Source organism: Marinoscillum furvescens DSM 4134 (genome assembly GCF_003386095.1).
GTDB lineage: Bacteria > Bacteroidota > Bacteroidia > Cytophagales > Cyclobacteriaceae > Marinoscillum > Marinoscillum furvescens.
This window is the reverse complement of record NZ_QREG01000028.1, coordinates 1-56,579: the sequence shown is the minus strand read 5'-3', so window position 1 is coordinate 56,579 and position 56,579 is coordinate 1. Positions and strand designations below refer to the sequence as shown.

General features: G+C 45.7%; 59 protein-coding genes (1 of these 59 running past the window's edge). 22 read left to right on the top strand and 37 right to left on the bottom strand.

Annotated features, from left to right (window positions below):
* The 7 genes from C7460_RS21120 to C7460_RS21090 form a co-directional block, all read left to right on the top strand.
* Positions 1-265, top strand: partial view of a DUF368 domain-containing protein gene (locus tag C7460_RS21120; RefSeq protein WP_221409599.1) — the final stretch only. Its footprint begins 614 nt before the window's first position; only the last 265 of its 879 coding nucleotides appear in the window; its start codon lies off the left edge, out of view; its stop codon occupies positions 263-265.
* A 24-nt stretch (positions 266-289) separates the two neighbouring features.
* Positions 290-1,036 carry a shikimate dehydrogenase family protein gene (locus C7460_RS21115; RefSeq protein ID WP_115870132.1) on the top strand — a complete coding sequence of 249 codons (747 nt, stop codon included), beginning with the start codon at positions 290-292 and terminating at the stop codon, positions 1,034-1,036.
* A gap of 1 nt (position 1,037) precedes the next feature.
* Positions 1,038-3,062, top strand: coding sequence for an excinuclease ABC subunit UvrB (uvrB, locus tag C7460_RS21110; protein ID WP_115870131.1), 2,025 nt, complete (start codon positions 1,038-1,040; stop codon positions 3,060-3,062).
* Positions 3,063-3,109: 47 nt separating this feature from the next.
* Positions 3,110-3,331 carry a hypothetical protein gene (locus C7460_RS21105; RefSeq protein WP_115870130.1) on the top strand — a complete coding sequence of 74 codons (222 nt, stop codon included), beginning with the start codon at positions 3,110-3,112 and terminating at the stop codon, positions 3,329-3,331.
* A complete protein-coding gene (locus C7460_RS21100) occupies positions 3,328-3,741 on the top strand; it encodes a PIN domain-containing protein (RefSeq protein WP_115870129.1) in 414 nt (137 codons plus the stop codon). The genes C7460_RS21105 and C7460_RS21100 overlap by 4 nt, the downstream gene beginning before the upstream one ends.
* A 92-nt stretch (positions 3,742-3,833) precedes the next feature.
* Positions 3,834-4,895, top strand: coding sequence for a VOC family protein (locus C7460_RS21095; protein WP_115870128.1), 1,062 nt, complete (start codon positions 3,834-3,836; stop codon positions 4,893-4,895).
* Positions 4,896-4,933: 38 nt separating this feature from the next.
* The gene (locus C7460_RS21090) at positions 4,934-5,158 is read left to right on the top strand and encodes a DUF4926 domain-containing protein (protein ID WP_115870127.1); all 225 of its coding nucleotides are present in this window, start codon (positions 4,934-4,936) and stop codon (positions 5,156-5,158) included.
* Here C7460_RS21090 and C7460_RS21085 read toward each other — a convergent pair.
* Positions 5,155-6,699 (bottom strand): hypothetical protein, encoded by a 1,545-nt coding sequence (locus C7460_RS21085; RefSeq protein ID WP_115870126.1) that lies wholly within the window; start codon positions 6,697-6,699, stop codon positions 5,155-5,157. The two genes, C7460_RS21090 and C7460_RS21085, sit on opposite strands and share 4 nt — an antisense overlap.
* Before the next feature lie 148 nt (positions 6,700-6,847).
* Between C7460_RS21085 and leuC the strand changes: the two genes are divergently transcribed.
* The 5 genes from leuC (at position 6,848) to C7460_RS21060 (ending at position 12,234) form a co-directional block, all read left to right on the top strand.
* Positions 6,848-8,242: a 3-isopropylmalate dehydratase large subunit gene (leuC, locus tag C7460_RS21080; RefSeq protein ID WP_115870125.1), complete on the top strand. Its 1,395-nt coding sequence runs from the start codon at positions 6,848-6,850 to the stop codon at positions 8,240-8,242.
* The gene (leuD, locus tag C7460_RS21075) at positions 8,243-8,833 is read left to right on the top strand and encodes a 3-isopropylmalate dehydratase small subunit (RefSeq protein WP_115870124.1); all 591 of its coding nucleotides are present in this window, start codon (positions 8,243-8,245) and stop codon (positions 8,831-8,833) included. It begins immediately after the preceding gene.
* A 5-nt stretch (positions 8,834-8,838) separates the two neighbouring features.
* Positions 8,839-9,936: a 3-isopropylmalate dehydrogenase gene (leuB, locus tag C7460_RS21070; protein WP_115870123.1), complete on the top strand. Its 1,098-nt coding sequence runs from the start codon at positions 8,839-8,841 to the stop codon at positions 9,934-9,936.
* 12 nt (positions 9,937-9,948) lie between these two features.
* Entirely contained in the window at positions 9,949-11,469 is a 1,521-nt protein-coding gene (locus C7460_RS21065) for a 2-isopropylmalate synthase (protein WP_115870122.1), read from the top strand.
* A gap of 99 nt (positions 11,470-11,568) precedes the next feature.
* On the top strand, positions 11,569-12,234 hold the full coding sequence (locus C7460_RS21060; protein WP_115870121.1) for a DUF2461 domain-containing protein: 666 nt from the start codon (positions 11,569-11,571) through the stop codon (positions 12,232-12,234).
* A 42-nt stretch (positions 12,235-12,276) separates the two neighbouring features.
* Here C7460_RS21060 and C7460_RS21055 read toward each other — a convergent pair whose 3' ends face one another.
* From C7460_RS21055 to rpsT, 15 genes are all read right to left on the bottom strand, one after another.
* The gene (locus C7460_RS21055) at positions 12,277-12,423 is read right to left on the bottom strand and encodes a lmo0937 family membrane protein (protein WP_115870120.1); all 147 of its coding nucleotides are present in this window, start codon (positions 12,421-12,423) and stop codon (positions 12,277-12,279) included.
* Between the two features lie 139 nt (positions 12,424-12,562).
* Entirely contained in the window at positions 12,563-13,810 is a 1,248-nt protein-coding gene (locus C7460_RS21050) for a tetratricopeptide repeat protein (protein WP_115870119.1), read from the bottom strand.
* A gap of 106 nt (positions 13,811-13,916) precedes the next feature.
* Positions 13,917-14,090 carry a hypothetical protein gene (locus tag C7460_RS23900; RefSeq protein ID WP_170148126.1) on the bottom strand — a complete coding sequence of 58 codons (174 nt, stop codon included), beginning with the start codon at positions 14,088-14,090 and terminating at the stop codon, positions 13,917-13,919.
* 123 nt (positions 14,091-14,213) lie between these two features.
* Positions 14,214-15,086 (bottom strand): DMT family transporter, encoded by an 873-nt coding sequence (locus C7460_RS21045; protein WP_115870118.1) that lies wholly within the window; start codon positions 15,084-15,086, stop codon positions 14,214-14,216.
* A gap of 52 nt (positions 15,087-15,138) precedes the next feature.
* Complete coding sequence (locus tag C7460_RS21040; RefSeq protein ID WP_115870117.1) at positions 15,139-17,466, bottom strand: alpha-L-rhamnosidase-related protein; 2,328 nt, start codon at positions 17,464-17,466, stop codon at positions 15,139-15,141.
* A 55-nt stretch (positions 17,467-17,521) separates the two neighbouring features.
* Positions 17,522-18,085 (bottom strand): hypothetical protein, encoded by a 564-nt coding sequence (locus C7460_RS21035; protein ID WP_147303040.1) that lies wholly within the window; start codon positions 18,083-18,085, stop codon positions 17,522-17,524.
* Positions 18,086-18,245: 160 nt separating this feature from the next.
* Positions 18,246-20,141, bottom strand: a complete 1,896-nt coding sequence (locus C7460_RS21030; protein ID WP_115870115.1) for a DUF3857 domain-containing protein — start codon at positions 20,139-20,141, stop codon at positions 18,246-18,248.
* Positions 20,138-22,117, bottom strand: coding sequence for a DUF3858 domain-containing protein (locus tag C7460_RS21025; protein ID WP_115870114.1), 1,980 nt, complete (start codon positions 22,115-22,117; stop codon positions 20,138-20,140). The genes C7460_RS21030 and C7460_RS21025 overlap by 4 nt, the downstream gene beginning before the upstream one ends.
* A gap of 93 nt (positions 22,118-22,210) precedes the next feature.
* Positions 22,211-23,770 (bottom strand): ribonuclease Y, encoded by a 1,560-nt coding sequence (gene rny / locus C7460_RS21020; protein ID WP_115870113.1) that lies wholly within the window; start codon positions 23,768-23,770, stop codon positions 22,211-22,213.
* A gap of 80 nt (positions 23,771-23,850) precedes the next feature.
* Positions 23,851-24,135: a cell division protein ZapA gene (locus tag C7460_RS21015; protein ID WP_115870112.1), complete on the bottom strand. Its 285-nt coding sequence runs from the start codon at positions 24,133-24,135 to the stop codon at positions 23,851-23,853.
* A complete protein-coding gene (locus C7460_RS21010; protein WP_115870111.1) occupies positions 24,132-24,443 on the bottom strand; it encodes a DUF3450 domain-containing protein in 312 nt (103 codons plus the stop codon). The genes C7460_RS21015 and C7460_RS21010 overlap by 4 nt, the downstream gene beginning before the upstream one ends.
* Complete coding sequence (pheT, locus tag C7460_RS21005; RefSeq protein WP_115870110.1) at positions 24,444-26,849, bottom strand: phenylalanine--tRNA ligase subunit beta; 2,406 nt, start codon at positions 26,847-26,849, stop codon at positions 24,444-24,446.
* A gap of 131 nt (positions 26,850-26,980) precedes the next feature.
* Positions 26,981-27,589, bottom strand: coding sequence for a DUF1684 domain-containing protein (locus C7460_RS21000; RefSeq protein WP_115870109.1), 609 nt, complete (start codon positions 27,587-27,589; stop codon positions 26,981-26,983).
* A 6-nt stretch (positions 27,590-27,595) separates the two neighbouring features.
* A complete protein-coding gene (gene radC / locus C7460_RS20995) occupies positions 27,596-28,297 on the bottom strand; it encodes a RadC family protein (RefSeq protein WP_115870108.1) in 702 nt (233 codons plus the stop codon).
* 91 nt (positions 28,298-28,388) lie between these two features.
* Positions 28,389-28,640, bottom strand: a complete 252-nt coding sequence (gene rpsT, locus C7460_RS20990; RefSeq protein ID WP_115870107.1) for a 30S ribosomal protein S20 — start codon at positions 28,638-28,640, stop codon at positions 28,389-28,391.
* Positions 28,641-28,783: 143 nt separating this feature from the next.
* On the opposite strand from rpsT, the gene C7460_RS20985 reads away from it, so the two are divergent.
* Together C7460_RS20985 and C7460_RS20980 are read left to right on the top strand one after the other, a co-directional pair.
* Positions 28,784-29,764, top strand: coding sequence for a zinc dependent phospholipase C family protein (locus C7460_RS20985; RefSeq protein ID WP_185148310.1), 981 nt, complete (start codon positions 28,784-28,786; stop codon positions 29,762-29,764).
* A 115-nt stretch (positions 29,765-29,879) separates the two neighbouring features.
* Positions 29,880-30,359, top strand: coding sequence for a hypothetical protein (locus C7460_RS20980; protein ID WP_115870106.1), 480 nt, complete (start codon positions 29,880-29,882; stop codon positions 30,357-30,359).
* An 84-nt stretch (positions 30,360-30,443) separates the two neighbouring features.
* Here the strand turns inward: C7460_RS20980 and tsf are convergent, their stop codons facing one another.
* The 8 genes from tsf to C7460_RS20940 all read right to left on the bottom strand — a co-directional run bounded on the left by tsf (position 30,444) and on the right by C7460_RS20940 (position 36,772).
* On the bottom strand, positions 30,444-31,274 hold the full coding sequence (gene tsf / locus C7460_RS20975) for a translation elongation factor Ts (protein ID WP_115870105.1): 831 nt from the start codon (positions 31,272-31,274) through the stop codon (positions 30,444-30,446).
* A 100-nt stretch (positions 31,275-31,374) separates the two neighbouring features.
* The gene (gene rpsB / locus C7460_RS20970) at positions 31,375-32,133 is read right to left on the bottom strand and encodes a 30S ribosomal protein S2 (RefSeq protein ID WP_115870104.1); all 759 of its coding nucleotides are present in this window, start codon (positions 32,131-32,133) and stop codon (positions 31,375-31,377) included.
* Positions 32,134-32,142: 9 nt separating this feature from the next.
* A complete protein-coding gene (gene rpsI, locus C7460_RS20965; protein WP_115870103.1) occupies positions 32,143-32,529 on the bottom strand; it encodes a 30S ribosomal protein S9 in 387 nt (128 codons plus the stop codon).
* Positions 32,530-32,537: 8 nt separating this feature from the next.
* Positions 32,538-32,981, bottom strand: a complete 444-nt coding sequence (rplM, locus tag C7460_RS20960) for a 50S ribosomal protein L13 (protein ID WP_115870102.1) — start codon at positions 32,979-32,981, stop codon at positions 32,538-32,540.
* 101 nt (positions 32,982-33,082) lie between these two features.
* Positions 33,083-33,808: an RluA family pseudouridine synthase gene (locus C7460_RS20955; RefSeq protein ID WP_115870101.1), complete on the bottom strand. Its 726-nt coding sequence runs from the start codon at positions 33,806-33,808 to the stop codon at positions 33,083-33,085.
* Entirely contained in the window at positions 33,801-34,886 is a 1,086-nt protein-coding gene (locus tag C7460_RS20950; RefSeq protein ID WP_115870100.1) for a sensor histidine kinase, read from the bottom strand. The genes C7460_RS20955 and C7460_RS20950 overlap by 8 nt, the downstream gene beginning before the upstream one ends.
* A gap of 9 nt (positions 34,887-34,895) precedes the next feature.
* The gene (locus C7460_RS20945; RefSeq protein WP_115870099.1) at positions 34,896-35,582 is read right to left on the bottom strand and encodes a response regulator transcription factor; all 687 of its coding nucleotides are present in this window, start codon (positions 35,580-35,582) and stop codon (positions 34,896-34,898) included.
* Positions 35,583-35,752: 170 nt separating this feature from the next.
* Positions 35,753-36,772 (bottom strand): aminopeptidase, encoded by a 1,020-nt coding sequence (locus C7460_RS20940; protein WP_115870098.1) that lies wholly within the window; start codon positions 36,770-36,772, stop codon positions 35,753-35,755.
* 104 nt (positions 36,773-36,876) lie between these two features.
* On the opposite strand from C7460_RS20940, the gene recA reads away from it, so the two are divergent.
* Together recA and C7460_RS20930 are read left to right on the top strand one after the other, a co-directional pair.
* Positions 36,877-37,896: a recombinase RecA gene (gene recA, locus C7460_RS20935; RefSeq protein ID WP_115870097.1), complete on the top strand. Its 1,020-nt coding sequence runs from the start codon at positions 36,877-36,879 to the stop codon at positions 37,894-37,896.
* Positions 37,897-37,929: 33 nt separating this feature from the next.
* Positions 37,930-38,298 carry a VOC family protein gene (locus C7460_RS20930; protein WP_115870096.1) on the top strand — a complete coding sequence of 123 codons (369 nt, stop codon included), beginning with the start codon at positions 37,930-37,932 and terminating at the stop codon, positions 38,296-38,298.
* Here the strand turns inward: C7460_RS20930 and C7460_RS20925 are convergent.
* On the bottom strand, positions 38,285-39,538 hold the full coding sequence (locus C7460_RS20925; RefSeq protein WP_115870095.1) for an ABC transporter permease: 1,254 nt from the start codon (positions 39,536-39,538) through the stop codon (positions 38,285-38,287). The genes C7460_RS20930 and C7460_RS20925 overlap by 14 nt on opposite strands.
* 124 nt (positions 39,539-39,662) lie before the next feature.
* Here C7460_RS20925 and queA point away from each other — a divergent pair, with 124 nt between their 5' ends.
* Both queA and ispD read left to right on the top strand, forming a co-directional pair.
* Positions 39,663-40,709, top strand: a complete 1,047-nt coding sequence (gene queA / locus C7460_RS20920) for a tRNA preQ1(34) S-adenosylmethionine ribosyltransferase-isomerase QueA (RefSeq protein WP_115870094.1) — start codon at positions 39,663-39,665, stop codon at positions 40,707-40,709.
* Positions 40,710-40,711: 2 nt separating this feature from the next.
* Positions 40,712-41,371, top strand: a complete 660-nt coding sequence (gene ispD, locus C7460_RS20915; RefSeq protein WP_115870093.1) for a 2-C-methyl-D-erythritol 4-phosphate cytidylyltransferase — start codon at positions 40,712-40,714, stop codon at positions 41,369-41,371.
* Between the two features lie 77 nt (positions 41,372-41,448).
* Here the strand turns inward: ispD and C7460_RS20910 are convergent, their stop codons facing one another.
* The gene (locus C7460_RS20910) at positions 41,449-41,670 is read right to left on the bottom strand and encodes a DUF2795 domain-containing protein (protein WP_115870092.1); all 222 of its coding nucleotides are present in this window, start codon (positions 41,668-41,670) and stop codon (positions 41,449-41,451) included.
* Positions 41,671-41,806: 136 nt separating this feature from the next.
* Positions 41,807-43,042: a DUF349 domain-containing protein gene (locus C7460_RS20905; RefSeq protein WP_115870091.1), complete on the bottom strand. Its 1,236-nt coding sequence runs from the start codon at positions 43,040-43,042 to the stop codon at positions 41,807-41,809.
* A gap of 81 nt (positions 43,043-43,123) precedes the next feature.
* On the opposite strand from C7460_RS20905, the gene ettA reads away from it, so the two are divergent.
* Together ettA and C7460_RS20895 are read left to right on the top strand one after the other, a co-directional pair.
* A complete protein-coding gene (ettA, locus tag C7460_RS20900) occupies positions 43,124-44,803 on the top strand; it encodes an energy-dependent translational throttle protein EttA (protein ID WP_115870090.1) in 1,680 nt (559 codons plus the stop codon).
* Positions 44,803-44,958 (top strand): zinc ribbon domain-containing protein, encoded by a 156-nt coding sequence (locus C7460_RS20895; protein ID WP_115870089.1) that lies wholly within the window; start codon positions 44,803-44,805, stop codon positions 44,956-44,958. Before ettA ends, C7460_RS20895 begins: the two co-directional genes overlap by 1 nt.
* 59 nt (positions 44,959-45,017) lie before the next feature.
* Here C7460_RS20895 and C7460_RS20890 read toward each other — a convergent pair whose 3' ends face one another.
* From C7460_RS20890 to aroB, 9 genes are all read right to left on the bottom strand, one after another.
* Complete coding sequence (locus tag C7460_RS20890) at positions 45,018-45,563, bottom strand: carboxymuconolactone decarboxylase family protein (RefSeq protein ID WP_170148125.1); 546 nt, start codon at positions 45,561-45,563, stop codon at positions 45,018-45,020.
* 119 nt (positions 45,564-45,682) lie between these two features.
* Positions 45,683-46,129: an RrF2 family transcriptional regulator gene (locus C7460_RS20885; RefSeq protein WP_115870087.1), complete on the bottom strand. Its 447-nt coding sequence runs from the start codon at positions 46,127-46,129 to the stop codon at positions 45,683-45,685.
* A gap of 20 nt (positions 46,130-46,149) precedes the next feature.
* The gene (locus tag C7460_RS20880) at positions 46,150-47,508 is read right to left on the bottom strand and encodes a M28 family peptidase (protein WP_115870086.1); all 1,359 of its coding nucleotides are present in this window, start codon (positions 47,506-47,508) and stop codon (positions 46,150-46,152) included.
* A 65-nt stretch (positions 47,509-47,573) separates the two neighbouring features.
* The gene (gene arsM, locus C7460_RS20875) at positions 47,574-48,545 is read right to left on the bottom strand and encodes an arsenosugar biosynthesis arsenite methyltransferase ArsM (protein WP_115870085.1); all 972 of its coding nucleotides are present in this window, start codon (positions 48,543-48,545) and stop codon (positions 47,574-47,576) included.
* Positions 48,546-48,573: 28 nt separating this feature from the next.
* Positions 48,574-49,614 carry an arsenosugar biosynthesis radical SAM (seleno)protein ArsS gene (arsS, locus tag C7460_RS20870; RefSeq protein WP_115870152.1) on the bottom strand — a complete coding sequence of 347 codons (1,041 nt, stop codon included), beginning with the start codon at positions 49,612-49,614 and terminating at the stop codon, positions 48,574-48,576.
* 56 nt (positions 49,615-49,670) lie between these two features.
* The gene (locus C7460_RS20865; protein WP_115870084.1) at positions 49,671-50,006 is read right to left on the bottom strand and encodes an arsenosugar biosynthesis-associated peroxidase-like protein; all 336 of its coding nucleotides are present in this window, start codon (positions 50,004-50,006) and stop codon (positions 49,671-49,673) included.
* Positions 50,007-50,148: 142 nt separating this feature from the next.
* A complete protein-coding gene (locus C7460_RS20860; protein ID WP_115870083.1) occupies positions 50,149-50,814 on the bottom strand; it encodes a DUF2064 domain-containing protein in 666 nt (221 codons plus the stop codon).
* 91 nt (positions 50,815-50,905) lie between these two features.
* Positions 50,906-52,129: a 3-phosphoshikimate 1-carboxyvinyltransferase gene (gene aroA / locus C7460_RS20855; RefSeq protein WP_115870082.1), complete on the bottom strand. Its 1,224-nt coding sequence runs from the start codon at positions 52,127-52,129 to the stop codon at positions 50,906-50,908.
* Positions 52,130-52,358: 229 nt separating this feature from the next.
* Positions 52,359-53,393 (bottom strand): 3-dehydroquinate synthase, encoded by a 1,035-nt coding sequence (gene aroB, locus C7460_RS20850; protein ID WP_245986507.1) that lies wholly within the window; start codon positions 53,391-53,393, stop codon positions 52,359-52,361.
* Between the two features lie 85 nt (positions 53,394-53,478).
* On the opposite strand from aroB, the gene C7460_RS20845 reads away from it, so the two are divergent.
* Both C7460_RS20845 and lysS read left to right on the top strand, forming a co-directional pair.
* Positions 53,479-54,660 carry a proline dehydrogenase family protein gene (locus tag C7460_RS20845; protein ID WP_115870081.1) on the top strand — a complete coding sequence of 394 codons (1,182 nt, stop codon included), beginning with the start codon at positions 53,479-53,481 and terminating at the stop codon, positions 54,658-54,660.
* Positions 54,660-56,375, top strand: a complete 1,716-nt coding sequence (lysS, locus tag C7460_RS20840) for a lysine--tRNA ligase (protein WP_115870080.1) — start codon at positions 54,660-54,662, stop codon at positions 56,373-56,375. Before C7460_RS20845 ends, lysS begins: the two co-directional genes overlap by 1 nt.
* A 9-nt stretch (positions 56,376-56,384) precedes the next feature.
* Here the strand turns inward: lysS and C7460_RS24140 are convergent.
* A partial coding sequence (locus C7460_RS24140; RefSeq protein ID WP_221409598.1) for a hypothetical protein occupies positions 56,385-56,579 on the bottom strand: 195 nt, incomplete at its 5' end.

The following is a 56,579-nucleotide window of genomic DNA, read 5'->3' as shown; positions in this document are numbered from 1 at the left end:
TGTGACGTTTTCTAAGCTCATCCACTGGTTGCTTCACCACCAAAAGGTAGCTACCCTTTCTATACTGGCTGGATTTATGCTGGGCTCGCTCAATAAAATATGGCCATGGAAGCTAGTAGAGGAAAATAGTTTTGTAAATCTCTCCCCTCAGCAGTTTGAGCTTATCACAGGTCAGCCAAATCAACTATCTTTCGCAATCATTTGTGCTGTAGCAGGAGTAGTGATCGTAGTAGCATTGGAGCGATTCGGCAGCAAGATGTCTTGATTGTCAACCTTTAATTTTTTAAGCATGAAGCGCTTTGGACTCATTGGCTTTCCACTTAGCCATTCGTTTTCACACAAGTATTTCACAGAAAAATTCAAACAGATGGGACTTTCTGAAAGTCACCGTTATGACCTTTTTGCGTTGGAATACCTTAAAGATTTTCCAGGACTCTGGGAGCGCTATCCAAACCTTGTAGGCCTCAATGTGACCGTGCCACACAAAGAAAACGTACGCAGATTTCTAGACCGCCTGGATAGCAGTGCCCGTAAAGTGGAGGCAGTCAATGTGATCAAAAAAGAAGGGGATAAACTGGTAGGTTACAATAGCGACTACTATGGTTTTAAGCAGTCTGTGCTGAATTATTTTCAGGGTGCCGAACTGGTATCTGATGCATTGATACTGGGGGGTGGAGGTGCCTCCAAGGCAGTAGAGGCTGTATTTTTGGATTTGGGGATCAAATACATGGTGGTTTCGCGCCAGCGAGCCAAAGGAGACCTCACGTATGAGGATATTAAACAAAACCCTGACTACCTGGCCAAAACAGGAATGATCGTCAATACCACTCCGCTAGGAATGAGCCCGAACATAGAAGGCAAGCCGGATTTACCATATGATGTAATCCACCCAGAACAATACCTCTACGATCTCGTTTACAACCCCGAGGAAACGGCATTTATGCGAGAGGGGCGCCAGCGAGGAGCACGTACAAAGAACGGGCTGGAGATGCTCCACTTACAGGCCGATAAGTCCTGGGAAATATGGAATTCTTAGCATGTCATTTAACATAGTATCGGAATACGAGCCTACCGGTGATCAGCCAGGAGCCATCAATCAACTGGTAGAAGGAATAGGTAATGAGGAGCCAGCCCAAACCCTGCTAGGAGTGACGGGCTCGGGTAAGACCTTTACCATGGCCAATGTGATCGAGCGGGTGCAGAAGCCTACACTTGTGCTTTGTCACAACAAAACCCTTGCGGCGCAGCTCTATGGAGAGTTTAAAAGCTTTTTTCCTAACAACGCCGTGGAGTATTTCATCTCCTACTATGACTATTATCAGCCGGAAGCGTTTATCCCCACCACCAACCTGTACATAGAGAAGGACCTGTCCATCAATGATGAGATCGAGAAGTTGCGACTGTCGGCGACATCTGCATTGCTGTCTGGGCGACGAGATGTGCTGGTAGTGGCATCTGTGTCATGTATCTATGGTATAGGCAATCCCGAGGAGTTTGGAAAGAATGTTGTCAAGGTACAGGAAGGGGATGAGATTCCGCGAAATCAGTTTTTATTTAAGCTGGTGGATATACTCTATAGCCGTACGGAGGCGGAGTTTAAGCGAGGTACTTTTCGTGTCAAAGGCGATACGGTAGATGTTTTTGTCGCCTATGCTGATTTTGCCTATCGCTTTATTTTCTGGGGAGATGAAATAGAAACCATACAGCGCATCAACCCTGAAACGGGAGAGAAACTCGCTGAGGAACGAATTATCACCATCTTTCCGGCAAATCTTTTTGTGACAGGAAAGGATACACTTAATACAGCGATCACAGAAATACAGGATGACCTGGTGGCGCAGGTTCAGTTTTTTGAAGAGGAGCGCCGCTTTATGGAGGCCAAGCGCCTCAAGGAGCGCACGGAATTTGACCTGGAGATGATTCGCGAGATTGGCTACTGCTCAGGAGTGGAAAATTACTCTCGGTACTTTGATCGCCGAGAGCCAGGTGGTCGTCCATTCTGCCTTTTGGACTACTTTCCGGATGATTACCTGATGGTAGTGGATGAAAGCCATGTGACCATCCCGCAGGTGAGAGCCATGTGGGGCGGAGATAGGAGCCGTAAAGTAAACCTGGTGGATTATGGCTTTAGGCTGCCTTCTGCACTGGACAACCGTCCGCTTACTTTCAATGAATTTGAAGAAATGCTCAACCAGGTGGTGTTTGTAAGTGCTACTCCGGGAGAATATGAGCTGCGGAAGTCTGAAGGAGTAGTGGTAGAGCAGCTGATTCGTCCTACCGGGCTGCTAGACCCCATCATCGAAGTGCGACCGAGTGTCAACCAGATAGATGACCTCATGGAAGAAATTCAGCTGCGTGTGGAGCGAGAAGAGCGCGTGCTGTGTACCACCCTCACCAAGCGTATGGCAGAGGAGCTTACCAAATATTTAGAAAATGCGGGGGTGAAGACGCGCTACATTCACTCGGAGGTAGATACGCTGGATCGGGTGGAGATACTACGAGAGCTGAGGCTAGGGGTATTTGATGTGCTGGTGGGGGTCAACCTGCTTCGTGAGGGGCTGGACCTTCCCGAGGTATCATTGGTAGCCATTATCGATGCAGACAAAGAAGGCTTCTTGCGTAACGAACGCTCGCTGGTGCAGACTATAGGGCGTGCCGCGCGTAACGAAAATGGCATGGTGGTGATGTACGCAGATCGGGTGACCGACTCCATGCAGAAGTCCATCGATGAGACCAATCGCCGGAGGAGTATCCAGCAAGCATATAATGAAGAGCACGGCATTGTGCCTAAAACCATTATCAAAAACCGTGAGGCGATCCTGGGCCAAACGTCTGCTGCGGATAAGAAGAAAGGGGCTAAGAAATACTACAGTCAGGAAGAAACGGAAGCATCCGTGGCGGCCGACCCAGTGGTGGCTTACATGACCAAAGACCAGCTGAAGAAGCTTGCGGATGATACCCGCAAAAAGATGGAGAAGGCTGCAAAGGATTTGGATTTTATGGAAGCTGCAAGGCTGAGAGATGAGCTTCAGGAAGTAGAAAAGATGCTCAAGGGGAAATGAAATGGGTGTCTATTTTGTTTTGTATTTTTAAATGAGGATCTTTTTCTATGAGCAAACTTAAATTCAAAACTAAAGTAACTTCTGAGGGCACTATTGTATTGCCTGAGCATCTACACCTGGAGGATGAGTATGTGGAGGTAGAGTTGAAGGTGAAAAGTGTGAGTAGGGTTAAGGGAGATTTGAACAAGTTTTTAGAAAAGTGGACCGGCTTTATTAAAGAAGAGGTAACTGACGATAAATCAGCTTATTTGTTAAATAAATACAAATGATCAAGGTGCTTCTTGATACAAATATTGTGTTAGATATCGCCTTGCGAAGAATTCCACATTATTTCGACTCAGAGTCGATGTTTAGGTTGATTTCTGAAGGTGTCATAGAAGCCTATATTTCAGCTACCACAGTCACCGACCTTTATTATATATCGGCAAAACAAGTAGGCGGAAAGATGGCTCGGGAATTTATAAGTTCTTTAATCGAAATTGTTCACGTTGCCGGAGTTGATGAACATGTTATTCGGGAAGCTTTAAATTCAAATTTTAAAGATTTTGAGGATGGGGTTCAGCACTTCACCGCAGAAAAATCGAATTGCGAAGTGATCATCTCTAGAAATATTGACGACTTTAAAGGTGGTGTTTTGCCGGTAAGGACCCCAAAAGAATTCATAGAAAATTTAAAGTAATACTCACCTCTCTTCTTTTGATCTGATATTCTTAATATCAAAACTACTCCCTATCTCCAGGTTCGTTTATTTTAGCCAAAATTTTTCAGCGCATGTACAAACGTATCAACGGCATTCAGCATATCGGAGTAGGGGTTTTAGACTCTGAAGTTTCACAGAAATGGTACCGCAAGTTTATAGGGATGGACATTCCTATATTCGATGGTGTGGCTCCTGCGCCATTGATGGACGTGTACACGCACAATGAAACCATCACCAAGCGGGCTACCATGATCCTCAACCTTCAGGGTGGCTGTGCCATGGAGGTGGTCAACCCTACCAGTTTCACACCGAAAAAGGTGCAGTTCGAGATTGAGCTGGGAGACATAGGTATCTACATCAATCAGATAAAGGCCAGGGACGTGCGCAAAGCCTTTGAGCATTTTAAGACGAATGGAGCTAAGCTGCTTTCCGAGGTGGTAAAAATGCCGAATGGAGAAGAGACGTTTTATGCAGAGGATCCGAATGGATTGATCTTTCAGATCATTCCCGGGCAGAATTTTTATACAAAAGGCAAGCACATCACTGGTGGCCCTAACGGATGTGTAGTGGGTGTTTCCAACATTGACAATTCACTGAAGCTGTACGCCGATATCCTTGGGTACGATAAGGTGGTCTATGATGAGACGGGTGTTTTCGAAGATTATAAAAGTCTGGAAGGTGGCGAAAAGCAGTTTAGACGTATCCGACTCACCCAATCAAACCCTCCGGGAGGTGGTTTTGCCAAAGTGTCTGCAGATACTTACATCGAACTGATTCAGGCGATAGACTATACACCGAAGAAAATCTGGAAGGGTCGAATTTGGGGAGATGTTGGGTTTGTGCATATAGGCCTGGATGTGCGTGGTATGCAAGCGCTTGGAGCGGAGTTGGATGCCAAAGGCTTTGGGTTTACCTGTGATACCAAGGATACCCTGGATATGGGAGGAACTACAAGGGTGCATTGTACTTACATAGACGATCCCGATGGTATTTTGATAGAAATGATCGAGGTGTACAAAATTCCGATTATTGAGAAGCTAGGCATATTCCTCAACGTAGAAAAGCGCGACCCGCTAAAGCCATTGCCTGATTTTATGCTCAAAGCCATGCGCTTCAGCAGGATCAAGGATTAGTCGGCGCGACAGTACTAAACTAAGCATCCATTACAGTCATGATTAAATTATACGATGAGGTGGTGTTGACAGAGGATATAGGAGTGAATAAGCCTATATCCGGAGATATTGGCGTTGTGGTACATATACATGGTGATCATGAAGGTTATGAAGTAGAGTTTATGACTTTAGGCCGCACTACTCTCACCGTAGAAACTGTTTCTGCCACTCAGGTTCGTCCTGTTTTGGATGATGAAGTTCCTCATGCTCGGCGAATTGGCTAGCTCACTTTTTTCAGCGCTTTTTCTCTGATCACATCCCCTACAGGGCGATGGTATATTTTGCTTTCCAGCCAGGAGATTATGTCAAAGTAGACAAATGCCCGTTTGTCGTATTTGCTTTCAGATAGCTCCATCAGCTGCTCACGGAGGCGCTTAAACCGCTCAATGAGCTCGTCATTGGTGATCTCTCTAGATAGTCCTTTGAGGAATTCCAGTATATATTGCTGAAAAGCATGGAGGTCATCTTTCTTTAATAAAAAGCGGTAAGTAGACCGGATGTAGTAATCGATTACGTCCCTATTGCCTAGTTCGTAGTGCGTAATCAGATTGATGATTCGAGCAAAAGAGTGTACATCCTCGCGGATATCCTGATCTTCAGAGTTGATGATTCTGTTGAGCCATTTGAGAGCCTTTCTATAGTTTTCATTGCCAAAATACAAACAAGCGATCTTGTAAAAGAGCACGAGCTCGGAGTGCTTGTCCAGCATACCGATGTACCCTTCCAGTCGTTCTTCGATGCGTTGTAGGAGGCTCACACCTTTTTTGAAGTCTCCCACCATAAAATATCCATTGAACTGATGCGCATAGCTGTATTTAAACAGTCGGATTTGTAGGTTTTCGTTGAGTTGGATCAGCCTGTGGTTGGCCAGGTTGCGCAGTATTCTATGTGTGTCTTGAAACTCCGTATACTTAGATAGGCGCGCCTGAGCATTGAGCAGTTGGTTGAGTGCTTTGATGTACATCTCCAGGTAGTATGCAGAGTTTGGAGTATCTCTGAAGAGGTCTACCCACTTGCGCGCATAGCGATATACTTCTTCAAAGTTTTGGATAAAGCTATAGTAGCTTAGTTGGATGTCATACCAAAGGAGCTTTTCGCGGAAGCTAAACTCATCTTCGTTCCATTCGGGGAGCTGGTTTAAGAAAACATTCCGGATATGATCATGGTCTTCCTTGTTTCGGATATAGCCTGTTTTCACGTAAATGGCGTTGAGCTCTGCAGTCAGGTTGGTCAGCTGATTTACTCTGGAGATACGTTCATTGATGGTGTTGGCTTCAGATACGATTTTTCGGACAGTGTCCAGATGATTTTTACTTAGCGAGTAGGGGAGTAGGTTTTTTTCCCATTTGAGCACCTCTAGTTGTAGTTCCAGGTTTTCACTCTTTTTGATAGCCTTTTTTACCTTTTGGAGCAGTTGCATACTTTGCTGGTACAGGCTTCTGTCAAAGAGGATTTGGATGTAATCTATTTGCTCCCGTATATGTACTTCGTCATTGGAGGAGGCGGTATATTCTTTGAGGCTCTGCAGTACTTTTTTGTACAAGTGAGCCTTCAGGTTGCTAAACTGTCTTGGATTGATCCAGTCATTTTTTTTGATGACCAGTTCTTCGTTAAAATCCTCCATTTTATCCAAAGCATCAAATAGCAGCAGGTACTTTGTATCCTCGTTGGGCTGTGCTTTGTTTTTCACTTTGAAATAGCGCTTTTCACTCTTTCTGAGTGACTTGATGAGGGTAAACAAATGATCTGATCGCTCTTTAGGCATAGTAATTAAAAAATCCTTTACTTGCTAAAATAACGTCATTTTGACGAAAACATTCCATTAGAAGTCGTAATTACATTTTTATTTGATTTTATCCTTCACTGCTTCCCTTCTACTTTAGAATTTGAATTTAAATTCTTAGGAAGAGTAGATGGCAGGAAAGACACTTTTTGAAAAAGTTTGGGAATCTCACGTGGTATCGAAGAAGCCAGAATACCCCGAGGTTCTTTACATAGACAGACATTATATACACGAGGTAACATCACCTCAGGCCTTTGATGGTCTGCGTAGACGTGGCCTACCCGTGCTCAGACCGGAGCAAACCACAGCCACAGCAGATCACAATGTGCCCACACTCAATCAGCACTTACCCATACAGGAGCCTCTTTCAAGGTTTCAGGTACAGAAGCTTCGTGAAAACTGCGAAGAATTTGGAGTGGAGCTCTACGACTTGGGGCATGAAAAACAAGGAATTGTTCATGTTATAGGCCCTGATTTGGGGCTTACCCAGCCTGGAATGACCATGGTTTGTGGAGATAGCCATACGTCTACGCACGGGGCTTTCGGAAGCATCGCTTTTGGTATAGGCACTTCTCAGGTGGAGCAGGTATTGGCTACTCAGTGTTTGCTACAGTACCGTCCTAAAACCATGCGCATAGAGGTAAACGGCACGCTGGCCAAAGGAGTCACGGCCAAGGACATCATCCTGTATGTGATATCGCAGCTGTCCGCAGCAGGCGGTACCGGTTATTTTGTGGAGTTTGCTGGTACGGCTATCAAGTCTCTATCTATGGAGGCTCGCATGACCATTTGCAACATGAGTATAGAGATGGGCGCAAGAGGTGGTATGATAGCTCCAGACGAAACCACTTTTGAATACCTAAAAGGTCGTGAGTTTGCACCGAAGGGTGAGGCGTGGGATCAGGCAGTAGCTTACTGGAAAACCCTTCCTAGTGATCCGGATGCATCTTATGATCGTGTGGAGGTGTTTCAGGCTGAAGACATAGAGCCATGGATCACTTATGGTACCAACCCTGGTATGGGTATGGGCGTGTCTCAAACCATTCCTGAAGTGGCTGTAAATGGCACTGCAAAGGACATGGTAAAGGCGCTCGATTATATGGGATTGGATCCTCAGCAGCCGCTGAAAGGTAAGAAAATCGATTACGTGTTTATCGGTAGTTGTACCAATTCGCGAATCGAAGATTTGAGGGCTGTTGCCGATTTTGTTCAGGGCAAGAAAAAAGCAGATGGCGTTACTGTTTGGATTGTACCCGGCTCTAAAGGAGTAGAGGCTCAGGCCAAAGAAGAAGGGCTCGATAAGGTGTTTACCGAAGCTGGATTTGAGCTGCGTCAGCCAGGCTGCTCGGCATGTCTGGGGATGAATGAAGATAAAGTGCCTGCAGGCAAGTACTGCGTAAGTACGTCCAATAGAAACTTTGAAGGACGTCAGGGACCTGGCGCCAGAACATTCCTGGTGAGTCCGTTGATGGCTGCTGCTGCAGCTGTGACTGGTGAGATTTCTGACATTAGAGAATTGATATAGATGGGATTTAAAAAACTGACATCCACGGCAGTACCACTGCCAATCGAAAATATAGATACTGATCAGATCATACCTGCGAGATTTCTAAAAGCCACTACTCGTGAGGGGTTTGGAGACAACTTGTTTCGGGACTGGCGCTATGACAATGCGGATCAGCCCAAAGCAGATTTTGTGCTGAATGACGACACTTACACCGGCGAAATCCTGGTAGCGGGAAAGAATTTTGGCTGTGGAAGTAGTCGTGAGCACGCGGCATGGGCGATCAAAGATTACGGGTTTGCAGTAGTCGTAAGCAGCTTTTTTGCAGACATCTTCAAAGGGAATTCTTTGAACAATGGCTTGCTGCCAGTACAGGTTACTGATGAGTTTTTACAAGAACTTTTTAAGACTATAGAGCAAGATCCTAAGGCTAAGATCACTGTGGACCTGGAAGCTGAGCAGATCATCAATGAGCAGACGGGTAATAGTGAGCAGTTTGAGATCAATGCCTATAAAAAAATGTGCCTCATCAAGGGGTACGACGACATTGATTACATCCTTAGCGGAAAAGAAGAAATAGAAGCTTTTGAAGCAAAACGAGTGACTTTTTAAGAACAATGGCAAATAAAAATATAGTAATTCTAGGAGGAGACGGTATTGGCCCGGAAGTGACAGCATGGGGTAATGATGTTTTAAAGAATATCGCTGAAATTTTCGGCCATACCTTCTCTTTCCAAAACGAACTGATAGGGCATGCAGCTATAGAGGCTACTGGAGAGCCACTGCCAGACAAAACATTGGATGCGTGTAAGCAGGCGGATGCGATCCTGCTTGGTGCCGTAGGACACCCAATGTACGATAATGACCCATCCAAGCAAGTGCGCCCCGAGCAAGGCTTGCTAAAAATCAGAAAATCATTAGGGCTTTATACCAACATACGCCCGATTAAAATATTTGATGAGCTCGCACATGCGTCGAGTATCAAGTCGGAAATATTGAAAGGCTCTGATATTTTGTTTTTCCGCGAGCTTACAGGAGGAATTTACTTTGGAGAGCCAAGGGAGCGTCAGGAAAATGGTGAAGTAGCCATAGATACCATGCGCTACTCTAAGATGGAAGTTCGTCGTATTGCCGAGAAGGCATTTGAGGCTGCCATGACCCGTCGTAAGATTGTACACTCTGTGGACAAAGCCAACGTACTGGAGTCTTCTCGCCTATGGAGAGAAACCGTAAATGAGGTGGCCAAGAATTACCCTGAAGTAGAGCTGGTACACATGTTTATAGACAATGCATCGATGCAGCTGATCAAAGATCCTAAGCAGTTTGATGTAGTGGTTACAGGAAACATGTTTGGAGATATCCTTACCGACGAGGCATCACAGATAGCCGGATCACTGGGTATGCTGGCGTCTGCTTCTGTAGGTGACAGTGTGGGGATATTCGAGCCTATCCATGGCTCGGCGCCAGATATCGCTGGACAAAACATCGCCAATCCTTTAGCTACTATCCTATCTACTGCACTGCTTTTGGATATATCATTTGGTATGCAAGAGGAAAGCAAAGCAGTGATAGATGCAGTGGATGCCGTGCTCAAAGAGGGCTACCGCACCACAGATATTGCCGAACAACAAACACCTAAAGATAAAATTTTGAGCACCGATGAGATGGGTAAGCGAGTCGTCGCACACATCAAGCAAGCGGTCTCTGTACAATAAAGAGGAGCAACCATGAGTGATAAGGTATATGTATTCGATACTACACTGAGAGATGGGGAGCAGGTCCCTGGCTGTCAGTTGTCCACCCCAGAGAAGATAGAGATTGCTAAAGAGCTGGAGACACTGGGTGTAGACGTAATAGAGGCTGGTTTTCCCATTTCCAGCCCCATGGATTTCAACTCAGTAATCGAAATATCGAAAGCTGTAAATGATCCGATAATCTGCGCGCTTACACGCTCAGTAGAAAAAGATATCGACTTTGCCGCTGATGCACTGAAATACGCTAAGCGCAAAAGAATCCATACCGGAATCGGTTCGTCTGATTACCACATCAAGTACAAGTTTAAAAGTGATCGCGAGCGAATCCTCGAACGTGCTGTGGCAGCTACTAAGTATGCCAAAAAGTATGTGGAGGATGTAGAGTTTTATTGTGAAGATGCCGGCAGGACCGAAAATGAGTACCTGGCACGCATGGTAGAGGCTGTTATTGCTGCTGGTGCTACTGTGGTAAACATTCCGGATACTACCGGGTATTGCCTTCCAGAAGAGTATGGTGAGAAAATTAAGTTTTTGAAAGAAAACGTAAAAGGCATCGACAATGCCATCATCTCATGTCATTGCCATAACGATCTTGGTTTGGCCACTGCCAATACTATGGCTGGTGTGCTCAATGGAGCGCGGCAGGTAGAGGTTACCATCAATGGAATAGGAGAACGCGCCGGAAATACTTCTCTGGAAGAAGTGGCGATGATCATGAAGACGCACAAAGACGTAGATCTGCATACCAACATCAAGAGCCAGCACATCTATGCATTGAGCCTTTTGGTGAGCAAAATGATGCGTATGCCGGTGCAGCCCAACAAGGCGATCGTAGGTAGAAACGCATTTGCACACTCTTCAGGAATTCATCAGGATGGGGTGATCAAGCACAGAGAAAATTACGAAATCCTTGATCCGGAAGATGTAGGGATTCCTCAGTCTTCCATCATCTTGACAGCTCGTAGTGGTAAAGCAGCACTGAAATATCACCTCGACCGATTGGGGTATGAACTGGAAGAAGCTCGTGTAGAAGAGGTCTATCAGGAGTTTCTGAAAATGGCTGATGAGAAGAAAGATGTGACCGACGAAGACTTGATCGTGCTGGTAGAGGGAGCACTTCCTGAAGGAGGTGTCAAACTGAAAAACGTACAGATTATCTGTGGTGAGTCGGTGTTTCCATCAGCTACAGTGGAGCTAGAGGTAAACAATGAGCTGGTACATGCTTCGGCTACCGGTACTGGCAGTATAGATGCTGCGTTTAGAGCAGTGGATGAGATGTTGGGAGAGACTTTTGACATGGACGAGTTTTTGGTACAGTCCATGGGCAATAGAAATGACGATGGCAAAGTGCACCTGAGAGTAAAATATCAGGACCAGCACTACATGGGATTTGGTGTGCATCAGGACATCATCATCGCTTCGGTGAAAGCCTATGTGGATGCCATCAATAAGATTGCTTCTGTGAAAAACAAAGCAATCAAAGTGAGTGCATAGTAGTAGTAGAATTATGATAGATTGAAAAAGCTGCCCAAGATTTGAGCAGCTTTTCTTTTATCTACAGTTTGCTGAAAGGAAAACATACCATGCTAAGCTATGCAAGAAGTAATTGATTTTTTAAACGCTCTGGCGGCCAACAATAACCGGGACTGGTTTGACACCCAAAAGCAAAGATTTGCAGAGGTGAAAGACGTTTTTGCTGCCCAACACGCTGATATAAAAGCGCTGCTCGCACAGCACGATGAAATAGAAAAAGATAAAGTCTACAGGATCTATAGAGATGTCCGGTTTTCGAAAGACAAGACTCCTTACAAGCGACATTTAGCCGGTAGCTTTCGGAGGGCAGGACATTACCGACGGGGTGGATATTACTATCAGGTGCAGCCAGGAGGAAGTTATATAGCAGGAGGTTTTTTTGGGCCTAATGCTCAGGATCTTCTCCACATCCGAAAACAAATACAACAAGAGCCAGAAGAGCTCAGGTCGATCGTTTCTGCTCCAGACTTTCAACAGCTGTTTGGTGGCCTTCAGGGAGAGCAGTTAAAAACAGCTCCCAAAGGATTTGAAGTATCGGACCCGGCAATTGATCTGTTGCGCTACAAGCAGTTTATCGTTCGCAGGCCACTTACAGATGGAGAAGTGTTGTCGGAGACGTTTCCACAGATTGTGGATGAGACGTTTAAGGGAATGCGACCATTTTTTGATTACATGAGTGAAATACTCACTACTGACCTTAATGGAGAATCGCTTTACGACGAGTAACAAGTAAAAGGCCACCTCGCAAAATGTGAGGTGGCCTTTTAGCTAAGCTCTTTTGATTACGCCGAGGATGAGGGCGATTACGGCGATCACGAGCAAAATATGAATGAGGTGACCCAGGCTATAGACAAAAAATCCAAGAAGCCATCCAATCACCAAAATAATTGCAACTAGATAAAGTAAGGATCTCATAGTGTAGTGTTGTTTGGTTCGGCTCTTTTATTACCAAAAGGCTTACCAAACTGATAAATTGGCTTGAAATGGTATTTTTCGGCCCTGTTGAGGTAGGATGGATTCCCTATTTTAGAAATTGATTTTCGAAATGATAGCGCTATACAGAACTATCTTCGTGAATTTTAAGGATTTGCTTTTTGAGCTGATAGCGATTGAGCCGCTGTTTGATCTTGCCAAAGATGATAATCAATGTGAAAAATAAGACGCTCAACCAAAGGTAGTTTTGAAGCTGGCTTCTGGTTTTGTTGGCTTGTTGTTCGGTAAAGAACCCGGCGGCCAGCACTTCCATCTTGTACTGATCTTTCACTTGAAGGATCTCTTCCTGAAGCATCAGAAACTTCCGGTTTTCAGCAATGTATCGTTGTGAGTACTCATGGCTACCTGCCATGTCTCCAGTAAGGAAGGCAATTTGAGAGTAGGTATTGAAGAACTCATAGTTCTCGGGTAGCAGTGTTTGTTTTTCGTAGAGCGGAAGGGCAAGTGCGGCTGTTTCCTGGGCTCTGGCAGTAAGCTTGAGGTCCATATAGACCCTTGATAAATCAGCATATGTCAAAAATAATGACCGGTCATCTGTGCGCCAGGGTAGGGCTTCTTCATACGCCAGACGAGCTCCCGATAGCCTGCCCTCATCAGAGTAAGTCACCCCGATATTGTGCCAGGCACGCCCTATGTGTACGTCTCCCGAAATTTCGCTGAATGGATAGTTAATGATTTCCTGAAAGGACGTTCTGGCAGCATCGTATGCTTTCATGTCCTTGAGAATAAGCCCTCGTTGGTTTAAGCACCGGATGATCCGCAGTTCGTCATTTAGCTCTTCGGCAATGCCTTTGGCAATATCCACTTCTTCGAGCGCTTCTTCTAAGTTGCCAAAATCATGCAATGCGCTTGCCTTATTGTAGTGAAGTTTAACCAGTCGTCTTTTCCAATCCTCGTTTTTGGCAAGTGCAATCCCTTCGTTGTAGTATTTAATCGCTTGCGCATATACGTGATGCTTTTTAAGGATTTCGCCGGTATTGAGTAGCACCTTTACTCGGCTTTCAAGTGCTTTAGGTTCGGATGAGCGCTTAAATACTTCCAGGGCTTCGAGGTTGATTACAAAAGCCTTGCCCATGTCGTCCTTTTGCCGGTAGAGGTAGGCTTTGATAAATAGGGACTGTCCTTGAAGGTAGTTGTCATTGGCTCGCTCTGCCAGTCTCAAAGCTTCATCGGCTAGTTGCATGGCCCGGTCGGGGGCATCATCCAGTAGCCCATAAGCTTCCTCATGCAATGCCTCGATGGCATTGGAACTAATTGCTGTAAAAGGCGCAACTAGCAAAAAGGCAAGTATGGGGATGAGCTTTTGCACGAAAATTATAAGTGAACAGGTTAACGTTATTCGCTAATATAGAAAAAGACGAGCTTTTAAGCTCGTCTTTTTCACAGTTTTAGACGAAATACACGTGTGAACGGGATTAATTTCCGCCTGGTTTCTCTTGTTCTTCTTCTTTGTCATTAGTAGACGCTGTGGTTGACTGATCAAGCTCAGACGCTACTACCATGTCGTTAAAATCATCATCAGGAGCACATGCCGGAGCTATAAGTGAAACAACGAAAACGAAAGTGAGTGTTTTAAATAAATTTTTCATCGGTATACATAATTTTTATTGAAACATACCGGTAATATACTTAATAAGTAGCTAATTTACTGTATCGTACTGATAATCAGGGAGAATCGTTGGTTCTACCTGAAGAAAGAAATGGTGAGGGAGTTATTTGCTGCTACGGACAGAGTGGATACTCTCGGCTATTACTGTGATGAAAATCAAGAATCCGCCAAAAAGTGTTTTGCCCGCGGGCACCTCGTTCAGGAAGATATAGCCTAGAAAAATTCCTATCAAAGGCGTTAATGAACTGATAATGCTAACGGTGCTGATAGAAAAATTTTTAAAACTCAGTACGAATAGCGTATGACCAGTAGCAGTTGTAAACAATCCAAGAATGAGTATTCCCTGCCAATTGGCTTGAAAGCTTGTCATGAAAGAACTCTCTTCCAGAAAGAGCACTGGCCACAATACCAATGAGATAACCAACAGCTGATAAAACATTAGGGTGATTCCACTCTGGCCACTTACTTTTTTCTTGAGCATAATGTTTCTGAGCGAGTAAAACAGTGCAGAGAGGACTCCCAGGGTGATACCGAAGGTAAAGTTGTTTTCGAAGGTAAGTTCAGGGACAAGCATGGCTACACCTGCAAAAGCTACGATGGCCAGTACTATGCTCAGTTTTTGAAACGGGGTTTTTAGTATAATTGGCTCTAAGAGTGCAGTCATCACAGGATACGTGAATAGAGCGAGCATTCCGATAGCTACATTGGAGTATTGCAGAGCAAAGAAATAAGTAACCCAATGAGCTCCCAGTAAGAGTGCACTAAGGATCAACGACCCATAATTTCTCCTAGATCCAGGGCTGGTATCTATTCCAAATACCTTGAGCACGGCATATAATGCCACAGCCCCTATCACGCACCGAACCCAAATGGTAACAGGCGGAGACATATCGATATAGCGGCCCAGTGTGCCTGAACTTGACATCACTACAATGGCCAGGCCTAGCTGAAGAAAATGGGAGAGTTGGGTGTTCATAAGCGTGCAAAGGTAGTGCTTACCTCCATACGCCGTATATTTTTCAAATTACTCATAGGTGGACAATCTTTTCGGTGCCACTAAAGCTCACCTGGTTTTTCTTGTTTGCTATTTTGTCAGTGCTAAGCGTGGCTTGTCCATTGTGGGTTTTCACTGTAATGGTCCAATCCGGAAGCGTTTGTTTGATGCTTAATTGACTGCCATTTTTTTCTATCGTGAGGCTGTTGTCACCAATTTTTACATTGGCTATGCTCGCTTGCTGCCATGCTGGTGGGAAGTTTGGAGTGATGGTAATGCGCTTTTCGCCAGCGTTTGGTTCGATACCAAAAAGATGTTCAATAATAGGTGTGGCTACCGCGTAGCTATTCCATGCCTGAGCGATCATGCCATAATCCGGACTTACTTCATACATAGACCCGGGGAGCGCATAGCTAAATCCATTCGCAAGCATCTTTAGGTATGCGAGTGAGTGCTCAGGCCGCCCATAGCGTGCTTCGGCTATTGCTTGTACACCGGTAGGTAAAGTCATAACCGCCCCCACATAGCTAAAGGCCTTCCATTTGGACGATTGTTCCTGGTTTTCGTCACGATCTATGCCAGTTACATACATGCCAAATTTATTGGTGTAGTTTCTAGCGGTGACCAGGGCTGCTTTGGCTTTCTCAGGATCTGCTATTCCTATTTCCATAGGGGTGTTTACTACCCAGTTGTGATGCACCACAAACCCGCGCGTTCTATTGTCGCGGAGGCGTGCTACACGGTCTTGGGTGCGTTGCAGCTCAGCGATGGCCCAGGGCTTATTAATCGTATCAGCACGTACGATTGCGTCATCTATCAGTTTGATGGCTTGGGCTCGGGTAGCTCTGAAGTCTGCGAATGAATTGGCATCAGCTACCCACCAGGTGGTGTTGATTTCTTCTTTTAGCAGAGTAGCCTTCGCAGCGTATTGAGCGGCAAGTTTTGGTTCGCCAAACAATTCGGCCATATTGCTGGCCGCAGCATAGGCGGCTTGCGTGTAGGCTACTACGTCGATCATCTCAGAGTGCAGTCCGTGTATTTCCATCATACCCGCACCATCAGGAAACCCATTCCCATCTTTGTCTTGTGATTCGACCCAAAGTAGTCCGTCTTTTACGAGCTGGTAGTGTTTTTGTAGAAACGCCAAGTCTCCTGTCCACAAGTAATATTTCCATAAAAGATGAATGAAATAAGGGGTAGTGTTGAGGTTGCCCGGGTTAAAAACCACACCATTGGTACTTGCCTCGTGCATGATTTTTCCATTGTCGTTAACCCTTCCTGAAAGCTCTATGATTAGTTGTAGGGTGTTTTTCACCTCTTGATGCTGACCGGTAGCGAGCAGGCCTTGAAGGGCGTATGTGTTGTCGGTGCCAAACCACCACGGGTAGTCTGGAATCCCTGCAGAAAGTCCTCGGCCGATTTCTGGCACATCGCGCATCAGCCAGTCAGTGTTATACTTGGTCCACCGGTACATCTGCTCGATACGCTCGTCAGGTACGCTTAGCTTTGCAGTTTGCGTAAGCTTTTCATATTTGGCTTTCTTTTTGGTCAGAAGGGCTATGCTTTGCGTGCTTAGGTGGTTGAGCGTTTCGTGTGCTGCATCTTCTGATTGATAAGAACCTCCGATGTAATAGGTGATGACTGTTTCCTTGCCCTCATTCAGCATTAAGGTTGAGTTTAACGAGGCGTCTACGCCTTTTCCTCGTCTAGAGTTGGCGCAGGCTGTGACTGAACGTGGCGCTGATTCTACGCTGCTTTTTACGGCTACATACCAGGGGTTTAGGCTGTCTTTGGCCAGTAGCCCATTTGCAATGTCGAATGACACCTGATCGGCACCGTCCTGTATGTTGAGGCTGTCGGCTAGCCAAACTGGCCTGAGGTCTATCAGGGCAGTGAACGAAACATTCAGCTTTTGTGAAGTTTTTATTTTCCTGAACAGGTATTCTACTACGACTCCTTCAAGGCTGTCTGGAACAAACTGTGTCCGCACTACTTCAAAATCAGGGAGCTGGTAAATATGCTGGTTGGCCAAGGGGTAATTGATAAACTGCAGCGCCGGAGGCAGGCAGTAAGTAGAGTCTTGAGTAATACTCAGCGCAAAACCGTCAAGTAGTTTTATGGGGTGATTCCAAATGCCGCCCATTTCTCCGGTTACGTGCCACCCCAAATCTGGGAAAGTACCATCCTGATGCCCTACTACGTAGAGCCGGTCGCCAGCGGCTACATACGGTGAAGAGAGGTAATCACTTTTACCGGTAACTGACGGAAGGTCTGCCAATGTCTGACTGAGGGTTTTGGGACCTTTGGGCGCACTGTTGCATGCCACTAGCCCTGCCAGCAGCGCAAATACTATCCATTTCATACTTCTCTATACTTTATACCTGAAAACGAAGATATAGAATGTATGCCAATGGAGCTTATGGTGAAGTAGGATTGGTGGCTTCAAACGTGCCGTTGTAATAATCGAATGCCTTTTCGATATCAGATTTGCTGGCCAGGTCCAGGTTGCGGTTTTTGATAAATTGGTGCATCCATTTGGAGTCCCCTCCAAAAACCTCCAGGATGTCTTTTTTACGTTCCAGAGGTTTGAGTTTGTTCTTCTCTATGGTAAAGAATGGAGGGTAAAGTGCTCCTGTGACCTGATCTTTTGTCAAGCCTTCTTTAAAAAGCACAATCGTTTTGCCGTAGGCCAGGGCCTCAAAGAGATAGTGGTCATTGCCCAGTTCATGCCCTACATAAATTTTTTGAGAGCCATCGGGAAACTGGAGCTTTGCTTCTTTGATCTGGCGAGCACCAAAAATTTTAGAGGAGTTATCCCTGGACCAAAGCACCTGATTTAGTTTGAGGTTTATGTCCACTAGCCCTTCATATTTGCCTTCAGTAGTTTTGAGGGTGCCCGTCACTTTGCTGTTGGCATCAAAGGTCTGGCCACAGAGTGAATGGCACATCCAGAGCAACATGAATATTGTCGTGTACTTCATTGACGGTTGGAAAAGTTTAATAGCAAAGGAAGCATTGAGAACAACTACTTCAAATGCTATTATGGCAACTTCACCAAAGCTTAAACTGGACGTAATTTGTGATTGCTAAAGTGCTAAAATCATCAGGTACTATGGAGTGAGATTTATCAAAATGGTAAGTCTAGGTTTTGTCAATCAGCACGAGCCGTTTGCGATCTTCTTTCTGGACCTCCTTGATAAAGCTTCTAAATTCGCTGTAGGTTTCTGGTGCGAAGGTGCCACTGTTTAATTCGAAGTGGCGAATGATCTGAATTTGCTGCTGTTTCTTTTCGAATGAAACAGAGTAGGTTCCAAACTCACTATCGATTTCATGGCTTTTGGGTAAGTACTCCGTGTGGAGGCTGATGGGTAAATCAATCGCTATGGTGTCTGCCTGAGCATATCCATATCGGATTTCTACAGGCACTTGCCGGTCTATGTCGTGAAGCTTGTAATAGGAAACATTGGAAAACTGTAACGGCTCAAAAAAGAATCTGTTACCATTTTTTGTCGCTGCATTTTCTAGTTTAAAACTCGATTCCATGACCCCGGTAGGTACTGCAGATTTGCTGGGAGAGGTAAGTTTGAGATCATTGAGCTCAATAGTGCCCCACGAGTGCTCGTCTACAAACCAATCGCGTTGTTTTGACTCGGGCTCCAGACATGCTTCGTCGAATCCATCATTTTCGATTTCCAATCCCCGGTAGGTTCTGGATAACGTCACGTCAGCTGATCCATCCAGGTTCATGGTCATAGCAATTTTGCTTGCCTGAAGGTTTTCATCAGTCGTATAGGTTTTTGTTTTTACCAACTGACTATTGCCTGGGATTACCATAAGTGCATACCGACCGCTGGTAAACGTACCTTGATAGGCAAATGGATTCGTTTGAGAAGTACACTCAAGCCAAAGCGTATCCTTCTCTAATGGCACGGTGAGTATGGCATGATTGAAGTGTGCATTGGGAAAAGTAGGATCGATTGCAGATGCACTGCTCCTTGCTCGGATTAAGGTGTAATAAGACTCGATACCAATATGCTCTAACAGTGATTGCGTGTAAAAAGAGAGCGCTTTACAGTCCCCATACTTGTTCGCATGCACAAATCCAGATTCGAAGGGCTTCCATCCACCAATTCCGAGCTGAATACTCACATATCGAGTGTTTTGCTGTAGGTATTCGTAAGTGGCTTTGATTTTTTCCTCCGTACTCATATCAGGTCTGATTACCTGCTCAAATTCTACCAACTGATCAGCAGTAAGGGTGTTTTGGTGCTCGTTTAGTTTAAGCATCCATTCACCAAAATCCTTCCAGGTGCGCATATTGCCCACTACTCCGTCCATTTCAAATTCGTTTGGGGCGAGGCTGACAGATGGGGTGTAGACGTCTATTTCGTAGCTAAATGATTCGTATTTGAAGGGCTTTAGGTTGTTGACAGCCCAGGTGGTTGTTGAGGGGTAGTCTTCAGAGCTGCTAGTGGTTGGGGTTATGCCGGAGCTGAGGTGCCGGAAGGTGTCCGGTTTGTAGCTATTTACCTGAAGCGTTTTGGAGATTACGCCGTGCTTTTCTCCCGTTTGTGCTGTCCAGGAGGGGTAAAACATAGACCCCTTGTAGCTGATTTTATAACTCACTTCTAGTATATAAGGATAGTGACTTTCCACCACCTGATAATATAAGAGGCGGCTATCGGAAGCCATGCTGCCGCCTTTGCCACTATAATCTTCAAAATCTTTGGTTTTGATACGCTCTTTCTGCTTGCCCTTGGCGTCAAGTATCCGTATTTCTGCGTGATCTATAGTGGTGAAGTCGTCATATTGTAAGCTTATCCGCCCTTGTGATTTGGCGTATTTGTTGAGAATGGCAACTCGATAAGTTCTCTCCAGGTGTGATTTACTGAGACTTTCTATAGTAAATACGGTTTCATCGTGAAGTGTCACATAATTGGCTCCCGATGCTATGGAGTCAGGAATGTCTTTGAGCACCAACTGCCCATAGGAAGAAAGACAGCAGAACAGTGAAATTGTAATGATGACATTTTTCATAGCTTTTTCAATACGATGAGTTCATTGTTCTTGTCCGCCATGAGTTGATAAAACGATTTTAGGTAAGCGTATTCGTTCGGAGCGTACATGGTTCGCTGAAGCCTCAAGCTGCTCATGATAGAAATCGTATTTCCATTTATCGTGGCTGTGTACATGAATTTCCCTGAATTCTCAGGAAGGGTGACTACTGTAGGTTCCGGTAGCTCTGCTGAGTACCCCTCGGGAATGGTGATAGTTGTGATCATTTTCTTATCCTGAGGGTAGGGAAGGTCGATATAGGACATCCGATCTTCTCGTTTAAAAGGATTTTCTGTAACCAGCCCGATTGTCACGGGGTTGATGTATAGTACATCACTACCACCTAAAGAATGCTCTATATCTGCAAAACACTGAAGGTTTCTTGACTCATCATTTACCTCAAAAGAGGTTACATCAAAGGAAAAGTTGTTCGAAAAGAAATCCTGTTCATATTCATCGCTGCCTTTGCTGCGCAACTTGCTCCGTTCATCTATGGCATAATATCCACCGTATTTGATACTAAGCTTACCAGAAAGCACGCCTTCATTGAGTTCCAGTTTGTTATAAGAAAGGAAAGAGTGCTGTGCATTGGCTTTTAAAGTTACCCATTGCCCACCTCCTTCTTTGGCCATCCATCCTCTTCCATTCAGGCATCTTGTTGGCAAGGTGCCAAAGCTCAGGCTTGTAGATGCATCTGTGAGTATGAAACCTTTGCTAGTTTCTACTGCCGCCACTACATAGTTGAAGTCTTCGTAGTTAGGGTAAACAGGGTGTGGTAAGCCGCTGCCTCGAGTACTTAGGATTACTGGGTGGGCATTGAGGCCCGCTTCGCGGTATGCTGCCACAAGAGAAAGGTTAATGTCTGCTACCGAGCCTTCAGCTGAGTTGAATGCCTGTCGGCCCGCTCTGGAGCTAGTAAAGCCATAGTAGTTGTTGTATGAAAAATGATTGCTTAGCCAGTTGTAGATGGCCATTGCTTTTGTATCCTGATCACCTGACAAGGTAGCTACAAAGTCTTTTGCGAAGTTTCCTTTGTCCAGTGTCTTACCAAAGCTGCTCCAATCCATTATTTCTTTGTTGAATTTCTCATAGCTTCCAGCCACTACTTTCAAAGTGCTGTTGGGCATTTCTACACTCATCAGCTGGAATTCTAACCTGGAAGGAAGGTCTACCTTATTATTCATAAAAGGTTCATTTTCCACTGGTGGTACATTTCTGGCAGTCTTATTGTACCTTCTACTGTTGGACTCCAGCGTGCTGGTGCCAGATTGTGATTGGCCCAGGGCGCCTTGAGAAGTCCATCGGTAGCTAAAGGACTCCCTTGCGTTTTCTTCGTGATGTTCTATAGGTATTACATTGCCAACCTGGCTTACCGTATAGTTGAAGTATTCGGGCAGGACATAATCAAAATGAGAGTACGCTGTAGGTAGCTCGTGCTGAAAGTGCCAGGTGCGAAGGGTTGAGATGAAATCTGAAGAGAGCAAGTATTCGTATTCGAAAACAGAGCCGTTTTGAACATCGGGCATTGCGAAACTTTTTTCAGTTCTGTACTTGCTAAGGCGGGTATAATATTCCTCCGAATTGGTGAGTTTGCTTTTCACCACTTTTCCATCTTGCAAGTTGTATGTGAAACCCTTGACTTTAGCAATCACTTCTTTGCTACCACCTGATTCAGGATCATATACTACTATTGATACATTGGCAATGTCTTTTTCCAGCTTGTTGAAAACTTTGATTCTTCGTGTGACGGTTAATTGATAGCCCCACCCGGTTTGGTCAGAGTATTCAAACCTCAAAAAGGCTTTTTCACCCAGGATCATAGCGTTTGCCTCTGGGTAAAATGGGCATTCGGTCATTTGCAGCTCTTCTTTGCTGACTTTACCAAACTTGAAGGAATCTTTTTGTGCGCTTACCTGAAGGGACAAAAATGAGGTAAGCATTAGGATAGTTAATCTCATGGCAATTTAGTTAGGAATGTAAATCACCAAATAAATAAAAAGTCCTGCTTAATAGCAGGACTTTCATGGAAAATCGTGTCTGAACGGGAATATTTATTTCGCAAAAGCCACTGCCCGTGTTTCACGAATTACTGTGACTTTGATCTGTCCGGGGTATTGCATGTCTTTTTCAATCTTTTGCGAGATGTTGAAGGACAGCTCTCCGGCTTTTTGATCTGAAACATTTTCAGCATCTACGAGCACGCGCAGTTCGCGTCCCGCCTGGATGGCATAGCATTTATTTACTCCGTCAAAGCTTACGGCAAGGTCTTCCAGTTCTTTGAGGCGCTTGAGGTACTGCTCCATGATTTCGCGGCGCGCACCAGGCCTACTGCCCGATATGGCATCACATGCCTGTATGATCGGAGAAATCATAGAAGTCATCTCAATCTCATCGTGGTGTGCACCTATGGCATTGCATACCTCAGGGTTTTCTTTGTACTTCTTGGCTAGCTCCATACCGATGATAGCGTGTGGCTTTTCAGGCTCATCTGGCCAAACTTTGCCAATATCATGCAGCAGTCCTGCTCTCTTGGCCAGCTTGGGGTTCAGTCCTAGCTCAGAGGCTAATGTAGAGCAGAGCTTGGCTACCTCGCGAGAGTGCTGCAGGAGGTTTTGTCCATAAGACGATCTGAAACGCATCCTTCCTACAAGCTTGATGAGCTCGGGGTGTAGACCGTGAATGCCCAGGTCTATGACCGTACGCTCACCTATTTCTACGATTTCCTCTTCAATGTTCTTAGTGGTTTTTGCTACTATCTCTTCGATGCGTGCCGGGTGGATACGTCCGTCCTGCACCAGGCGGTGGAGCGATAGTCTGGCTATTTCACGTCTTACCGGGTCAAAACCACTGATAATAATCGCTTCTGGGGTATCATCTACAATGATCTCTACACCTGTGGCTGCTTCCAGAGCACGAATGTTTCTGCCTTCCCGGCCGATGACCTTTCCTTTGATGTCGTCACTTTCTATATTGAAAACCGACACGCAGTTTTCGATAGCATGCTCTGTAGCTGTACGCTGGATGGTCTGCAGCACGATTTTTTTGGCCTCTTTGGTAGCCGTCATGTTGGCTTCCTCCATGATCGTCTTGATGTGCGCCGAGGCATCGGTACGGGCTTCGTCTTTTAGCGTCTCTACCAGCTGAGCTTTGGCTTCATCTGCTGTGAGGTTAGATACCTTTTCCAGTATGGTGATCTGCTGGTTTTTCAGCTTTTCAAACTCCTCTTTGCGACGCTTGACGATTTCCATCTGAGCCTGAAGGTTTTCCTTCATTGACTCTAGTTCGGCTTCAGCTCGTTTGTTTTGCTCTATTTGCTTGCTGAGGTTGGACTCGCGCTGTTTGAGCTTGTTCTCGTTGGAGATGATCTGATTCTTCTTTCGGTTTGACTCTTCTTCAAACTCGGACTTGAGTTTCAGAAATTTCTCCTTGGCTTCCAGAATCTTGTCTTTTTTGATTGATTCTGCTGTGACTTCTGCTTCTTTTAAAATGAGTTTTTTCTCTTCCTCGGCTTCTTTGATCTTTTTGTTGACACTCTTGCTCAACAAAAATCGATCTACGCCGAAACCTACTCCTATTCCGAGCAGGGCAAATACGATGTATAATATATCCATTGAATCTATAGTATGTTATGAACATACATAGTGGTCGGTGGGGTGTCCTTGGGAGGGACTGACTTAACTAAGGAGGGCTGCTATAGGGTATTGGAAATTAGCTGGCTAATGCTTCGTATTTGATCGAGGGCAATCTCATCTGTAGACTCGATTGTTTCCTCATTTTTCATTTTATCTACCAGGCAATCAAAGGCTACCATGGCCAGAAGATCTTGGTTGTCATCTATACCAAACTGATCGCGATAGCCTTTGATCTTTTCATTGATCATCTTGCCCGCGCGTCTGATACGCTCTTCATCTTCGGCTTTCACCTTCATCGGGTATTCCCGATTTCCTATTCTTAGCTTTATTGATAATTCTGTCATTCGGTCACTTTCGCTTCACCCAAATGAGCTATGCATTTATCTATCTCCTTAATATAGTCGTCAATCACATCCTTCAGCTCATCCGAATCAGTATCTCCGACTACCATGCTTTCTACAATTTTACTAATTTTCGTTTGATTTTGAAAGTTAGAAAGCTTCGCCTCCTGCTGTTGCAGTTGACCTCTGAGGTGCTGGTTTTCCACACGTACATTTTCAAAGTCTTCTTTTAGACGGGTATACTCGTTGATAAGCAGTTTTACGCGTCTTTCCAGATGTTGTAACTCTGATCTAAGTGTGTCGTTTCCCATTTATTTTCTAATGATAGCTCCTATTTCTTTTTCAAACACTCGAATAAGATTGTTCATCACTTTGTCAATGACCTTGTCTGTAAGTGTCTTGGTTTCATCTTGCAGGTAAAAACTCAACGCATACGACTTTTTGCCTTCTTCGAGATTTTCGCCTTCATATACGCTGAAGACGTTGATTCTAGTTAGTAATTTTTTCTCAGACTTAAAAGCCAAACGGTGAATCTCGTCATAAGAAACTTTTTTATCTAGAACCAGCGAAAGGTCCCTGCGCACTTCCGGGTATTTGGAGAGCGGAGTAAACTGCTTTTCTACTTTTGCAGCTTTGATCAGTTTAGCCCACTGCATCTCTGCATAGAAAACGTCTTGCTTGATGTCATAGTATTTGGTAATCGAGGATTTGAGTAATCCCAGACTGCCGATGGTGTTGTTGTTGAGTACGATATCCAGACCATATGCGAATCGGTCATCCTGCGTCGGTCGGGTTTCAAAAGTGTCTATTTTGAGCTGAGAGAGTATAGCTCTAGTTGTACCCGAAAGATCGTAAAACGACTGAGGTGTGGGATCGCTGATCCAGTGCTCTTCATGATCGTCGCCTGTTAGGTAAACACCTAGTAGCTCTTGCTCGGTATACTTGCCCTCTTTAGTGCTGTAAGTTTTTCCAAACTCAAAGAATTTGAGGTTTTTGATCTTACGGTTGATGTTGTGGCGCACCGATTCCAGGGCTGTGTATAGCAGTGAGGTTTTCATGTAACCCAGCTCTTCGCTGGACTTATTGAGAATCTCTACCGGATCCTGGCCTAGCTTGAGGTCTTCAAAGTATTTTGGGTTGGTCAGTGAGTTGGTTTGTATCTCTGAGTATCCTTTGCCTGCCAGAAAAAGCGAAAGGTTTTCCTGTAGCTTGTAAGGTTCTTTTTCGCTAAAGGAAGCCAGATGACCTGCCGATAGTGATTCTTCTAGTGGTACGTTGTTGAATCCATAGATGCGGAGCACTTCCTCTACCAGGTCTGCTTCGCGGGTAACCTCACTACGAAATGCTGGAACCACGGCTACAAAGCCTTCGTCAGTAATGTCTTTTGTGTCGATATCCAATAAGTTGAGGATTTCGATGATGCGCTCATTCGGGATATCTACACCGATCAGTCGGTGGAAATTTCTGAATGTAGTAGGGATACTTACGGGCTCTACAGGGGTAGGATAGATGTCTACATACTCTGATGCTACTTCACCACCGGCGAGCTTGAGTATGAGGTCTACAGCCATGTGTAAGGCAGGGAGGGTCATCTCAGGGTCTGTACCTCGCTCAAATCGGAAAGAGGCGTCTGTAGAAAGACTATGGCGCATGGCTGTTGCACGTACATGATCGGCAGAGAAATAGGCGCTTTCCAGAAAGATACTCGTGGTGGAGTCTTTGACACCCGAGTCTATACCGCCAAATACGCCCGCGATGCACATGCCATCGGATTCGTTGCAGATCATCAGGTCTTCAGCATCCAGTTTGCGCTCCACCTCGTCTAGCGTGGTAAACTTTGTGCCTTGTGGAAGTGATTTTACAACTACTTTGTTGCCTTTTACCTGAGCGGCATCAAATGCGTGCATGGGCTGCCCGAGACTCATCATCACGTAATTGGTGATATCTACGATGTTGTTGATAGGAGAAAGGCCAATGGCTTTCAGTCTCCACTGTAGCCAGTCTGGAGACGGGCCTACCTTGATGTTGCGAATGGTTACACCCGAATAGCGTGGACATGCCACAGGGTCTTCCACATATACTTCGATCGGTTGATTTTCTTTTATAGGCTTGGGGGCTTCTTCGGCAAAAAGCAAAGGTCTGTTGTAGTAAGCTCTCAGATCTCTGGCAGCTCCCAGATGCCCGGTGGCGTCACCACGATTTGGCGTAAGGCCAATCTCAAACACAAAGTCCTCACCGGTTTCGAAAAGCTCTTTTATGGGGGTTCCGTTTGGCTTGTCAGTGTCCAGAATCAGTAGGCCATCGTGACTCGTGCCCATGCCTATTTCATCTTCTGCGCAGAGCATCCCCTGGGATACTTCGCCACGGATTTTTGCTTTTTTGATTTTGAAGGGCTCGCCAGTAGCAGGATGTATGGTAGTTCCTACAGTGGCTACGATTACTTTTTGGCCCTGAGCTACATTAGGAGCCCCACAGACTATGGGGAGGAGCTCGTCTGCGCCTATGTCTACAGTAGTGACTTTTAACTTGTCGGCATTCGAATGTGGTACGCAGGTTTTTACTTCTCCTACCACCAGTCCATTGAGTCCTCCAGGGATTTTCTCTACGCGCTCTATGCCCTCTACTTCCAGGCCAGTCTGAGTCAGTACATCGCCGATGGTTTCAGGACTTTCGTTGATAGCTATATAGTCTTTAAGCCAGTTGTAGGAAATTTTCATCCGTGAATATGTCTGTAGTTTGTAATCTAAAATTGAATTCAGCCGCTCAGAGAAGCACTTTTGCTCCAGAGCATTCTGGTGATTTTTGTAATCGGCAAAAATAGGGAAGCCCCTGCTAAATGCCTTGTTAATTAATGGTTATAATCTTTTTCGCCGGCTGCTACAGCTACAGGCAAAAGGTTTTCGGGGGGAGGAAGTGGGCACGCATATTCTGAAGTGTACGCACAGTAGGGGTTGTAGGCGTTGTTGAAGTCTATGATGATGTTGTCCGACTTGCCGATATCCAAATCCAGGTATCTTCCGCCTCCGTAGGTGGTTTCTCCGCTAGTGGCATCGGCAAAGGCTGTAAAATACGTATTGGGCACGGCGCCAAATCCCGCAGGTTTGAGGATAAGCAGTTTGAGCTTTTGGCCGTCCAGCGTGAAGTGGGCGTAGGCAAATTTGGAATAGGGCGCACTGGAGCCATCACTGCTTGGGATGCTGATGCGCGATGGGGATTGGATGCGCTCCAAGTTAGCACGAACTCTATAAGCCGGGTCGATCTGAAAAAACTCCAGAGGGTAGAAATCCAGATCATATTGTTGAAAGGGTGAGCTTTCGGAGGTTTTTAGGTATCGTACCCGCTCTGCGCGCTCATCGGCTATTTGTTGGATATAGGCCGGATCATCAGAGCCCGACATGGTGCTATAGGCAATGGCTGCAATGGCCAGGATAAGGGCCAGGTATATGATTTTCTTCATTTGACCTTATAGATTGGATTCATCCGCAAAACTATAATATTCATGATCAGTAATGATCAAATGGTCTAACAAAGGAATGTCTAAAGCTTCTCCTGCTCGCTTGAGTTTTTGGGTGAGCTGAGTGTCGTAATGACTGGGGCGGTTGGTGTTGGAAGGGTGGTTGTGGGCGACGATGATCCCTGCCGCCAGGGCATCCACCGCTTTTTTGAAAATCATCTTTGGATCTGCTACTGTAGCAGAGACTCCTCCAATACTTACGCGTTCTTTGCTGATTACTTCGTTGTTTTTTCGCAGGAGGATTGCCCAAAACTCCTCATGTGGCAGATCTGTCAGGTCAGGACGTATGAGTTCGTAGGCATCTGTGGAAGACTTTATTTTGAGGCGCTTTGGTGTGTCTGCCTCTTTCCTTCTTCGGCCAAGCTCCAGCGCGCTCACGATGGTGATGGCTTTGGCTTGCCCTATGCCTTTAAATTTGGTAAGGTCCTTTACGGAGAGTTTGCCCAGCGCGTGAAGATCGTAATTGACACTGGCCAGGATTTGTTTGGCCAGGTCTACAGCACTGAGGGTGGTGGTGCCTGTGCCAAGTAATATGGCTACAAGTTCTGCGTCTGTCAGGACTGTTTTTCCCTTCAAAAGCAGTTTTTCGCGTGGGCGGTCCTCTTCTGCCCAGTAGTTGATCGCCAGGTAGGGTTGAGTGTCTTTTTCCATTATCTGTCAGGCTCTTGACCTGAAGATAATAAAAAACCCTATTCAAACATGAATAGGGTGCTAATTCCTTCAATCTTAGTGATCGGGAGACTTATAGAGACTGTACGTGACGCGTAAGGCTCGACTTAAGGTTGGAAGCCTTGTTGTCATGGATGATGTTCTTTTTTGCAAGTTTATCTACCATGCTCGTCACCTCACCCAAAAGCTTCTCTGCTTCAGACTTGTCAGTGGTCTCTCTCAATCTTTTTACAAACGTACGAGTAGTTTTGTGCTGATATCTGTTTCTCAGTCTTTTCGCTTCGTTTGATCTAATTCTTTTTAATGCGGATTTATGATTTGCCATAAGCTTATTATTCTCTCATCCTTGTTTAAGGGATGCAAAGATAGAAAAAGTGGTGAATAAAACAAAAGCTATTCCCGAACATAAATGATGTTTTACCTCGCATTTTCTTACTATTTTCGGAAGTAGCCTAAAAATGTCCTTTCATGCAACGAATATCAAGGTTTTTTATCCGTAGAGCCGCCTTTGCCGTAGGGTTGCTGCTGCTGTTGATAGGGGCTTCTGGATGGGGCTTTTTTGCTCACCAAAAAATCAACAGGCATGCAGTGTTTTCCTTGCCCCCAGAGATGATTGGTTTTTACAAGCAGCATATTCAGTACCTCACGGAGAAGGCGGTAAACCCTGACAAGCGCAGGTATGTAAATAAGCTGGAAGCTCCCAGACACTATATAGATGTGGATGTGTATGGAGACAGTGCGGTGTATCGCTTGCCACGTTACTGGAAGGATGCTGTGGCGATGTATGGAGAGGATTCGCTTCATGCTTTCGGTGTGGTGCCCTGGCATATATCTATGGTAAAGTATCAGCTCACGCAGGCATTCCTTCAACGCAATTCTGATAAAATTTTAAGGTATAGTGCAGACCTGGGGCATTATATTGGTGATGCGAACGTCCCATTACATACTACGGAAAATTACAACGGTCAGCTCACTGGGCAGGTAGGTATTCACGGGTTTTGGGAGTCGCGACTCCCTGAGTTATTTTTTGATGACTATGACCTATGGATAGGGAAGGCGTCCTATATAAGAAACTGCCAGGAGGCAGCGTGGGATGCTGTGACCCAAGCGCATGAGGCGCTCGACTCTGTGCTGCGCTTTGAGCGTGAGCTGACTCAGGAGTTTTCTTCGGACAAGAAGTACAGTTTTGAAGAGCGCGGTGTCAGTACAGTGAGGGTGTATTCTTACGAGTTTTCCAAGGCCTATCACGACCGGCTCAATGGTATGGTGGAACGACAACTCAGAAGGGCCACCAAAATGGTAGCAGACTTTTGGTATACAGCCTGGATCGATGGTGGGCAGCCGGACCTTGAGTATCTGTTAATCCCGGCTAAAGTTCCTGAAAAATTGATGGTTGATGAGGCAGTGAAGCTGAGGAGGCATGAAAGTGGCACGCTAGTGGAGCAATAGAAGATAAGTTCTAAGAATTCCCGTTCATCGATTGATCTGCTGGTTTGGTTGAAATATTTGTGAATTCGTAAAATATTGCTATATATTTTATAATGATCACCAACCTGTAGCTGATATGAGTAGATTGATTAGAAGATTAATAATTAGCGGTTTTAGCTTTTTGCTTTTTAGTAGTGTGGTGTATGCGCAACATACTACCATATCTGAAGATGACGTCTCGTTTGAAATCCTGAAATGGCACTTTCATTATTACCCTAAAAGTGAGTCTCTACAGTGGGTAGAGCTGGGAGAGGGACTGCTAAAAGCCCAGGTGGCTTTTGAAGGCAACGTGGTAAGTATCATTTACAATGTATCGGGGAAGCGTCTAATGGAAGAGGTGGATCTGACTGACAACATTCCTGTAACTGTGTCTTACTACCTTGACGAACGCTATGAAAAGTATAAAGTGCAGTCATTCATAAAGTACACTGATTTTTCGCAGGATCGAATTGCCTATCGGATGAAATTGAAGTCCAAACAAAAAGGTGCTGAAGATCTGGAGTTTGATGAAAATTTAATTCCCGTTGATTTTGCTTTGGTATCCAAAGCAAACTAATCCCCAGCTGGTAACATTTTTTTGGTCAATAAAAAACCCATCGCAAACACGATGGGTTTTTTTATATCTGTATGTAATCGAGGTTTACCCGATAGTGATTCTTTTGAAATCAGCTACGGTCAGGCCTTTGCTTACGCTATCCAGGTATTGCTGGATAGACTGAGAGTTGTCTTTTACGAATGCCTGGCTCAACAGCGTGTTTTCTTTGAAGAACTTCTGAAGTTTACCTTGAGCGATTTTGTCTATGATCTGCTCAGGCTTACCCTCCTGACGAGCTTGCTCTTTTCCGATTTCGATTTCTTTCTCTACGATCGCTGAGTCTACGCCATCCTTGTCCACGGCTACAGGGTTCATAGCTGCGATTTGCATTGCTACGTCTTTACCAGCGTCTTCTACAGATGCACCGTTTACGTTTTTCAATACTACAAGCACACCTAATTTACCATTAGAGTGGATGTAAGGCACTACAGCTTCTCCTTCGAGTACTACGTAGCTGCTGATTTCGATTTTCTCACCGATTTTACCAGTAGTTTCTACGATTTTCTCACCAAGAGTGATTTCTCCAGCGCTAAGTGCTTTCAGAGCGTCAGTGTCTGCTGGGCTGTGCTCAAATGCAAGATCAGCAGCCAGGTTTGCCAATGCTACGAAATCTTCGTTTTTAGCTACAAAGTCTGTTTCGCAAGTCAGGGCGATAGCGATCCCTTTAGTGTTGTCATCGTTGGTACGAGTTACAACTACTCCTTCAGTGGTCTCACGGTCGGCTCTCTTTGCAGATACCTTCTGGCCTTTTTTTCTCAGAAGCTCTACAGCTTTGTCAAAGTCACCTTCTGCTTCTACCAATGCTTTTTTGCAATCCATCATGCCAGCACCGGTCATTTGTCTTAGTTTGTTTACGTCTTTCGCAGTTATAGCCATCCTGTTATGTTTTTTAGTTTTTAGCCTTGCTTACTAACAAAAATTGAACACCGCCAGTAGACAATGTTCAATCTTTGATTTATGATTTCATTATGATTGATTAAGCTTCTTGCTCGTCAGCTTTTTTCTTAGCTGCCTCTTCTTCCTGAAGCTTAGCATCTTCTTTGTCTTTCTTACGCTCTGCCAGACCTTCTTCTACTGCTTTCGCGATGTAGTTTGTGATCAGGTTGATAGATTTCCATGCATCGTCGTTTCCTGGGATAGGGAAGTCTACCTGCGTAGGATCAGAGTTGGTATCTACCAAAGCAAAAACAGGAATGTTAAGTTTTTGTGCTTCAGCGATAGCAATGTGCTCACGCTTGATGTCGATCACAAATAGAGCAGCAGGAAGTCTGTTGAGGTCAGCGATACCGCCAAGTACTCTTTCCAGCTTTTCTTTTTCACGTGTGATCATCAGACGCTCACGCTTTGCCAGGTTAGCATAAGACTCATCTTTCATGAGCTTGTCTATACCTGCCATTTTCTTCAATGACTTACGGATTGTAGCAAAGTTGGTAAGCATACCACCAAGCCATCTTTCCGTTACGTAAGGCATGTTGAGCTTTTGAGCAGCAGTTTCTACTACTTCTTTAGCTTGCTTTTTGGTAGCTACAAACATCACCTTACGACCTGATCTTACGATAGATTGTAGGGCAGCTGCAGCATCATCAAGCGCAACAAGCGTTTTGTTGAGATCTATAATGTGGATGCCGTTTTTCTCCATGAAGATGTACGGCGCCATCTGAGGGTTCCACTTGCGGGTAAGGTGACCAAAGTGCACACCCGCATCCAATAAGTCTTTGTATTCTAATTTTTCCATTATGATATCTTAACGTTTACTGAATTGGAATCTTCTTCTCGCTTTTCTGCGTCCGTACTTCTTACGCTCCACCATACGTGGGTCACGAGTAAGGAAGCCTTCTTTCTTCAAAGGAGATTTGTTTTCCTCGTCTAGCTCTACCAATGCACGAGCGATAGCTAGTCTTACAGCTTCCGCTTGTCCTTTTGGTCCGCCTCCATCAACGTTTACGTTGATATCATAATTTCCATCCACCTCTAGAGTAGCAAGAGGTTGTTTTACGATGGTTTGTAAAATCTCAGAAGGAAAGTATGTGGCCAATTCTTTGTCGTTGACAGTGATTGCGCCTTTCCCGCTCTGTAGATACACTCGAGCTACAGAGGTTTTCCTTCTTCCAATGGTGTTAATAATTTCCATTCAGGTTTTTAAAGTTTTACTTCTTTCGGTTTTTGTGCTTCATGAGGGTGCTCTGCACCTTCATACACGTATAAGTTTTTGTAGAGCTTGCTACCTAGTCTGTTTTTAGGAAGCATCCCTTTTACAGCTCTCTCTACCAAGAGTCTTGAAGACTTGGCTTTAGCCTCAAGTGGAGTCTCAAATCGCTGACCTCCTGGGTAACCTGTGTGTCTGATGTACTGTTTCTCAGTCCACTTGTTTCCCGTCAGACGGATTTTATCAGCATTGATAACAATCACATTGTCACCACAATCCACGTGTGGAGTGTAGCTAGCCTTGTGCTTGCCTCTGATGATTTTCGCTACTTCGCTGGCTACTCGTCCCAACACCTTAGAATCTGCGTCTACGATGACCCAGTTCTTCTCTGCTGTAGCATTGTTTAGCGATACTGTTTTATAGCTTAAAGTATCCAATTTTTTAATCGTTTATGATGAACTTAATGGTTCCCCCTCAGAAAAGGGACACAAAAATAGAAGTTTAATTCTGGAAAACCAAAATTACCTTATGAATTAAATTACAGGTACTTACGCAGTTGCTTAACCAAAACTGCAAAATCTTTGGGGTAAGGTGCTGCCACTTCTATGATTTCTTCGTTTAAATCACGAAAGGCTATATCGTGTGCATGTAAAGCGACGCGCGGAATGATTGGGCGCTCTTGTTCTGTGTTTTTCGAAAGGTTGAAATTTCGTTTGAGCTGAGAGAGGTAGACAAAGTCTCCTCCATAAGCCGGATCTCCACAAATAGGAGCATCATGAAAGGCCAGATGTACTCTAATCTGGTGTAAGCGGCCTGTTACCGGAAAACACTTGATCAATGTATGTGCACGGAATGTTTCTAAAGTGGAGACAAGTGTAAGTGAGGGTTTGCCAGCACGAAAGTCTATCCGTGATTTGCTGTTGGAAGGAAGGATGGGCTGATCTGCTTCCAAGTTGTCAAACTCATGAATGCCTGCGATCACGGCATGATATACTTTCTTCACCTGACGCTTTTCGAGCATAATGGCAAAATGCCGGTATGCATCGTTGTGTTTGGCTATGACGAGGGCACCTGAGGTCTCTTTGTCTAGTCGATGGCATACTTGTGCGTCTGGATGATGCTCTTTAGCGAGCTTTAGGATGTCTATCGGGTCGTTGCGGTCCTCCAATGTAGAAATGTATGGAGGTTTGTTGATGACCAGGTAGTTGTCGTTTTCAAATAAGATGAGCTCTTTTAGGGTGATTCCTTTTACGTATTTATGCATAGTCGTCCTCTTCGTCTTCTTCCTCTGCAAATCTATGCGCTACAGGTTTACCTTTTTTGAGTTTGAAACTAAATATTGAGCCCACATCTACTTCGCTCTCTACGTTTACGGAGGAGTCGTGGCCTTCCATGATGTGCTTTACGATGGCGAGTCCCAGGCCTGTACCACCTTTTTCTTTTGATCGACTTTTTTCTACACGGTAGAAACGCTCAAATATCCGTTTCAGGTCTTTTGGCGGTATGCCTCTGCCATTGTCTTTTACAAAAGTGGTGACCTCATTGTTTCGCTCTTCAAAATAAATGGAGACTTCTCCTTCTTTGCGGGTGTATTTGATGGCATTGCTTACCAGGTTCATCATTACCTGATAGATGCGCTGGTAGTCACCTTTGACAAAGTGTTGCTCATTCTTTCCCTCCAGAGTGACTGTGATTCTTCTCTTTTCTGCCTTGCCTTCCAGCTGGTCGATTACTTCTTTTGTGAGGGCGGCAATATCAAAGTTTTCGAAATGCATCTTGATCTCACCAGTTTCCATTTGCGAGATCGTAAGTAGGTCGTGCACGAGCAGGTCTAGCCCATCCAGGCTTTTGGCTGCTTTTTTCAGAAACTTGGTTCTTACCTTTTTGTCTTCTACAGCTCCATCCAGCAGGGTGTGTACAAAGCCCTGGGCAGCAAATATCGGGGTTTTAAGCTCGTGAGATACGTCGGCGATGAACTCACGACGAAAGGTCTCCATGCGTTTGAGTTCCTGAATTTCTCGTTGCTTATTTTCTGCGTAAGTATAGATGTCTCTATTGATGCGCTTAAGCGGGTTGAGGCTGATCTTGTTGGCGGGTTTGGTCAGGTTTGCCAGTTCCTGATCTTTGATGGTGTCGAGGGCCTCATGTATGGAATTGATGTGTCTAAAGAATAGAAACTCTAGTACAAGACGTATAAGTATATAAGCAGCACAAAATGAAATGCCAAATGCAATTACCAACGCTTCGTTGATAATACTTGGCACCAGCATTAGAAATGCCACTGTGATCAAGGCGATCACAGAGGCCAATAGTAGTGCTAGCCCACGCGAGTTAATGATCATGCATCAAATCTAGTTGGTGTCGAACTTGTATCCCACACCTTTTACAGTGGAAATATATCCATCGCCAATTTTTTCTCTGACTTTTCGGATGTGTACGTCTACCGTGCGTGCCAGTACATATACGTCGGTCCCCCAAATGTTTTGGAGGAGTTCGTCACGGCTAAATACCTTCCCTGGGTTTTGAGCAAGAAAGTAAAGCAGCTCAAATTCCTTTTTAGGTAAGCTGATTTTCTGCTCGTCTACAAAAACGGTATAGCTGGTGCGGTCTACTACCAGCTCTCCCACAGAGATTTTATTGGATTCTTTTTTCTTTTTAGACTCTCTTCGAAAGAGCGCATTGATACGGCTGACCAGTGCTCGAGGTTTGATAGGCTTAGTGATGTAGTCATCTGCTCCCATATCAAAAGCTGCTACTTCTGAGTATTCTTCAGATCTGGCAGTAAGAAATATCACGAAAGTATTGGCAAGCTCTGGGATTTCGCGAATTTGACGACAGGTCTCCACACCGTCTTGCTTCGGCATCATGATGTCTAATAAAATGAGGTCAGGAGTAAAGGTTTTGGCTATTTCTACACCTTTCACACCATCTGCAGCAGTCTTCACTTCATACCCCTCTTTTGCCAGATTGTATTTAAGGAGTTCCAGGATGTCTGCTTCATCGTCTACAACCAGGATTTTTTGGTTATGCTTAGCCATTCGTCTTTGTTTGTTTTTAAAGTTGGTTTAACCTTTTCTTCACTTAAACTTAACGCACCAGAATGCTGCAAGGAGATAAACCTCGAAAACACCGTTGGTCTTTCGATATTATTCAAAATTAAACAGAAATCAATTTTCAGGTAAAAAGGTAACAAATTGTTAACTAAGACTCATTTCCCATGCATTCTTTTCAGGTCTTTGAGCATTAGTTTGAGGTTTTGGTGGTACTGCTCGTAAATGCCTCTGATAGAATCTTCCTGGTCATGATACCTTCTAAATGCCATGAAGTATGCATTGTTGGGCAGGGTGTTGTCAAAGAGTCTGTTGTACTTTAGATTAAAAAAGGTGGTGGTATCCAGCCGGGCTTTAATCTGACGAAGGGCTCGGTTTTTTAAGGTGTCTTTTCGAGCTATGGGCAAGCTATCCTTAAAGGTAGCGTACAGGCTGTCAAGTTTTTGGGCGCCTGCTAGTATGACCTGTGTGAGTTTTTTGCTGTCAGCCTCAGCCCGGAGATACTCCAGATGCTGAGCAGAACTGTCGCCATAGTGAGCCTTCAAAAATTCCCGGGCGCCTTGCTCTCCGATGAATGACGCCAGATTCTCATTATACTCTATCTCTCCTTTTACAAAGATGGTGGCGTGGGTGAGCTCATGGATGATGACCTCTGCCAGGGCGCCATCGCTGCGTTCTAGCATGTTGGATAGTAGTGGGTCTTCTAAGATGCCAAGAGTAGACCATCCGCTCACTGTGCGAATGCGTACGTCCAATCCTTTTTCTTTCAATGCGCGAGCTTCCTTTTTGGCCTTTTCTAGATCGAAAAAGCCTTTGTACGGCATTTTGCCCAAAATGGGATATTTCCAATAGTAAGCTGTGAGTTCATAAGGCTGAGATGCCGACACATTCCAAAGAAGCGTTTGGCCACCCTGGTCGTAGAGTTTGGTGTAATTGTCAGAGTTGTGGAGGCCCAGGGAGTCAATGGCAAATTGTCGAACCTTTAGCGCAAGGTTTAGTTTTTGTTTGAGCGAATCGGGGTAGTTGGGATCCTGAAGGAATTCTTCAACAGGTCTGGCTTCCCAGATGACTTTTAGCTGGCCTTTTGCCTGATCATATCCGTAGCTCAGCAGTTCCCAATTCCATAAGGAAAATGCTACTATAATCAGCAAAATGGCTCCAAGGACCTTTTTTATCATTTAAATGCTAATAAAATTAGTTTTTACTAAAAATATTGTGTTAAACGCATAACTTTGCTAAGTTGTAATTAAAAGAGCAAACTAAATAATAGACGATAATAGTAATGGCTGAAAACTCTGAAAAACTCAAGGCGCTACAGCTGACCATCGATAAGTTGGAGAAAACGTACGGAAAAGGTACGATCATGAAGCTGTCAGACAACAAAGTATTGGATGTGCCTGTGATATCCACGGGTTCGCTGAGTCTGGATATGGCGCTCGGAGTAGGGGGTATCCCAAAGGGCCGTATTATAGAAGTGTATGGACCGGAATCTTCGGGTAAGACTACACTGGCCATGCATTGTATAGCAGAGGCTCAGCTTAAAGGTGGACTGGCTGCTATCATAGATGCGGAGCATGCATTTGATAAAACTTATGCGGAGAAGCTAGGTATCGATACAGAAAACCTACTGATCTCTCAGCCAGACAATGGTGAGCAGGCGCTGGAAATAGCGGAGCATTTGATTCGGTCTGGAGCATTGGATATCGTAGTGATAGATTCAGTGGCGGCACTTGTACCTAGAGGCGAGCTGGAAGGTGAGATGGGAGATAGTAAAATGGGACTGCAAGCCCGACTGATGTCGCAGGCTCTTCGTAAGCTTACCGGAGCTATCAACAAAACGGGCTGTGCCTGTATATTCATTAACCAACTTCGAGAAAAGATCGGTGTGATGTTTGGCAACCCCGAAACCACCACTGGTGGTAATGCACTGAAGTTTTATGCGTCAGTGCGTCTGGATATTCGCCGTATTGGGCAGATCAAAGAAAGTGCCGATAATGTGCTCGGTAACCGTACTCGTGTGAAGGTGGTGAAAAACAAAGTGGCACCTCCGTTTAAGGTGGTGGAGTTTGATATCATGTATGGTAAGGGTATCAGTAAAGCCGGAGAGATCATCGATATAGGCGTAGAGCTAGACGTGATTAAGAAATCAGGCTCCTGGTTTTCGTATAACGAAAACAAACTCGGTCAGGGCCGGGATGCTGTGAAGCAGCTGGTGGAAGACAATCCGGAGCTGATGGAAGAACTCGAGACAAAGATCAAAGCGAAAATCGCAGGAGTAGAAGAAGAAATTCCTGTAGAATAACCTTAAGACATAAGCCCCGCAAGGGGCTTTTTTATGCAGCCTGATGTAAAATCGATACGACCCTTTGTAGGTGCCAGGTCATATAAAGACTCCCGGGAGTTTTATGCCTTGCTGGGTTTTGATGAGGTAGTGATCGATCAGGGGATGTCGCTGTTTCGCTTGGGTAGCTTTAGTTTTTATTTGCAGGATTACTACCAAAAGCAGTGGCTAAACAATTCAATGATTTTTCTGGAAGTAGCCAACCTGGACGCTTATCACGACCAGTTGGCGAGTCTTTCGCTTCCATCTCGATACAAAGCTTGTAGGCTATCTGAGATCAAATCAGAGGACTGGGGGCGTGAGTTTTTTCTACATGACCCTGCAGGTGTCTTGTGGCACATCGGAGAGTTTACTGCGTCCTGATTGCAATTACAGGATCCAGCCTGGCAGCCATGGCTGCAGGAATGATACCAGATGCCATTCCGATGATAGCTGAGACTCCAAGGCCCAGCGCAATATTCGAAAAGCTCAGCACCAGCTCAAGAGATCCGAGGCTTATAAACGATAGCAGCCACACCATCAGAATGCCGAACCCTCCTCCTAAAACACTGAGAAAAACTGATTCGAAAAGAAATTGGAAGAGGATGAAATAATTTTTGGCTCCAAGTGATTTTTGGATGCCTATGATATTGGTACGCTCTCTCACAGATACAAACATGATATTGGCTATACCAAACCCTCCCACGAGGATGGAAAACCCACCGATGACCCATCCGGCCAGACCAATGACATCAAAAGTGCTGCCGATGAAGTTGGCAATAGCTTCTGGTCGGTTGAGAGCAAAATTGTCCTCTTCTTTTGGTTTGAGTGCTCGTTTTTTACGCATGAGCCCACGGAGCTCTGCCTCAAGTTCTACCAGGCCTATGTCCTTGTCTAGGCCTTTTACGGTGATGCGTGAGCCCACGCCTCTGCGTTGCCCAGAGTAAAATACCTTGAGAAAAGATTTGTAAGGAAGATAAATATTTTCATCATTGGTGGGAGCACCTAAGAAGCTGTCTCCTTCTTCTTTGATCACCCCTATCACATAATATTTGAGTCCGCGTACTTTTATTTCTTTACCGATCGGGTTTTGATCGGGGAAGAGCTCTGATGCTGGCCGGTGACCGAGAATCACCACATTTCGGCCTGCCTGATCTTCCTGAGGTGTGAAATACCGCCCTTTGATAATTGGTATTTCGTACACGTCCTTATGGCCATGCACCACGCCTACCAGGTCTAGGTCCATACTACTACTGCTGTTGTATTTGGCAGTAATGCCTCCTCGCACTGCGAAGATGGAAATGCCTTTGGCGTTTTTTACATTTTCTTGCAAAAACTCATACTCGTCAAAAGTAGGGTGCGGGCGCTGGAGGTATTTCCACCACGGATAGGGACCACCCCCAAATCCATACGGCCATTTTTCTACATTGATATTGTTGGTGCCCAGAAAGTTGAGGCTGTCTTTGATGCTGCGCTCCAGAGAATCTACTAAGGTAAATACCGCTATGATGGCAAATATGCCGATTGTAACACCGAGTAATGACAAAGTGGTGCGAAGGAGGTTCATACGCAGAGCGTTCCATGCAAAACGGAAGCTTTCCAGGATAAGGCGGATTATGAGCACAGCGTCGTTTTTGGGTTTACAACTGGTAAGGTAATATGATTTTTATAGTAAAAAAACAAAACTATTTGCTAATTTTGCGGACTTATTTAATCTAGATACGATTAAAAAATCTCAATAATTCAATATGAAGTTATCCGCGTTTAAGTTTGATCTACCCTCTAGCCATATAGCTCTACGCCCTACCGAAAACCGTGACGAATCCAGATTGATGGTGATCCACAAGGACACTGGCGAAATCGAGCATAAGATTTTCAAAGATATAGTAGATTATTTTGATGAAGGTGATATGATGGTGATCAATAACACCAAAGTATTTCCTGCCAGATTGTATGGAAACAAGGAGAAAACCGGAGCCAAAATTGAAGTATTCCTTTTGAGAGAACTCAATAAGGAAATGAAGCTATGGGATGTATTGGTAGATCCTGCTCGAAAAATACGTGTGGGTAATAAATTATACTTCGGAGAGGGTGAATTGGTAGCTGAGGTTATCGATAATACCACTTCAAGAGGAAGAACCATTCGTTTTCTATTTGATGGCGATGAAACGGATTTTTATAAGATGATTGATCGTCTGGGTGAAACTCCTTTGCCAAAGCGAATAGAGCGAGCTGCAGAGCCAGAAGATCGTGAGCGATTCCAGACTATATATGCAGAGCATGTGGGTGCTGTAGCGGCTCCTACTGCGGGATTGCACTTTACGCAGCAGGTGATGAAGCGTCTGGAAATTAAGGGTATAGATATAGACCCTATCACTCTGCATGTAGGTTTGGGTACCTTCCGTCCGGTAGATGTAGAGGATCTTACGAAACATAAGATGGACAGTGAGAACTACATAGTGCCTGAGTCTACCGCTGATCGTGTAAACCGGGCCTTGGACGAAAAGCGAAGAGTAGTATCTGTAGGTACTACGGTGATGCGTACCCTGGAGTCTTCTGTGTCTGCTAGTGGTCGTCTCAAAGCCAATGAAGGATGGACGGATAAGTTTATCTTCCCTCAGTATGATTTCAAGATTTGCAATGCCCTGGTGACAAACTTCCACCTGCCAGAGTCTACACTACTCATGATGGCAGCAGCATTTGGTGGCTATGACCTCATCATGGATGCATACCAGACGGCAATCAAAGAAAAGTATAGATTTTTCACCTATGGTGATGCTATGCTGATCATCTAAGTATGAGCAAAAGCGTAGTGATAGTGGCTGGTGGTAGCGGCACGCGCATGCGTCAGTCGCTCCCGAAGCAGTTTATCGAATTAAAAGAAAAGCCTATAATGGTACATACCATTGAGGCTTTTTTTGGTTATGACCCTGCCATAGAGGTAGTGGTAGTGTTGCCAGTAGCCCATCGGGCAAAATGGGAGGATATCCAAAAGCAGTTTTTTGCTGGGAAGAACGTGCAGGTAGCGCTGGGCGGATCCTCGCGCTATCAGAGTGTGGCTGCCGGCTTGCGACTGGTCTCTGGTGATGTAGTGGCCATCCATGATGCTGTACGGCCGCTCGTGCCCCGGGAGGTTATTGCAGAGAGTTTTCAGGCTGCTGCTACACACGGTTCGGGAGTAGCCATGGTGGCACTCAAAGATTCCATTCGGAAGAAGCACGGGAGTCTTACAGAAAGTAGAAATCGAGCAGAATATTTATTGGTACAGACCCCTCAAACTTTTCAAGTTGATTTGATTCGAAAAGCTTTTGCGCTCGGAGAGCAGCCGGTTTTTACTGATGATGCCTCTGTATATGAGGCTGCCGGTATGGAGGTGGTACCCGTGGAGGGGAGTTACCGCAACCTGAAAATCACTACTCCAGAAGATTTGCTAGTGGCTCAGGCGCTTATGGACTAAGTAGCCCGGAAGCTCAAGAAATAGAAAAGGCCCTCGAAGCAGGGCCTTTTTCGTAAATGTCTTTTTAATAAGTTGTGTCAGTATTCATCTTCATTGAAGAAGAAGTCCTCTTTTGTGGGGTAGTCTGGCCAGATTTCTTCGATATTTTCGTATGGCTGCCCATCATCTTCAAGTTCCTGGAGGTTTTCTACCACCTCAAGAGGAGCACCCGAACGGATTGAGTAGTCGATTAATTCGTCTTTGGTTGCCGGCCATGGTGCGTCTTCAAGGTATGAAGCTAATTCTAATGTCCAATACATATCTTATGCCTTTATGAAATTTCGTGCAAAAATAGTTTTTCTGGTGTAAAATCAAATTCTATATTGACCCACCCCGCATTATTATTACACTTTAATGTAAAAAGCAATTATTTTGTTTCATTTTCGAGAAAAACTTTCACTTATCTGCTTTTAGCATTTCTAATAAGCGCGTTTTTACAGCGATTTTATTTTGCTGCTGCATGAGCTTTTTCTCTACCATGCTGAGCATATTTCCACTCGATGGAGCAAAGTTGGCAGAGTTTTCCTGGTATTTTTCCAGATCGGCCTGATCACGGCTGATAAGCTCTTCCAGTACACCTATGCGTATCTGTGTTTTCTTGACTTTGTCCATTTCTCCGAAATTGCTGAAGCGCTTGTTGGCTAGCTTATCTACAAAATCACGCTCCATCAGTAGCTGGATGGTTGCAAAGGCTTCTTTGCGGAGCTGCTTGAGCTGAGGCTCATGCGGACGATAGGCTTTTAGTTTATTGCGAAGTGCGTCTAGCTCTTTGAAGTTGTAAGGCCGCTCACCACTCAAGAACTCATTGAGGACCTGATTGACCTCTGCAAAATCAATGGACGGCTGTTGAGGTCTGCCTTGTGGTCTGGGCCTGGGACTCACTTTTGGTTTTAGAGCATAATTGAAAGCCTTTAGAAGAGGTACATATTGTGTTTTTGGCACATTGCCTATTTCTTTCCATTCGGCTTTCAGGGCTTTTACTTCATCGAAGCGCTCCTTACCACGAAGGTTTGCCAGGTTTTGTGCACGGTTTACCAGCTGTTCATACTCACGTACACGTTTGTCACCCAGTCTTTTCTTGTCTTCGTAAAACCGTTTTTTCTTTTCAAAAAAAGCATCTATTACTCCCCAAAACTCTTCTTCCAGGCGCTCTTGATCTTCTTCTTTGGCATTGCCCGTTTTTATCCACCGCTCTTTGATGTCGTGGATTTCAGCGGTAGCTTCTTTCCAGTTGATCTTTTCAGCAGCTGCTTTTACCTCATCGAGTAGGGCAGTTTTGATTTCAGTATTTTTCTCCCGGTTTTTCTCAATGATGTCCTGGAGGAGGACTTCTTGTTTTTCAAGTCTTTCAAGAAGTGCTGGATAGTCACCCAGGCCATCGTGTCTGGTGAGGAGCTCCTTGAGGTGGAGTAGTTTCATCAGAAAAGATCCCTTGTTTTGAGAGCTTTCTATATCGTCTTCTACTTTAGTTACTTTGGCTTCTAGTTCAATGTATTTGTCCTCGAAATACTTAATAGATGTAGCCTCATCTTCTCTTACCTCTCCTATTTCGCGCTCGTCGTGCGGCCCCCAGGGGTTGAGATAGATTTTGTTTTCTTTGATTTTACCGAAAGGTATTTCCTTTGCACTCACAACTTAAAACTGTTTGACACTTGGTATCGTCGGACAGATAAATACAGTAACTTCGACGTTGAAATTTGAAATTACGCAAAAATGTCAGACGAAAAAATAATCTTTTCAATGGCGGGGGTAAACAAAATATACCCTCCTAAGAAACAGGTACTTAAAAATATATACCTATCCTTCTTTTACGGTGCGAAGATAGGAGTGTTGGGTTTAAATGGATCAGGAAAATCATCCTTATTACGAATAATCGCCGGTATAGACCAAGATTTTCAGGGAGAAGTGGTGTTTTCGCCCGGGTATAGCGTGGGTTTGTTGGAGCAAGAACCTGCTCTAGATCAGGAAAAAACGGTAAAAGAAGTCATCAGTGAGGCTGTTTCTGAGATCACAGATTTGCTCAAAGAATACGATGAGATCAACCTGAAATTCAGCGAACCTGAAATACTGGAAGACCCTGATAAGATGAATAAGCTCATCGAGCGGCAGGGTGCTGTGCAGGAAAAACTGGATCAGGTAGGCGCCTGGGAGCTTGATAACAAGCTGGAGCGTGCGATGGATGCACTGCGTACTCCACCAGAAGATGCAGTGATCAAAAACCTGTCGGGTGGTGAGAAACGCAGGGTGGCGCTTTGCCGCCTGTTGTTGCAGGAGCCCGATGTGCTTTTGCTGGATGAGCCTACCAACCACCTCGATGCTGAGTCTGTGCACTGGCTAGAGCAGCACTTGCAGCAATACAAAGGAACGGTCATCGCCGTGACCCACGACCGCTACTTTTTGGACAATGTAGCCGGTTGGATTTTGGAACTGGACCGGGGAGAAGGTATCCCATGGAAAGGAAACTACAGTAGCTGGCTAGACCAAAAACAAAAGCGACTGGCGCAGGAAGAAAAGTCAGAATCTAAGCGCCAAAAAACACTGGAGCGAGAGCTGGAGTGGGTACGGATGACTCCAAAAGGCAGACAAGCCAAGGCCAAAGCAAGGCTTTCGGCTTATGATAAGCTAATGGGGGAAGAAGGCAAAGAAAAAGAATCACAACTGGAACTCTACATCCCACCAGGGCCACGTCTGGGTGCCAAAGTAATAGAAGCCACGGGTGTGTCTAAGGCCTATGGAGACAAGCTCTTGTTTGAAAACCTAACGTTTAGCCTGCCGCAAGGTGGAATAGTAGGGGTAATTGGTCCCAATGGCGCAGGTAAAACTACGCTCTTTAACCTGATCACGGGAAAAGAGCAGCCGGATGCAGGTACATTTGAGGTGGGATCTACCGTGAAAATGGCATATGTGGATCAGGAACACAATGACTTGAAGCCAGATGATACCGTTTTTGATGCGATCTCTGGCGGTAATGAAATCATCCAGTTAGGAGATCGAGAGATGAATGCCCGAGCTTACGTAAGCCGATTTAATTTTTCTGGCTCTGACCAGACGAAAAAAGTAGGGGTGCTATCAGGTGGAGAGCGCAACCGTGTACACCTGGCCATCACGCTTAAAGAGGGCGCAAACCTCATCCTTTTGGATGAACCTACCAACGACCTGGATGTAAACACACTCCGTGCGCTGGAGGAGGCCCTCGAAAGCTTCGCCGGCTGTGCAGTAGTCATATCACATGATAGATGGTTTTTGGATAGAATCTGTACACATATACTAGCCTATGAAGGAGACTCTCAGGTGTATTGGTTTGAGGGCAACTTTACCGAATATGAGGAAAACAGGAAAAAGAGGCTAGGGGATGACACGCCCAAGCGTATCAAGTACCGAAACCTGAAATAATGAAGCAAAAGGAATGCCCATCCTGTGCCATGGAAGTACCGGCCCGAAGCAAGGAATGTCCGATATGCGGATATGAATTCACAGACTTTAGTCCCGGATATAAATGGGTGGCTATACTGCTGATCATTCTATTTTTACTTTACCTGTTTATTTGAACATAAAAAAGCGGCTGACCCAATTATGAGTCAGCCGCTTTTGTTTTTTGATCACAAGCTTATGCTTCGGCTAGCTGTGGTGCAGCTGGAAAATCTATTTCCGTGTCTGCCAGGTGGTTGGCATAGTTGGTAATCGTATTGACTGCAACCAGGCCTATCAATTCAGCCAAAGCAGCTTTTGAGTACCCGGCAGCATGAAAGGCATCCACCACATTTTGCTCAGGTTTGCCTCGGCTGATCGTGATAGCTTTAGCCAGGTCACTCAATGCTTTTAGTTTTTCATCCGCGATCTCTCCAGTACGGATAGCAACTGTCTCTTCCTCAGAGAACCCCTGCATTTTACCCACTGTGGTGTGGGCTGCCAGGCAGTAGTCACATGTATTGGCTTCAGCTACTGCTAGTGCTACCGCTTCTACTTCTTTGGCGGTGAACTCACCTTTGGATAGGGTGTCAGCCAGTCCTAGTAGCCCTCCCAGGGCTTTGGGGGAGTTGCCAATGGCAGCATATACGTTGGGCACTTTTCCTAGTTTTTCCTTCAGCTGGTCAAAGATTTGTTGTGATTCTTGTGGTGCATTTTCGTAGGTCAATACTTCTAGATTCTTCATTTTCATTTCAAATTTATATGTAATAAATAAAGTTACATATATACACGCTAGTTTGATGGTGGAGTTGCATCATTTAAGACTGAGCATGGAGAAATGTAAGGGCGCTGACAGTGTGGATACTATTGGCCTTTGGCAATGGCTTCTTCTCCCACTTTGGCTCGTAGCTTTTGGGTCAGCTGGTCTATCGTTTCATTATCTAGTGCAGGTTTCATGTCCTGCTCAGCCTGAGAAAAGCTATCCGAAACCAAAAAGCCAAGGTGACTACTGACCGGGCACGTGGGGTTGATTTTAGCAGGTTGCCGAAAGAGCTGGCTATCACGAGTGGCCAGGTACAGGTCCCAAAGGGAGATTTCACTAGCAGCTCTATTGAGCGCAAAACCACCTTTTGGTCCAGCCACGGTTTTAACGATGCCAGCTGTTCGAAGCAGACCAATGAGTCTTCGAATGACGACAGCATTGGTCATTAGGCTTTCTGCGAGCTCTGTAGATGGCACGAGCTTGTAGCGGTGTACATTGAGGTAAATGCACAAATGGATGGCCTTCGCATATTGAGTGCTCGCTTGCATGCTTCAAAAATAATCGAAAATTAGAGGCCTTCCTGATCGATCAGGTAGATCATGGCTGCCATAGTGGCTGCACCTAGTTCCAGTTCTCTTTTGTCTACCACCTCAAATACATCTGCAGCAGTGTGGTGGTAGTTGAAGTATTTCTGCGGGTTCGGTTCCATTTCCATTAGGAACACAACCTGATCTTCCAGCGGGCTGATGTCTGCTCCTGAGCCGATGTTTTCAAAACTCCAAACATGGTAAGGGCGGAAGTAGGGCGCCCAGCTTTGTATTTTTTTGCGTTGCTTGTCTGTACCCATAGAGGAGAAGCCCATTGGGCCAAAAGAACCCGAGTCAGACTCCAGTGCCGCCAGATGTTTTTCTCCTTTGGCTTTGGCCATTTCGGCATATTTCTCTCCACCTCTTAGGCCATTTTCTTCGTTCATAAACATGACCACTCGGAGCGTACGTTTCGGCCTTAGCCCCAGGTTGAGCAGTGTGCGACCCACTTCGATAGACATCATGCAGCCGCCACCGTCATCGTGAGCTCCCTCGCCCAGGTCCCAGGAGTCCAGATGGCCGCCCACTACCAGGTACTCATCAGGAGTCTCTGTGCCGGTGATTTCGCCAATCACATTGTAAGAAAGTACTTCGCCTTCCATTTTGCAGTGGGTCTCCATATAGATTTTTAGTTCTTTTTGTGCTGCGATTTGTTTGCTGAGTGCATCGGCATCTTGCGTGCTGATGGCCACTGCAGGAATGCGTGGCATCAGGGGCTTATAGACCAGTGAACCCGTGTGAGGGATGTCATCTATGCGGTTGGTCATCGATCGGACGATCACCGCTTTGGCTCCAAACTTACCTGCCTCGGAAGCACCATATGCTCGCTGCACCACAGCAGACCCATAAGCGCTAAAGGTGTTGATTTTGGTCGGGTCCATTTTGCCATTGTAGAAGACGATTTTGCCTTCCAGCTTTTTGCCGAGCCTATTGACTTCTTCTATGCTGCTCACCTCCACTACTTCAGCTAGTACGCCATCCGGACCTGTGCCAATGGAGTTGCCCAGTGCGGTGGTGCTCAGCTCCCAGGTACCGTGCGTTTGTGAATTGATCACTCTTGCAATTTCTTGTTGTCCTCGCACCCATTTTGGTACCATTACGGGCTGTAAGTACACCGTATCAAAGCCATAGCTGGCCATCAGTTGGCGGGTGTACTCTACAGCTGCTGCTGCCTGAGGAGAGCCCGAAAGCCGGGGGCCAATTTGCTTGCAGAGGTAGCGTAGGTTTTCATACGCTTCACTCTGTGTGAGCTGATAGTCATAAATCTGCTTGATGGTAGCTTCATGCTGGGCAGTGAGCGTGAGTGGGACTAAAAAAAGGGCTAAAAGGAGTGTTCGCATAATTCTTGTGTTTCACTCGCAATTTAGCCCTTGCTTATTTTTATACCCTACCGACTATATAAATATCAGCAGCATCCTCCGCCATCGTAGTGGAAAGTGCTTTCGGAAATGAACAGATCATCTCTGCCCAGCGCAGCGAGGTTGCCTGCGGTTTTATCACAAACGGCTAGCGGCTGATTGGGGGTAAGTACGTGCCCTTTGTGGTCATCGAAGTACTCCTCATCTCCGAAGTAAATGGCTGTTTTACCAGTAAAAACACATGGCCCATCCTCGGGCATTGGGTCTTTTATGGCACAAACTTCCACACTTTCTATGAAAATGGACTCGGGAGTATCGTAGTGTTTTGGGTCTAAAATGCGGTAGGGGCGCTTAGCGCGTATCTCCACTGTACCAAAGCCTATATCGGTGATCATTTTTATATAGTCATTTAGTGGGAGAGCTCCACTGAGGCAAAGTCCGCGTAGCTCTGGATCGTTTTTCAGGTTTTCGGGCATGGTCGACTCGCTGATAGGGTCAGAAAGCACAAGCCTGCCGTGAGGTTTGAGTACCCGATACATTTCCTGAAGGGCCTTTTTGAGGTCATCTTCATGAAAAATATTGAACAAGCAGTTTTGTGCTGCCACGTCAATGGAAGCATCCTCCACGGGAAGGTTTAGCGCGTCGCCTTTGCGTAGCTCTACATAGTCTGACTGAAACCACGGATTGAGTGTCTCCGCCTCTGTAAAGTTTTTGCGGCTGGCTTCGAGCATTTCGTCCACCACTTCTACACCGATCACGCCACTTTTTTGTCTGCTGAAATAGGCAAACTGCAGCAGCTCCATGCCCCCGCCCACCCCTACATAAAGAATCCTGGGGTTGTTGACCAGGTCTCTTGGGTGCACAGTGCTTCCACAGCCGTAGTTCATTTGTTGCATGATTTTGGGGATTTCCAGTTCTGGAAAAGCCCACACAGGGGTGGTGGTGCAGCACAACCCCACGTCTGGAGTGATAGCAGCTTTTTTGTATATGTCTTTGGTGACGTCCAGGTATTGTTCCATTGGTTTTTATTGAGGTTTGATGTACTCGTTAGGTAGTGGTGCCTCCACAGCTAGATCCGGCGCCTGCGGTGCAGCCGTAGCAGTGCTGACTAATCCGTATGGGGCGATTGTGGATTTGCTGGAGGTTAAAGTCGGAAATGTGCTGAGGAGCGTTTTCCAGCTTCATGTCCAGCATTTGATTAAAATCACAATCATACAGGTAGCCGTCCCAGCTCACACTGATGGTGTTGCGACACATGACGCCTGGTGCAGCCATCGGGTTGAAGGCATTGGCCAGTTCTGTCATGTATTCTTCATAGTTTTCTGAAGTGATCAGATAGTCCAAAAACCGGCTAATGGGAAGGTTTGTAATGGCAAAAAGGTCATTGAAGACGATTTCGTACATGTCCCACAGCTTTTGCTTAAACTCTCCCTGAAGCTCTTGCTGATCGCCTGGTAAAAAGGCCCCAGAGGGGTTGTAGACCAGGTCCAGCTTCAGTCCTGAGTCTGGATTGCCATAGCCTACTTCGTTGAGCATCTTTAGCGCGCGGATGGATTTTTCGAACACTCCCTCGCCACGTTGTGCATCGGTACGGCGTGCAGCAAAATAGGGCAGCGATGATACCACGTTGATCTTGTGTTTTTTATAAAACTCAGGAAGGTCGTGGTATTTGGGGTTGGCTACTATGATGGTGAGGTTGCACCGCACGATAATGTGCTTGCCCAGTGCGGAAAGCTCCTCCACAAACCAGCGAAAATGTGGGTTCATTTCTGGTGCTCCTCCGGTGAGGTCAATGGTCTGTACTTCACTTCCTTTTACTGCCTCGAGTATCTGCTCCATGGTATCACGCGTCATGATCTCTGTGCGGTCTGGTCCGGCATCTACATGGCAGTGTTTGCAGACCTGATTGCACATTTTACCTACGTTGATCTGGAAGATCTCCAGGTTGGTAGGCTTTAGCGGAAAAAGGCCAATGTTTTCCAGCTTTTGCTGAAAGCTAGGGATGCCAATCGACTCATAATCATCGAGTATCCCTACTTGCTTTTCTGCACGGGCCAATTCATGTTGCTGTCTGCTTAGTGACTTTATGCTCATGATAAATTTGGGTTTCGAGTTTTCTTCAATGCTTTTGATGCGCTGAGTGCTTACATCATTTTATCTTTCACCTGGTTCATCATCTGCGTGCCGTGCACGAGTGATGCCCCTCCGCGGATGGCCGCCGCTACATGAATGGCTTCCATCATTTGCTCCTCATCTGAGCCTTTTTTCAAAGAGTCAGCCGTGTAGGCATCTATGCAGTAAGGGCACTGCACGGCATGAGCTACAGCCAAAGCGATGAGTGATTTTTCTCTGGCAGATAGTGCGCCGGGCTCAAATACGGTGCCGTAGTAGTCAAAGAATTTTTCGCCCATTTCTTTTTGAAATTCGGTGATGTTGCCAAATTTTCCCAGGTCTTCGCGGTTGTAATAGGTTTCTTTCATCATTGAATGGTTTAGTTATAAGATATTAGGTCCGGGCTCTGGCGTGTTAGGCTAGAGCCAATGCATACTGTATTTACCAGTTGTCTGGTGAATTTTTTTTAAGCAGTTACAAGTAAAATGGAATAGCTAAAAGTGAGGTTCCTCACCTTTGGCCCATTGGAGGGGCTCTTAGTGGCTTGTGAAAATAGGCGATGTTATCAGCCATTTTCATCACTGGAAACGGAAGCTCCCAGTGAGTACCTATCAGGGCAATGAGTGGCTTGAGTAGTTTCTTGCGTAGGGTACTTTTTGCAAGCCTTTGGAGTTCTTTGGGCGAGTTGAGGTCAAACTGTTGGGTTTGGCACACACTCTTGGGGAAGCAGCGCAAAAAATCTTCGGCAAATCGGGCCGATCCCCAGGGTAGTTTTGCAAACAGATGCCGCTCAAAGGCTGCCTTGTTGAAGCCCATAAGGTAGGCACCTCCGCGCTGGTCAGGACCGAGTACGGTTGGGTGGTGCTGCAGTGATTGGGATGCTTGTAGCAGATCTTCGGTGCTGAGCGTAGCACAGTCTGTGCCAATGACCAGTACACGAGACATGCCTGTTTCAAAGGCCCTCGCAATGGTGCTTGTGAGCCTTTGTTGAATTTGCGCTGGATGGGCAGAGCCACTGTCTATATGGTCTATCACCTCAAAGCCAGTGGCTTCAGCAACGCGCAGCGTACGTTTGTAGAGGTAGCTGATCACAGGAGAGCGATCCCAAAATCGCTTCCTCCTGATTTCCTCAGAGGCCTCACGCCGAAAGATCAATACCGCAGTACGCTTTTTCATCTAAACCAAGATACTAAAAGTTTTTCCTAAACTTTCACCTGCCTGGACTTACGAAATGCGAAATGTCAGCGGATGTTCAATTGCTATGATTTTATGAAACCTCTTCGATCTGGATGCCTACAGACTTCCAATCCTCCCAAAATGCCGGGTAGGATTTGGCTACTACGCCAGGGTCATCGATGGTGATGTCCTGTAGCATGCTCACCGGTGCAAAAGCCATAGCCATACGGTGGTCGTCGTAGGTATCGATGGTTTCGATCTTTGCAGGCACTTCGCCAGGCACCATTTTCCAGGTGTTGCCATCTTCGGTAAGCGTGGCGCCTAATTTTTTGAGCTCGGCCTGCATGGCGGCTATCCGGTCGGTTTCTTTGATGCGCAGGCTTTCGAGGCCTGTCATGTGTAGCGTCACACCTTTTAGCGCAGCAGTGACCAGTACTGTCTGTGCCAGGTCAGGGCAGGTTTTGAAGTTGATATCAATTGCTTTTTCTAATCGGCCATTGGAGGTGAGGTGAGCTCCTGAGGGGCTGTAGGTAGTTTGCACGCCCATTTTCTCCATGATTTTGACAATCTCCTGGTCACCTTGTAAGCTTTCACCTCGGAGGCCACCCAACAGTAAGTTGGTGTCTTCTCCCAAAGCGGCGATGGAGTACCAGTAGCTTGCTCCCGACCAGTCACTTTCTATGGCATAGGCACCACCGGTGTACTCCTGGTGGGGCACCGTGATGGTGTCTCCGGACCAATCGGCAGTTACGCCAAATCGCTTCATCAGGCCAAGTGTCATCTCTATGTAAGGACGGCTAAACACTTCGGTGGTCAGCTGGAGCTGTATGCCCTCAGGCAAGCTAGGGCCTATCATGAGCAGCGCACTGATAAACTGGCTACTGATGTTTCCCGGTATTTCAATGCGTTTGGCTTTTTGCTCCTGTAGCCCATTGATTTTTAGTGGCGGATAGCCTTCTTTTCCCAGGTATTCTATCTCTGCACCCAGTTTTCTGAGTGCATCTACCAGTAGGCCAATGGGACGCTCGCACATACGCGGTGTACCAGTGATGGTCTGTCCGGAGCCTTTCACTGCTAGAAAAGCTGTGCAAAAGCGCATGGTAGTGCCTGCATCCAATACATCCCAGGTTTGGCCTGCTTCTTGCATCAGACGTTGCATGGTTTGCGTATCGCGCGCTGCGGAAAGGTTGCTCAGCTCGAGCTTATTTCCACTCAATGCATTGATTAGTAGCGCTCTGTTGCTTTCACTTTTAGAGGATGTCAGTTGGACCTCACTCTGGAGTGATTCGCCGAATTTTTTTACGAGATATTTCAAGCCTAAATTATTTTTAACCAAGGGTAAACAGCTTTTTAATTGTTTGCGTTATACCCTTACTAAACTTTAAGTCACATGTTAATTACCAAAACACTAGGCACATTTATCGCCACAGCGCTGGTCGGATTTTTCACTTTGATGGTGTCTTCTCCAAAGAAGATTTCGAAAACAAAGTCAAAGACCGCCAAAACTAGTACGCAAAGCGGTATCGAGGAAAAGGAAAATCTTTTTATTTAAGGTTTTCATAAAACTTATAGGATTCACGAATCCATTCGGCGGATACCGTGACATCATATAAGCATGCGCCGATACGCTCGAGTAGTGAGAATCTGATTTCACTACCTACATTTTTTTTGTCCTGGCCCATGAGCTTCATCACCTCATCCAGAGGAGGAAGCTCATTGGTGCCGTAGATGCCGGTGAGGTAGTCACTGATCGCATTGACCTCTTGCAGGCTTAGCTTACCCGTTTTATAACTCAGATAGGCTTCCAGTATCATACCAATGGCTATTGCTTCTCCATGAAGCAAAGATTTGCTGGCGTTGAGGTACCACGTTTCTATACCATGGCCGAGGGTATGCCCAAAGTTGAGGATTTTGCGCAGCCCACCTTCGCGTGGATCTTCGGCTACCACTGCACCTTTGATTGCAATTGATTGGCGGATGACATCATTCCAATCCAGGTCGGGGAAGTCACTCGCAGAAGTCTGCTCATAATACTTTTGGTCGTAGATGAGGCCGTGTTTGATGACCTCAGCAAAGCCAGACCTCAGTTCTCGTGCTGGGAGCGTTTTTAAGAAGATATCCGACACGATGACCGCATCCGGGTCCTGAAATACGCCGATGTGGTTTTTGAAACCCATAAAATCGATGCCCAGCTTACCGCCGATGTTGGCATCTACAGCCGCTAGCAGAGTAGTGGGGATGTTGACAAACCGGATGCCGCGCTTATAAGTAGCTGCAGTAAATCCGCCCATGTCTCCAATCACCCCGCCTCCGAGATTTACCAGAAGCGATTTTCTGCTAAACCCCGCCGTGGTAAGCTGCTCCCAAATGTGCTGGCAGGTGTCCAGTGTTTTATGTTTTTCACCACTTTTGATGGCAATCACCAGGCTGTCTTCAGGCAGTCCCAGCAGTGGTAAGCAGTGCTTTTGGGTGTTCTCATCTACCAGGTAAGCCACCTTGTCCGGTGCCAGGTCGGTGAGTACTTTTTGAAGGGTCTCTGCGGGGGTGTCAGTGAAGTGAATGTAATCTGGTGTTTTCAAGATGCTAAGTGCTTGTGATTTAGGAGTGCAATGATCGTAAAAAATTGATGACGAGCTTACTATCTTTGCCGTCAGATTCAAAAGTATGTCAGAAAACTCAAAAATTAACTTCGAAGACACGGCTACTGCTTTTGCTCATAAGTCTGACTGGGAGCTAAAAAAGTCGCATTTCGTGTTTTCCACCATGAACTACCCCTGGATGGTGAAAGCTGGCACTACCCTTACTACAGCAGCTTTGAAGATACATTTACCTGTGAAGGGAATTATTCGCAAGACCTTGTTTGATCAGTTTTGCGGTGGCGAATCCATAGAAGGCAGTGAGCCTCGCATGATTCAGCTGGCCGAGCGAAACGTAAAAACAATCCTCGACTACAGTGTGGAAGGGGAGGCGAATGAAGATGGCTATGACGAGGCTATGGAAGAAGCCCTGCGGGTTTCGGCGTATGCCCGTCAGCATGTGAGTATTCCTTTTTGTGTGATCAAAATGAGTGGGCTGGGTTCGGTTCGGCTGATGGAGAAAAAGCAAAAAGGAGAAAAGCTTACCGATGAGGAACAGCAGCGCTATGATCGGATGAAATACCGCATAGATCGCATTGTGGGCCAGGCCGTGGAGCACGACATGAAGTTTATGATAGATGCAGAGGAGTCCTGGATACAGGATGTCATCGATGAGATCTGCTATGAGCTCATGATCAAATACAATAAGGAGCAGCCTTATGTGTACAACACTTACCAGCTGTACAGGCATGAAGCATACACCAATATGGTGCGGGCCTATGAGGAGGTCACGGCCAAAGGGTGTTACTTTGCGGCGAAGCTGGTACGTGGGGCCTATATGGAAAAGGAGCGAGAGCGTGCTGAGGAGCAAGGCTATCCAGATCCTATACAGCCGGATAAAGCTGCTACCGATCGTGATTACAACCGGGCACTGGAGTTTGCCATAGAGCACATCGATCGGTTTGCAGTGTGTGCAGGTACGCACAATGAGGCCTCCTGTCAGCTGCTGGTCAACCTGATGGATGCTCATGGTATAGCAAAATCCGATGATCGGGTGTATTTTGCGCAACTTTTGGGGATGAGTGATAACATCTCCTTTAAGCTGGCAGATATGGACTATAAAGTGGCCAAATATGTGCCGTACGGGCCTGTGGAAAAGGTGCTGCCATATCTTTTTCGCAGAGCGGATGAAAATACCTCGATAGCGGGGCAGAGTGGGCGTGAGTTCACTTTGGTGAAAAAAGAAATCAAAAGAAGACGAACAAAATAATGCACTTAACCGAACAGGAAATTCAGCGAAGAGAAGAGCGTGAAGCTTTGATGAAAATGGGAGTAGATCCGTATCCTGCGGAGCTATTTGAAGTAAATGTGTCTGCAAAAGACATCAAAGAAAACTATGAGCGCCGAAAGACCGATTATAAGGACATCTCCATAGCGGGCAGGCTTATGAGCCGCCGGATCATGGGGTCGGCATCATTCGCTGAAATCCAGGACAGCACAGGTAGAATCCAAATCTATGTGCGAAGAGACGATATCTGCCCTGAAGAGGACAAGTCACTTTACAATGATGTCTTCAAAAAACGTCTGGATATAGGGGATATCATCGGTATTCGTGGGTATGTGTTTACTACTCAGGTGGGTGAAATTTCTATCCATGTGACTGAGCTCAAGGTGCTGAGCAAATCACTACGTCCGCTGCCTATCGTAAAAGAGACTGAGGACGAGCAAGGAAACAAAAAGACCTATGATGCCTTCACCGATCCGGAGCAGCGCTATCGTCAGCGGTATTTGGACCTGATCGTCAATCCACATGTGAAGGAAACTTTTAAGAAGCGCACGCAGCTGGTCAACACCATTCGTGATTTTATGAATGAGCATGGCTACCTGGAGGTGGAAACGCCCATTTTGCAGCCCATCCATGGAGGTGCCGCAGCACGTCCGTTTGAGACGCACCACAATACCCTCGACATGAAGCTCTACCTCCGTATAGCGAATGAGTTGTACCTCAAGCGGCTGATCGTAGGTGGCTTTGATGGGGTGTATGAGTTTGCCAAAGACTTCAGAAACGAAGGGATGTCGCGCTTTCACAACCCGGAGTTTACACAGGTAGAGCTCTATGTAGCTTATAAGGACTACAACTGGATGATGGACTTCATGGAAGAGCTCGTGGAGCGCATTGCGATTAAGCTGCATGGAGATACCAAAGTGAAGGTAGGTGAAAACGTAATCGACTTCCAGCGACCATGGAAACGCTTCACCATGTTTGAGGCAATCGAGCATTTTACAGGTATAGACATCTCTCAGATGGAAGAGGCGGAGCTTCGTGAAACAGCCAAGAAACTCGACGTACCTACAGATGATACCATGGGTAAGGCCAAACTCATCGATGAGATATTTGGTGAGAAATGTGAAAGCCAGCTGATCCAGCCGACCTTCATCACGGACTATCCAGAGGAGATGTCTCCGCTGACGAAGAAGCACCGCTCCAAGCCAGGTCTGGTAGAACGCTTTGAGGCCATCTGTAATGGTAAAGAAATCATGAATGCCTACTCTGAGCTGAATGACCCTATCGATCAGCGCAAGCGCTTTGAAGATCAGCTAGAGCTGGCCAAACGTGGTGATGACGAGGCTATGGCCATGGATGAGGACTTTTTGCGAGCACTGGAGTACGGCATGCCTCCTACGGCAGGGGTAGGGCTTGGTATCGACCGACTTACCATGATCATGACGGATAGCAACTCCATTCAGGATGTGTTGTTTTTCCCTCAGATGAAGCCAGTGAAAAAGGCCAAAGTAGAACTCAATGAAGACGAAAAGCAGGTATTTGAGCTGCTCAAACCCCAGGGCCAAATGCCTCTGGACGAGCTGAAATCTGCCGCCGGACTGTCCAACAAAAAGTGGGATAAGGCTGTAAAAGGCCTCCGCAATGCGGGAGTGGTGAATGTTACCAAAGAAGATACTGGCATGGTGATCAGCGTGAAGTAACACGATCACTTAACCATAAAAGAAAAGTGCATTCGAGAGATCGGGTGCACTTTTTTTGTGTGCGCCCGGCAGGGCGCAAATACTTGGAGGTGAGTTTTTTTTTAAAAAAAAAAAAAGGGACAAGTCCTCTGTACGCCCGATGAGGGGAAGTACTAGCTGAGCGGCAAGTGTATTGTCTGTGAAGACCTGCATGAAGGAAGCCGA

What these genes read in the sequence shown, in the direction of transcription:
- leuD (WP_115870124.1), top strand. Translation starts at nt 8,243, where the DNA reads ATGGGATTTAAAAAACTGACATCCACGGCAGTACCACTGCCAATCGAA.
- leuC (WP_115870125.1), top strand. Translation starts at nt 6,848, where the DNA reads ATGGCAGGAAAGACACTTTTTGAAAAAGTTTGGGAATCTCACGTGGTA.
- C7460_RS21115 (WP_115870132.1), top strand. Translation starts at nt 290, where the DNA reads ATGAAGCGCTTTGGACTCATTGGCTTTCCACTTAGCCATTCGTTTTCA.
- C7460_RS21060 (WP_115870121.1), top strand. Translation starts at nt 11,569, where the DNA reads ATGCAAGAAGTAATTGATTTTTTAAACGCTCTGGCGGCCAACAATAAC.
- C7460_RS20890 (WP_170148125.1), bottom strand. Translation starts at nt 45,563, where the DNA reads ATGAAGAATCTAGAAGTATTGACCTACGAAAATGCACCACAAGAATCA.
- ettA (WP_115870090.1), top strand. Translation starts at nt 43,124, where the DNA reads ATGTCAGACGAAAAAATAATCTTTTCAATGGCGGGGGTAAACAAAATA.
- C7460_RS21010 (WP_115870111.1), bottom strand. Translation starts at nt 24,443, where the DNA reads ATGGGAAACGACACACTTAGATCAGAGTTACAACATCTGGAAAGACGC.
- C7460_RS21085 (WP_115870126.1), bottom strand. Translation starts at nt 6,699, where the DNA reads ATGCCTAAAGAGCGATCAGATCATTTGTTTACCCTCATCAAGTCACTC.
- C7460_RS21015 (WP_115870112.1), bottom strand. Translation starts at nt 24,135, where the DNA reads ATGACAGAATTATCAATAAAGCTAAGAATAGGAAATCGGGAATACCCG.
- C7460_RS21035 (WP_147303040.1), bottom strand. Translation starts at nt 18,085, where the DNA reads ATGAAGTACACGACAATATTCATGTTGCTCTGGATGTGCCATTCACTC.
- C7460_RS21055 (WP_115870120.1), bottom strand. Translation starts at nt 12,423, where the DNA reads ATGAGATCCTTACTTTATCTAGTTGCAATTATTTTGGTGATTGGATGG.
- arsM (WP_115870085.1), bottom strand. Translation starts at nt 48,545, where the DNA reads ATGGAACAATACCTGGACGTCACCAAAGACATATACAAAAAAGCTGCT.
- rpsI (WP_115870103.1), bottom strand. Translation starts at nt 32,529, where the DNA reads ATGGAAATTATTAACACCATTGGAAGAAGGAAAACCTCTGTAGCTCGA.
- rpsT (WP_115870107.1), bottom strand. Translation starts at nt 28,640, where the DNA reads ATGGCAAATCATAAATCCGCATTAAAAAGAATTAGATCAAACGAAGCG.
- C7460_RS20895 (WP_115870089.1), top strand. Translation starts at nt 44,803, where the DNA reads ATGAAGCAAAAGGAATGCCCATCCTGTGCCATGGAAGTACCGGCCCGA.
- radC (WP_115870108.1), bottom strand. Translation starts at nt 28,297, where the DNA reads ATGGAAAAAGACACTCAACCCTACCTGGCGATCAACTACTGGGCAGAA.
- recA (WP_115870097.1), top strand. Translation starts at nt 36,877, where the DNA reads ATGGCTGAAAACTCTGAAAAACTCAAGGCGCTACAGCTGACCATCGAT.
- C7460_RS20930 (WP_115870096.1), top strand. Translation starts at nt 37,930, where the DNA reads ATGCAGCCTGATGTAAAATCGATACGACCCTTTGTAGGTGCCAGGTCA.
- C7460_RS21105 (WP_115870130.1), top strand. Translation starts at nt 3,110, where the DNA reads ATGAGCAAACTTAAATTCAAAACTAAAGTAACTTCTGAGGGCACTATT.
- C7460_RS20880 (WP_115870086.1), bottom strand. Translation starts at nt 47,508, where the DNA reads ATGCGAACACTCCTTTTAGCCCTTTTTTTAGTCCCACTCACGCTCACT.
- leuB (WP_115870123.1), top strand. Translation starts at nt 8,839, where the DNA reads ATGGCAAATAAAAATATAGTAATTCTAGGAGGAGACGGTATTGGCCCG.
- C7460_RS23900 (WP_170148126.1), bottom strand. Translation starts at nt 14,090, where the DNA reads ATGAAAAATTTATTTAAAACACTCACTTTCGTTTTCGTTGTTTCACTT.
- uvrB (WP_115870131.1), top strand. Translation starts at nt 1,038, where the DNA reads ATGTCATTTAACATAGTATCGGAATACGAGCCTACCGGTGATCAGCCA.
- ispD (WP_115870093.1), top strand. Translation starts at nt 40,712, where the DNA reads ATGAGCAAAAGCGTAGTGATAGTGGCTGGTGGTAGCGGCACGCGCATG.
- tsf (WP_115870105.1), bottom strand. Translation starts at nt 31,274, where the DNA reads ATGGCTATAACTGCGAAAGACGTAAACAAACTAAGACAAATGACCGGT.
- C7460_RS21100 (WP_115870129.1), top strand. Translation starts at nt 3,328, where the DNA reads ATGATCAAGGTGCTTCTTGATACAAATATTGTGTTAGATATCGCCTTG.
- pheT (WP_115870110.1), bottom strand. Translation starts at nt 26,849, where the DNA reads ATGAAAATTTCCTACAACTGGCTTAAAGACTATATAGCTATCAACGAA.
- queA (WP_115870094.1), top strand. Translation starts at nt 39,663, where the DNA reads ATGAAGTTATCCGCGTTTAAGTTTGATCTACCCTCTAGCCATATAGCT.
- C7460_RS20865 (WP_115870084.1), bottom strand. Translation starts at nt 50,006, where the DNA reads ATGAAAGAAACCTATTACAACCGCGAAGACCTGGGAAAATTTGGCAAC.
- C7460_RS21000 (WP_115870109.1), bottom strand. Translation starts at nt 27,589, where the DNA reads ATGAAGAAAATCATATACCTGGCCCTTATCCTGGCCATTGCAGCCATT.
- rpsB (WP_115870104.1), bottom strand. Translation starts at nt 32,133, where the DNA reads ATGGAAAAATTAGAATACAAAGACTTATTGGATGCGGGTGTGCACTTT.
- C7460_RS20950 (WP_115870100.1), bottom strand. Translation starts at nt 34,886, where the DNA reads ATGATCATTAACTCGCGTGGGCTAGCACTACTATTGGCCTCTGTGATC.
- rny (WP_115870113.1), bottom strand. Translation starts at nt 23,770, where the DNA reads ATGGATATATTATACATCGTATTTGCCCTGCTCGGAATAGGAGTAGGT.
- C7460_RS21040 (WP_115870117.1), bottom strand. Translation starts at nt 17,466, where the DNA reads ATGAAATGGATAGTATTTGCGCTGCTGGCAGGGCTAGTGGCATGCAAC.
- C7460_RS20985 (WP_185148310.1), top strand. Translation starts at nt 28,784, where the DNA reads ATGCAACGAATATCAAGGTTTTTTATCCGTAGAGCCGCCTTTGCCGTA.
- C7460_RS21030 (WP_115870115.1), bottom strand. Translation starts at nt 20,141, where the DNA reads ATGAAAAATGTCATCATTACAATTTCACTGTTCTGCTGTCTTTCTTCC.
- C7460_RS21090 (WP_115870127.1), top strand. Translation starts at nt 4,934, where the DNA reads ATGATTAAATTATACGATGAGGTGGTGTTGACAGAGGATATAGGAGTG.
- C7460_RS20910 (WP_115870092.1), bottom strand. Translation starts at nt 41,670, where the DNA reads ATGTATTGGACATTAGAATTAGCTTCATACCTTGAAGACGCACCATGG.
- C7460_RS21095 (WP_115870128.1), top strand. Translation starts at nt 3,834, where the DNA reads ATGTACAAACGTATCAACGGCATTCAGCATATCGGAGTAGGGGTTTTA.
- C7460_RS20885 (WP_115870087.1), bottom strand. Translation starts at nt 46,129, where the DNA reads ATGCAAGCGAGCACTCAATATGCGAAGGCCATCCATTTGTGCATTTAC.
- C7460_RS21045 (WP_115870118.1), bottom strand. Translation starts at nt 15,086, where the DNA reads ATGAACACCCAACTCTCCCATTTTCTTCAGCTAGGCCTGGCCATTGTA.
- C7460_RS20845 (WP_115870081.1), top strand. Translation starts at nt 53,479, where the DNA reads ATGTCAGAAAACTCAAAAATTAACTTCGAAGACACGGCTACTGCTTTT.
- C7460_RS20860 (WP_115870083.1), bottom strand. Translation starts at nt 50,814, where the DNA reads ATGAAAAAGCGTACTGCGGTATTGATCTTTCGGCGTGAGGCCTCTGAG.
- lysS (WP_115870080.1), top strand. Translation starts at nt 54,660, where the DNA reads ATGCACTTAACCGAACAGGAAATTCAGCGAAGAGAAGAGCGTGAAGCT.
- C7460_RS21025 (WP_115870114.1), bottom strand. Translation starts at nt 22,117, where the DNA reads ATGAGATTAACTATCCTAATGCTTACCTCATTTTTGTCCCTTCAGGTA.
- C7460_RS20945 (WP_115870099.1), bottom strand. Translation starts at nt 35,582, where the DNA reads ATGGCTAAGCATAACCAAAAAATCCTGGTTGTAGACGATGAAGCAGAC.
- C7460_RS20980 (WP_115870106.1), top strand. Translation starts at nt 29,880, where the DNA reads ATGAGTAGATTGATTAGAAGATTAATAATTAGCGGTTTTAGCTTTTTG.
- C7460_RS20940 (WP_115870098.1), bottom strand. Translation starts at nt 36,772, where the DNA reads ATGATAAAAAAGGTCCTTGGAGCCATTTTGCTGATTATAGTAGCATTT.
- C7460_RS21065 (WP_115870122.1), top strand. Translation starts at nt 9,949, where the DNA reads ATGAGTGATAAGGTATATGTATTCGATACTACACTGAGAGATGGGGAG.
- C7460_RS20955 (WP_115870101.1), bottom strand. Translation starts at nt 33,808, where the DNA reads ATGCATAAATACGTAAAAGGAATCACCCTAAAAGAGCTCATCTTATTT.